We start from the raw sequence: 57,671 nt of genomic DNA on the forward strand, positions 1-57,671 counted from the left end.
CGGGTTATGAGGATATGCTCACTTCTTATGCCCTGATGCTGAGGAAGCTGGAGCAGGAAAAAGAGAAGAGTGGTGAACTGGATGCCTATTGTGTGCATGAGCAGAAACTGTTGCTGATGGCTGTTACGTACCGGTTGTGCAGCATCTTCTCGGCATCGTTCAAGGCTGCCGGCAAGGAGATGGAGAGGAAGATAGCCATCTTTGAGTCGCTGGTGCTGCTGATAGAGAAGAATTATATGCGTGAGCGCAGTGTGGCTTTCTATGCAGACGAACTTTGTCTTACACCGAAATATCTGTCGGTACTGGTCAAGTCAGTTTGCGGTCAGACGGTCCAGCAGTTGCTTTTCAAGGCGATGATCCGTCGCAGTATCTATCTGATGAAGAACACCACGAAGACGATACAGCAGATAGCCAATGAACTCAGTTTTCCCAATGCTTCAGCCTTCGGAACCTTCTTCAAGAAACATACCGGTCTGTCGCCTAAGCATTATCGTAATTGGGAAGAGGGGAATGAACCGCCTTCTTTCAAATAAAGATTTCATCCTATACCTATAAAATAAAAAAGGGACAGAGGAATTGTGCTGTCCCCTGTCCCGAAACTGTGATATAACTAAAACAACTGAGCGAAAGCCTCGGCTGTCTTTCCTGTATAGGTCTTCATCTCTGTAACTGGCTTGTAACCGAAATCCTTGAAGGCAAGAAGCTGTGTGGCAACAAACTGGTGGTCGTCAGAGATGCAAGCCTGTAACTTCATATTACCCATACTGATTGCAGAAACAGGGAATTTGCTGATTGCTGTTTCTACATCCTTTGGGGGTGCGCTGAGGATGTTCTCAAGCTTTCTTCCATCCTCTGCAGAATATTCCTTCTCTTTTATCTTAATCACACTGTTGGTAGGTTGATAGATGAGCTTGACAGTCAAACCCATGAAACCTTTCTTTACCTGTACATCCTGGAGTGCCAAAACATCAGCACCCATCTCTAAATGATTAATCTTTGCCATAATTTTATACTGTTATTTGCTTATTCTTAATTCTTGAAAAATATATATTGAACTGTTTTTTGTTTTGAATAGGGGTGTAACCAGTCTTATCGCAAATCTTAGGAAAGATGCGATAAACCTATATGAAATTTTAAAAAGAGAAAAGAATAAGCACTAACAGAGCAGATGTCGCAGGCAAATGACATAATACTTGCTGGCGACCTCAAAGTGGATTGGGGCAGTTTCCTGTCGGAAAGGCTCCATGCCACCTTCTATAGCTGATAAAAGGGATGATAAATAACGGATTCTATTTGTAAGCAATCTACTGGCAGTCTGACTGTTGTGCATGTTGCCACTTGGCAATAAGCGCTGCGGACGGCTGCTACAGATGCGGTAAGCAAGCTGTGAGGCGTTTTCAAGCTGTGCCTCAGGCTGGCTCTTGTCATACTCAACCTTCGCCAAACCATCTTTCTTATGGCTTGCATCTTCGGTATAAGAATCCTCGGGTGTAAAAGAAATAGAGGCAGCAGATACCTCTCCATAGCCTGAGAAGACCATGGACACCAGAAAAAGGATGTATAGTATCAACTGCCTCATATTAAATATATTATGGTGTCAGGATGAACTCCCGACACCGGGGATGATTAATAACTTCTTGCGATGATGACACGGGCTACGGCTGGCTTGCCGCTTACCATATCTACACCTGGAGTCTGCTCGTAAGCGAAAGGCACGCAACGGATGGTAGCCTGAGTCTCTTCCTTAATCTTAGCCTCGGTCTCGGCTGTACCGTCCCAATGGCAGAGGAAGAAACCACCGTCCTTCACACGCTCCTTGAACTCCTCGTAGTTGTCGCACTCGTAAACGTGAGCATCACGGTAAGCACGAGCCTTCTCGAAGATATTCTTCTGGATGTCTTCCAACATATTCTTTACGCGCTCAACGATACCGTCGAAGCTTACGTTCTCCTTCTCCAAGGTATCACGACGCATAATCTCGATGGTGTTGTTCTCCAAGTCACGGCCACCCATAGCCAGACGTACAGGAACACCCTTCAACTCATAGTCAGCGAACTTGAAGCCAGGACGCTTGGCAGGGTTGTCATCATACTTCACGGTGATGCCCAACTCGCGGAGCTGGTCGATGACAGGCTGCAACTTAGCAGTAATCTGCGCCAACTGCTCGTCGCCCTTGTTGATAGGAACGATAACCACCTGGATAGGAGCCAGCTTTGGAGGCAATACTAGACCATTGTCATCGCTGTGAACCATGATGAGGGCACCCATCAGTCGGGTAGAAACACCCCATGAAGTAGCCCATACGTACTCAGGCTTGTTCTCCTTGTTCAAGTAGGTAACATCGAAGCTCTTTGCGAAGTTCTGACCCAGGAAGTGAGAAGTACCGCTCTGCAGCGCCTTGCCATCCTGCATCATTGCCTCGATGGTATAGGTGTTGAGAGCACCTGCGAAACGCTCAGTCTCACTCTTCACACCCTGCAATACAGGAACGCCCATGTAGTTCTCTGCAAACTCTGCGTAAACCTTGAGCATCTCCTGAGCCTTTGCCTCAGCCTCTTCCTTGGTGGCATGAGCGGTATGACCCTCCTGCCAGAGGAACTCAGAAGTACGGAGGAACGGACGGGTACGCATCTCCCAACGCATTACGTTACACCACTGGTTGCAGAGGATAGGGAGATCACGCCATGAATGGATCCAGTTCTTATAGGTGTTCCAGATGATGGTCTCAGAAGTAGGACGGATGATGAGCTCCTCATCGAGCTTTGCGTTAGGATCAACCTCAACCTCTTTGCCATCCTCTGTAGAACGGAGGCGGTAGTGGGTAACTACGGCACACTCCTTGGCGAAACCTGCCACGTGCTCAGCCTCACGAGAGAAGAAACTCTTCGGGATGAGGAGAGGGAAGTATGCGTTCTGTACACCTGTCTGCTTAAACATCTTGTCGAGCTGCTGCTGCATCTTCTCCCAGATAGCGTAACCGTATGGTTTGATAATCATACAACCACGAACTGGTGACAACTCAGCGAGATCAGCCTTTACTACCAAATCATTGTACCACTGACTGTAGTTGTCAGCGCGCTTGGTTAAATTCTTGAGTTCTTTAGCCATATTGCTTTTTTCTATTTATTTTGTTTTTTATTTCTTCTGTTACTTATATATTAAGGTATAAGCATGAGCCTTCATCATCTGCTGACGGCAGTTCATCTGTCTGCAGGTGTCTGAAATCCTACTTTTAGGGATTTTCCACCCCCAAATAGGTGATTTCCTAGCTCTATTTCGACAAATACCCTTAAATTTGCATGCAAAAATACAAAAAAATATTAGAAAACTCTCCATTATGGAGAAAAAAGAGTTATCTTTGCAATTAAATAACATAAATATAGGAGATTTTAAAATGAAAAAGACTAATTTTGCAGTTGCAGGCCTCTCTTTGTGCTTGCTTTTCTCAAGTTGTGGAACCAATCAGAAGACAGGTACAGCTGTAGGTGCCGGTTCTGGTGCAGCTCTGGGTGCTATCGTTGGTGGATTGCTCAACAATAGCCATCGTGGTACAGGTGCACTTGTTGGTGCTGCTATCGGTGCAGCTGTTGGTGGCGGTGCTGGTAACCTCATCGGAAAGCACATGGATAAGGTGAAGGCTGAGGCTGAACGGGTGAAGAATGCACAGGTTGAGACTGTAACAGATGCCAATGGCTTGTCTGCCGTTAAGGTAACATTTGCTTCTGGTATCCTCTTCCCAACTAACGGTTCTACTCTCAGCAGCAGCGCAAAGACTGATTTGGCTCAGTTTGCCGGTGTATTGAAGAACAATACCGACTGCGAGGTTTCTATTCAGGGTTATACCGATGCTACAGGTAATGACGGTATCAACTTGCCATTGAGCCAGAAGCGTGCTGAGGCAGTTTACAACTATCTTGCTTCTTGCGGTGTTACCAGCCGTCAGGTAAAGAATGTTCAGGGTTTTGGTTCTGCTAACCCTGTAGTGAATACTACTGCTGCTTGTGCCCAGAACCGTCGTGTAGAGGTTTACATGTATGCTAGCCAGGCTATGGTTAACGCAGCCAACAACGGTACATTGAAGTAATAACTTTCATGCTCCCGGAAGGGAAAAAATAAATAGATGATTTTGAATAAAATCAAGAATATAGTAAAATGGGTGGTGGTGCTGTTTTTCAGTACCACCATTCTTGCTGTAGTGGCATATAGATTCATTCCTGTGTATGTCACTCCTCTGATGTTTATCCGATGCTTTCAGCAAGTAGCTGATGGCGAGAGTATTACCCTGCATCATCATTGGGTTTCGATGGATAAGATTTCGCCTCACATGCCTGTGGCGGTGATGGCGAGCGAAGATGCGAGATTTCTGAAACATCACGGTTTCGACTTCAATGCCATCGAGAGTGCGGCGAAGAATAATGCACGTGGTGGAAAGGTGCATGGAGCCAGTACCATCAGTCAGCAGACCGCTAAGAATGTCTTCCTGTGGCCTGGCCGTTCATGGACCCGCAAGGGATTTGAGGTCTACTTTACCTTCCTCATCGAAATGATGTGGAGCAAGCAGCGCATCATGGAGGTTTATCTCAACAGCATTGAGATGGGACCGGGTATCTATGGTGTGGATGCGGTTGCAGAATATCATTTCGACAAGAAAGCGAAAGATCTGTTTCGTGGCGAGTGTGCGCTGATAGCAGCTACACTTCCTAATCCGCGCAAATTCAGTTCGCTGCATCCTAGCGCTTATATGAAGAAGCGCCAGCGACAGATAGAACATCAGATGAGATTTATCCCAACCTTCCCTCGTGAGGGCGAAGATTTCGACCCGGGCACGGCTGTGGGAGGATATAGGGGAAAGTAATATTTAGTTGATAGTTTATAGTTTATAGTTGATAGGGGTGACCTTAAAATAGTTTTTTGCCTCAAATATTGATTCATGGATTTACTGAAAGACTTGAACGAAGCGCAGCGTGCTGCGGTAGAATATATTGACGGACCTTCGCTGGTGATAGCCGGTGCAGGTTCGGGTAAAACGCGTGTGCTAACATATAAAATAGCTTATCTCCTGAGCCAGGGCATGAAACCCTGGAGCATCATGGCGCTCACCTTTACCAATAAGGCGGCAAGAGAGATGAAGGAACGTATCGGAAAACTGGTGGGAAATGATCTCGCCCAGCATCTCTATATGGGTACCTTCCACAGCATCTTCTCCCGAATCCTGAGAGCGGAGGCCGAGCATATCGGCTTCAACAACAACTTTACCATTTATGACGAAAGTGACTCGCGCTCGCTGATCAAGGCGATAGTGAAGGAGATGGGGCTGGATGATAAGAAGTATAAGCCTGCTGCCGTTCATGCCAAGATTTCGATGGCGAAGAACAACCTGATGAGTGCTGCGGCTTATGAGAGCGATGCGGCTATCTTCGAGCAGAACAAGCGTGCGCAGATGCCTGAGGTTGGTAAGATTTTCGTGGCTTACGTGCAGCGTTGCAAGCAGGCCAATGCGATGGATTTCGATGATTTGCTGACGCTTACCTATCAGCTCTTCAGGGAGTATGAGGATATTCGCCACAAATATGCCGTCCGCTTCGATTATGTCCTGGTGGATGAGTATCAGGATACCAATCACGTTCAGATGTCTATCGTCATGCAACTCTGTCAGGAGAAGCAGCGTGTTTGTGCCGTGGGTGATGACTCGCAGAGTATCTATAGTTTCCGCGGTGCCAATATCGATAATATTCTCAACTATCAGCGCCAGTTTCAGGGAACGCGTCTCTTCAAACTGGAGCAGAACTACCGCTCTACCCAGACCATCGTTGAGGCGGCTAACAGTCTGATCAAGCATAACCGCAACCAGATTCCTAAGGATGTGTTCAGCGAGAATGCGAAGGGTGAGAAGATTCAGTATAAGCCTGCTTACAGCGACAAGGAAGAGGCGGCGATTGTGGCGAAGGACGTGAAGCGTATCCGGCGCGAGGATGGCTGCCAGTATAGTGATTTTGCCATTCTCTATCGTACCAATGCCCAGAGTCGCAGCTTCGAGGAGGAGTTCAGAAAGCAGGGTATTCCTTATCGCATTTATGGCGGACTGAGTTTCTACCAGCGCAAGGAAATTAAGGATATTATTGCTTATTTCCGTCTGGTGGCGAATCCGGATGATGAAGAGGCTATCAAGCGTATCATCAACTATCCGGCACGAGGAATAGGGGCTACTACGGTGCTGAAGATTGCTGACTGTGCCCATCAGAACCAGATGAGTTTCTGGGAGGTAATCGGTGCCCCTGAGCGATATGGACTGGCGGTTAACAAGGGTGCGATGAACAAGCTGGAAACCTTCAGATTGCTGATTTCTTCGTTTATCGAACGGGCTCAAACTACGGATGTCTATGAATTGGGTGATGCCATTATCAAGGAGAGTGGTATCAGTCAGGATATCATGTCGGGCAAGGATGCCGATGATCTGGCACGTCAGGAGAACCTGGAGGAATTCTTGAGCGGTATGTCGGCTTTTGTGGAGGAACGCCGTGAAGAGGGTAGGTTTGATGAACTCTTCCTGCAGGATTATCTGCAGGATGTGGCGCTGCTTACCGATGCAGACAGCGATGGTGATAAGGATGAACCTCGTGTTTCTCTGATGACGGTTCATGCTGCCAAGGGTCTGGAGTTTCCTACGGTTTTCGTGGTTGGTTTGGAAGAGAATATCTTCCCGAGTCCGCTTTCTGCAGCTTCGCTCAGAGAACTGGAGGAGGAACGGAGATTGCTTTACGTAGCCATTACGCGAGCTGAGAAACATTGTATCCTGACGAACGCCAAGAACCGCTGGCGATATGGCAAGATGGAGTTTGATAATCCGAGTCGGTTTATCGATGAGATTGACGGCAAGTTGATTGATTGCCAGGATGAGGCTGGTGGAAGCTTGTTTGGCTCTATGTCTGAATCAAGGCTTGGTTCAAGGTCTGGTTCGATGTTTGGTTCTAGAGCTGATTCGATGTCTGACCAGCCGGAGTGGGCGAGAGCGCAACGTTCTCGCAGACCGTGGGAGGATGCTGAGCAGCCTAGATACAGTAGCAGGTATCAGAATTCCAAACCGGTAGCATCTCAGTTTGTGGCAGATCCTAAGCCTTCACTCTTTGATGATGAACCGGAGACTTCACATACTTCCGGACGCTCGTCTGTTTCCGGACGCTCATCTCTCTCTGAAGGTAATTTCAAGTCTGTTAGAGCGCTGAATGCAGCTAAACGTTACATGGAGACGCATTCTTCTCATCCTGCTTCTTGCGGTACTGGATCTGCTGCATCATCAGTTTCTTCTTCTGCAGCTTCATCTGCTGGCAGTTCTTCTTGCGGTTTGCAGGAGGGAATGAAGATTGAGCATCAGCGTTTTGGACGGGGAACGGTATTGAAGATTGAGGGAACTGGTGAGAATACGAAGGCTACAGTAGAGTTCGTTCATTCTGGTACCAAACAGCTTTTGCTGAAATATGCCAAGTTTACGGTAGTAGATTAAGTTCAGTAGTCTGATGTTTATATTTATAGGTTTATCCTGTTTTGAAGTTCTCTCTTACAGGTAGAATCTTATAATATAGATAAAGAGTTATAAAAATAGATTGGGCAAGGCCATCTCTGGTCTTGCCCTTTTTGTTTCTATATACTATAAATTGAAAAAGCGTCCCCGCAGTAGCCTCACGGTCACTACGGGGACTTATATTACTAACATCTAACTTTAGCATTTTTGTTTAAACTTAAAAACAAATACTTTAAGAGATTAAATTCTCCGTTATCTATAAACATAAACCAAGTATCTCATATATTGCAAGTAACTTGTATCCTGCAAATATCTTGTATTCTTAAATGCAAGTTCTTAGAAAAGTTAAACCCATAGACCAGTATCTCTACTAATATCTTGATTATTTTTATTTTATTGCTTTTTGTCTATTTAATATTTAATACTTTTAAGTTCACAATGCAAAGATATAAAAAAAATGGGAAAACTCCAAATTAATTTTGCTTTATTTTGTATTAAATGGCTTTTATTGTACTTATGCGGCGGTTTTTAAGGATTAACCGGCAAAGTTAAAGAGGGTGTATCATAAACAATCAAATGCTTTATGATACACCCTCTTTCTCAGGATTCTGAATATTGTCGTGTTTATAACGCTTCGTCTTCAGGACGTGGCATCTGTGTCTGGGGCTTCTGTTTCTTGCCTGACTTTATGAATAGTTTCTTCTTCTTGAGCCATGCAGCCTTGCGTATCTCGTATTCTTCGCGATGACGCTCCAAAAAATTATCTGCCATGTTTCGTTTCCTTTTTTACTTTGCGTTATGAATGCTTATTCTTCTTTAAACTTACTGTAAATCACCTTGATTCGGATCGGACCAGATGCCACCTTCTTACCAGTCTTCTTGTCTTTGGTATAATCCTTGTCAGGATCATCCGTACCCACGATGAGTCGGGTAGAAGCGAGTGACATATCGTGATTAATCTTGGAGATGACGGTAGTATAGCCCTGTGTGGTTGTGATGACGTTTACAGGAACCAGTACTACTTTATTCCAGTTTTCCCCCTTGCCCTTGTTCTTATACATGGCAGAAACCAGGTTGGCGATGTTCTGGAATGTATAAGCATTCTTGTAGGTGCCGGTACTGCTGTAGCTTGCCGTATAAGAAGTACGGTTGTCAGCCAACTTGCTCTTTTCGAAGAACGACTGCAAACTGTCTTTCTGCACCATCAGGATGGTGCTTGGTGTAGCAAAGTTGTATGGGTTGTCTTCGTCTGCATTGTTGAGTCGTGGGAAAGAGATGGTTGCTGTGTTGAGCGTATCCTTCTCATGTCCCTTCATGATATCTTCGATAGGGAGGGTAACCTCGGTGAAGATACCTGCCGGCGACTTGAGGTAAGTCCATTTCTGCTGATTTGCCAACTGCTCCATGTTTTTATTCTCAATCTTGTTGAGCTGCAATACCTCTTCTGTTCCATCGAAACGGTTGTAGAGGCTATCTACTATGATACTATCTGTAACGCCATCTTTTGCCTTGGTCGTATATTGGCGTCTGTATTGGAAGATGAGCTCTGTATTCCAGATCTTAGCCATGTTACCTGTACCACCTACATTCTTGATATAGAAGCCAGGACAAACATTGTGCAGGAACTTGTAGTTGGTCTTGAAGTACTCTGGATGCTTTGCGTATGTCTGCAGAATGTATGAGCCGTAGTTATTATAAGTCTTACCATCTTTGGTATATGGCTTGTTCAAACTAATCTGGAAGTTCTTTACATCTGATGTGTTGCTCAAGTTGTAATTACTGCTCCAATGCTGATTGCTTTCGCTTACCCAGCCGTTTTTGAATGCATCATAATCAGAGTAGTACTCTTGATCTTCTGCCATTGGCTTGGTCATCTCGTAGGCTGTGACCTTCATTGGGGCGATAGTATCACCATAGTTGGCATTATATGAAATCAACAAGTAGCAACCATAAGCTTCAATAGAGTCGTTGTTGGCTTGCTTGATGGCAACTGTATCTACATCGAAAGAAGGCAATACGCTCAACTGGGTCATGTAGTCGCCCTTTACATAGTTGCCGGTTTCCGGGTCTTTCATCTTTCCGATGAGTCCCGTGTTGTTGCGGCTCAATACGGCACCTGCTACTATAGACTTTGTGGTAACATTAAACGCTGAGTCGGAAATGTTAATGTTGTCTATCTTATTAGTGATGCTACCACCGATTCCCTCGGTGGTATCATCACATGCAGCGAAAGTAAGCGCTGCTATTACTAATACTGTTAAGAGTCTTAAAATTTTCATTATCCTTGTATGTATGTGTCTCTGTTGTCGGAATTTTATTCTGCGTCAGGACAAACCTTGTTGATGAAGTCTGCGTATGGCTCCTGGATATCTTCTCCCGGATAAGTCAGTACAGGCTTGTTCTTCTCCTTCGCATAATCAAAGAGAATCTGGGTAGCTTCTTCTTCACCTTCTACCACACCGTCGCTATAGTCGATGGCGAGTTTGCCGAGCTCAATGAAGTCAAAGTCGTCCTGATAGCCGTCGAGCAGTTCAGACTTGGCATCGCGGAAGGCAACGCAACGTTTGAAGTTGGTACCCAGTTCACCCTTGAGTTCGTTGGTATAGAGAGCGGTAATTACCTTTGATTCTGCAAATGAAGGCTCTTCGCTGTAGGCTGTCTTTACATAGAATGGCACTACTGCGCTAGCCCAACCCTGGCAGACGATTACGTCAGGCTGCCAGCGGAGCTTCTTTACGGTTTCCAATACACCACGTGCGAAGAAGATAGCTCTTTCGCCGTTGTCGGCATATTCCTTTCCGTTTTCATCGGTGCCCATCTGACGGCTCTTGAAATAGTCGTCATTATCGATGAAATAAATCTGCTGTCGTGTTGTTGGTATAGATGCAACCTTGATGATCAGCGGATGGTCTGTATCATCTATGATAAGGTTCATACCAGACAGGCGAATGACCTCGTGCAATTGTCCGCGACGCTCGTTGATGGTGCCCCACTTAGGCATGAAGGTGCGGATCTCAAAACCTGCTTCCTGCATCTTCTGAGGCAGTTCGCGTCCCATGATTGACATGTGAGACTCGGCTACGTATGGGTCGATCTCCTGATTGATAAATAATACTTTTTTTGCCATAAAATTTAAATTTTATTCTTACGAATTACGTGCAAAGGTACAAAAAAAACTTCAAATAGGGGCATTTTTTCTCCGAAATTCATTATTTTCGGCAATAATTCGCATATTTTTAGGTTTTTTCTTTCTCATTTGAGAAAAAAGTTGTTATTTTGCACCCGAAAACAGATTATGACGATGAAAGTATTCAATAAGATTGTTGACCTCCAGAACGAACTCTTCATGTGTCGTAAGGAGGGAAAGGAAATCGGCCTTGTGCCAACTATGGGTGCGCTGCATGAGGGTCACGCCTCTCTTGTTAAGCGCAGTGTAAAGGAAAATGGCGTGACTGTAGTTTCTGTGTTCCTGAATCCTACACAGTTTAATGATCAGGGTGACTTGGATCGCTATCCTCGTACCCTCGATGCTGACTGCAAGCTCTTGGAGGCTTGTGGTGCTGACTATGTGTTTGCACCATCGGTGAAGGAGATGTATCCTACACCAGATACACGCCACTTTGAGTTTCCACCTGTTTCTACCGTGATGGAGGGTGCCAAGCGCCCGGGTCATTTCAATGGTGTATGTCAGGTAGTGAGCCGTCTTTTCTATATCGTTCGACCAACCCGTGCTTATTTCGGTGAGAAGGATTGGCAGCAGATTGCTGTCATCAAGCAGCTCGTGAAGTACATCAACAGCGATGTTCAGATTGTAGAGTGTCCTATCATCCGTGATGAGGACGGTTTGGCTAAGAGCAGCCGTAATACTTTGCTGGCTCCTGATGAGCGTGCCATTGCGCCAAACATCTATAAGGCTCTGAAGGAGAGTGTGGAGTATGCCAAGACTCATACCGTACAGGAAACTCACGATAAGGTGGTTGCCGACATCAATGCTGTAGAGGGTCTGGAGGTAGAGTATTTCCAGATTGTGGATGGCGACAGCCTGCAGGATGTTTCTTCATGGGAGGATAGTGCATACGTGGTAGGTTGCATCACCGTTTATTGCGGTAAGACTCCTATCCGTCTCATCGACCATATCAAGTATAAGGGATAATTCCTCGATAGATATTCTTTATTAAGTTTAATCCGTAACAGATCAAGTAATAACAGAACAATGCAGATAGAAGTATTGAAGAGTAAGCTCCATTGTGTGACAGTAACTGAGGCTAACCTGAATTATATGGGTAGCATCACCATCGATGAGGACCTGATGGACGCTGCTAATCTGATAGCAGGCGAGAAGGTTCAGATTGTAGATAACAACAATGGTGAGCGCTTGGAGACCTATATTATCAAGGGTGAGCGTGGCAGCGGTTGTATCTGCCTGAATGGTGCTGCAGCCCGCAAGGTGCAGGTGGGAGATACCGTCATCATCATCGCTTATGCCCTGATGGACTTTGAGGAGGCTAAGACCTTCAAGCCAACCGTGGTTTTCCCAAAAGAGGGAAATAAGGTTTAAATATCGTATGATGATATAGAATTGTTTAAAGAATGATTATCTCGTATGATAATCATAAAGAATATGCGTTCCTGTGGATAGATGAATCCGTAGGAACGCATATTTGTTTTGTGACGATAAACTTGCGTTTCGGTGTGGCGAAATAGCGGTAAGCCACATCGATGGTGATGCCCTGTTCACGGATGGATAATGTATGTGTACCCTATATATAATGGTGTAATTACTATTTTATGAAGGTATAATTACGATGGGTTAAGGATAGATCTCGATATGGCTGCTGCCGGAGTTGCCATTCTTGATAATCCTTATCTGGGTGGTGATGCGCTCGCTCATCGTGTCGGTATGACTGATGACACCCACCTTCTTGCCTTGCGAACTTTGCAGCATGGCGAGGGAATCGATGACGGTGGCTAGGGTATCGGGGTCGAGGGTTCCGAAGCCTTCATCGATGAACAGGTTCTCGAAGGAGATGTTGCGGGAGGACAATGCCGACAAGCCCAAGGCTAAGCCCAGACTTACGATGAAGGTTTCGCCACCTGATAGGGAGGTGGTGTCTCGGATATCGTCGGCACGGTCGTGGTCGATGACTCGGATGCCCAGCGAATGCTTTACCTGCTGCAGTTCGTAACGGCTGTTGAACTTTCTGATTTCCTGGTTGGCGTGCGCTATCAGGAAACTGAGCGTATAGCATTGGGCTATCTTGCGAAGCGTCTTTCCGTCTGCTCCGATGGCATCTGTGATGGCTGTCCAGTCGTCCTTTTCCTGTGTTACGAGCTTCAGAGCCTCAGCCTTGTCACCCAACTGTTTTACGGCTTCCTGATGGTTCTGCATCCTGGCGTTGGCAGCAATCAGTTCGTTGCGCTGGCTTCTCTCCTGATACTCCTGCTGAATGGTCAAGAGAGCATCACGGGTTTGGGTAGGCTGATGTTCCAAGTGCTGCTGATGTGCCTTTTCTGCGCTCTGGTAAAGGGCGGTAGTCGAAGCCACGGCTTTCTCCTTTTCGTCCTTTTCCCGACGGATAGCGTTCCAGTCTTCGGCAGAGTGAAGCATCTCCCGGATGGTATTTCGGTCGATAAGGCTTGGCTCGATGCTCTTTTCTGCAAGCTGCTTGTTATATTCCTCAATCCAAAGGTCGAGTTCCTTTTCCTTCGTCTGCAGAGTCTCCTTTGTTGTCTTGTTCTGTGACAGCATGGTTTGATGCGAACCTTTACTGTTGGCGAGTTCTGCCTTCAGTTTGTTGATATTCTCGTTCTGGTCATCTGCTGCTTTTGTTGCTTCGTCCTTAGCTGCAGTCAGTCTTTGTTCAGCAGCATCTGGTTCTTCTCCATTCAGAATCTGCTTGAATTTCTCCTGCCATTCCTCCATTTCCTTCCTGGCGCTATTCCATGCTTGAGTAGCTTTCTCATAAGCTTCCTCCTTACTCTTTTGTTGTGAAGTAAGGTTGCTGGTAAGTGCTTTCTGCTCAGCCAGTTTTGTGGCGCAGGTTGATGCGCTTTCCTGGGCTTTGTTCAGTATCGTTGAAGCCTTGCTTTCATACGCAGCTTCATCCTTTACAGCCTTATCCTTGAGTTGGGTCAGCCATTCTATCTCTTTCTGAATCTTGTTAAATTGGCTTAGCTTGCTGGTCGCATCTTTCGCCTTGTTTTCATAGATAGGCAAGAGTGATTTCAGTTCTGCCTCAGCCTTCGGAATCTTTGGATACTGGGCGATGAGCGCCTTCCAATCCTCTTCGTAAGTTGCTATTTCTCCCGAGAACTTTTCCTGTTGTTTCTGGAGCGTCTGTACTTCGCCGTCGTTCTGTTTTCTCTCGCCGGAAAGATCCTTCTCCTGTTTCTGCTGCAGTTTCAGCAGATCCTCCTTGACTTTCAGAAGTTGCGAGAGTTCCGTGGTGGCTTCCTCAAACTGTCTGTTGTCGGTATGATAAGGATGGGTCGTGCTGCCACAGAGCGGACAAGGCTTGCCTTCGGTCAGGTTGGCACGATGAATCTCCCATTTCTCACTCACCATGAGGGTATAGGCATTTCTCAGCGTCAGGGTCTCTTGGGTCAGAGCCTCGATGGTCAACTTGCCCAGGGCTGCATCTATCTCTGCGTTTCTCTTGCCCAAGACCAGAATGCGCTCCTCATTCTTCTGCTTTTCTGTTGTGGCAGCATCGAGATGAGCCACAACCTTGATGGCTTGCTGGACATCCTGCAGTTTTCTGTCGGCTACAGTCTTGCTGTTCTGCAGTTCCTCTATATTCTGTCCGGCAGTCTTATTTCTTTCCGTCTCCCAAGCCTGTTCAGCGGCTTGCGTCGCTTCGTACAGAACCTGTTTCTGCTTGGCAATCTCTTCCTGTGTCGCTTTGAGGGCAAGGTTCGCTTTCTCCGTTTCTGTTTCCCATTTTTGGATGTTTCGGTCGTTTTCCTCCACGTCTTTCTGGGCAGATTGATTCTCTTTCTGCGCCAACTCCAATGCCTCTTTCTTTTCTTTCAGATTCGGCATTGCCGCTTCCATTTTTGTTTTCAGCGCCCTTGCTTCAGCGATGACCGGCAGCGCCTTTTCTAGCTGTTCCTGTGCCTTGCTTACTGCTTCCTTCAGACTGGCGAGAGTTTTCTCGCTTTCGCTGATGGCAGACTCTTGACTTTTGATGTTTGCTTCCGCTTTCAGAATGTTTTCTTCCTGTTCGTGGATGCTTTGCGTCTGTCGCTCTACTTCCTGCAGCTGGTTGACGGCAGGCTGTACTTCATCGTGCAACTGCAGACGGAGAATCTGGGCTTGCATCGCTTTAATGGCATCTGCTGCTTGCTTCATATCAGTCTGGCTGATAGCGATTTGCTTGATTTGTTTATCATTTTCCTCAAACCATTGCAGATCTTTCGAGATGGCTTTCATCTGGCTGTCGAGTTCCTTCTCAGCCTTTTCCAGATGGTCGATTTTCTCCTGTAGTTGGGCGAGTTCTTCATCGTTTAGCAGGTTCTGTTTTACGGCTTCCACCGATGCTGCTATCTGGTTGTAGGCATCCGTTGCCTGGTCTTTTGCTTTCTTGATTTCAGTAGCGATGTTCGTATAAGTTTCCTCGCATCCGATGAGTTTTTCCAGGAGTTCGTACCGCTCGTTTTCCTTTGCCGTCAGGAAGTTGGCAAACGAGCCTTGGGCGATGAGCACGGTACGGAGAAACTGGTCGTAGTCGAGTCCGATGATGTTCGGCAGCTCGTTCCAGTCGGCAGTTTCCTCCGTTATTTCTTCGCCGTTTCTCGTGATTTTATAGAGCGCAGTCTTGGCGTTCTCGTAGCGCACTCTCTGGAATCTGACGTGCCATTCTGCGCGGTAGATGCTGCCGTTGTTGGCAAGGAAGGTGAGTTTGCTGTAACCCTCTTTCTTGCCACGGGTCAGGATGTTTCGGCTGTCGGTAGGAGCCAGACGGTTACTTTCGCTGGCATCGGCAGCTCCGAAAATCTCGATGTTCTGGTTCTTGTCGCCTTTCTTCCTGGGGTAGCGAGGGGCGCGGTTGTAGAGAGCCAGACAGATAGCATCGAGTAGGGTAGACTTGCCACTTCCCGTCGGACCTACGATGCTGAAGATGGTGCTCTCGCCTAAGGCACCTTCTTCAAAGTTGATGACCTCGCCTCCCTGTTTGTCAAGCGAAGCGAGGTTGAGTATTTCGAGTTGTAGGAATTTCATAATGATGATGTCGTTAATAAATCGGATAACATTTTCTCCTGTCTTTCGTTCATCGGAGCGTTGTGCCTGATGGCGAAGGCTTCCTTCAGCGTGTCGAGCGGAGGACGGTTGATGATGTCTTCTATACTGGTGATGTGCTGGGAACCCTGGATGGTGGAGAGGTCCAGTTGTGGGATGATGCGCTGGATTTTGCAGAGCACGGCATCCTTTTCGTTGACGAGTTTCTCCAGTTCCTTGATGTCATCGCTGGTCAGTTTCTCCTGTTTCACCTTCAGCATCACGTAGTCGAAATGGTCGCTCAGTTCGCCGTCAGTTCTCTCTGAAAGTTCTGAATTGATGAGCTTCTGCCATTTCTTGAAGGTCAGCTCTTCCTCATCTTCGGGCAGGATGCGGAGGGCGTGCTGAGGCTTGTATTCCAGGAAATCTACTTTCCATTCCTTGCTCTTGCCGGTTTCTTTTCTCTCCTCCTCTTCTCCGTGTTCTATGGTGATGAGGTCGATTCCGTGGGTGTAGTCTTTCTCGGCAAACGACATCGGGAGGATACTTCCCGTATATCTTGCCCAGTCGGTGTTCCATATATGTTGCCGTTTGTGGATGTGTCCGCAAGTCATATAGTCGGGATGGTCGTTCCATCCTTCCAGGTCCACTTCCTCCTGTCCGCCGATGATGATTTTCTCGCTCGCATCCTTCTTGGCGATATCTGAACCCTTGGCGTACATGTGTGCCATCATGATGCATTTCCTGCCCGGGTATTTCTTTCGAGCCTCAGCCGTCAGTTCTCTCAGAAAGTCGTTGACTCCCTGCGAGTAGCTGGCGTTCTGCACCACATCGCTTCTTAGGAAAGGTACGGCGAGGATGATGACTTCTTCTCCTGCCTCGTTGGTTACGGGGATGATGAGGTCATCGAAGGAATAGATCCAATGTCCGCCGGTTTTATCATCGTCCTCGCTTGCTCCCTGCTGCCAGATTTTCCTTACGTTACCTCTTATTTCCACGTGGTATCGTGTGAGCAGCGGACGGGGAGCCTCCAGTCGGCTGGCGGAATCGTGGTTGCCGGCGGTAATGATGACCTGCATGTTCGGGCACAGTTGGGTAGCATCGGCAAGAAACTCGTAATAAACGGTCTGTGCCGCTGCCGATGGATTTCCGTTATCAAAGATGTCTCCTGCGATGAGGAGAGCATCGGGCTTTTGTTCAGCGATTTGTTCCAGGAGCCATTTCAGGAAATGCTTGTGTTCCGGCAGACGGTCGTTGCCGTGAAACAGGTTGCCCAGGTGCCAGTCGCTGGTTGCTAATATCTTCATACTCATAAGAATGTCTAATCTTAGTCTTTTTCTTTGTCTTTGTCTTGCAATCCTTTAGCCTTTTGCTTGCAATCCTTTGACCTTTGGCTTACAATCTGACTACAAAGTTAACACAATTATTTGGGATACGCAAAGAAATAAGCTCAAAAAACGAAGAATTATGGCCGGAAAAGTAAAGATATTCAGGAAAAGTCTTGTTTTATATCTGATAAAGTTGTATCTTTGCAAGATAGAAATCTTCGTTCACCGACGTTGAACCGACATTCACCGACGCTGAACCGCCGTTCATCGACGCTGAACGGACATTCAGCGTCGGTGAACGGAGATTTCTCCTTGGATAAAATACTTTTCTTCCTAGGTTTGTGGTCTTTTCTTCTTAGGTATGATCATAAATACTGTAGGATGCAAAGGCTGCTGCAATAAGGAGTGATAAAAATCTTAATAAGAAAGGAAACTGATATGGCTAAGTACAAGTTGCAAGAGTTGAATGATTTGCGTGATGAAGGCAAGCGCAGAGTTTATCCCAAGATGGTGACCAACCGTACACTATCCCGAAAAGAGTTCGTCAAGATGATGCAGAACTACCATCGCGGTATTTCGGAAAGTACCACGGAGGCTGTATTGACCGATGTGGTTGATATGCTGACAGATATGCTCTCCATGGGGTACAACGTGAATCTGGAAGGTTTCGGCACCTTCTCCCTCTCCCTCGCTTTCGAGGATGAGAAGCCTAGGGAAATTCTGAATCCAGATGATAAGATGACGTACCGCAAGGTGGGAGTGAAGGACATCAACTTCAAGGCGTCCCCAGAGTTTATCAAGGAGGTGAAGCGTGAAACCGACCGTGACCTGGAGCGTGATATGGGTGGTGTAAAGGTGATTCGCAAGCAGCTCTATTCCAAGGAAGAGCGCATCGCCCGTGCCCTGGAGGTGATAGAGAAGTACGGAGTCCTCACCCTAGGCGATTATGCCTCCATCAACAACCTGAGCCGTACTGCCGCCTCTATGGAACTGAAGGAGCTGACAAATGACAAGACTTCGCCGATAGATTCACTAGGCCGCGGCAGTCATAAGGTTTGGGTGAAGAGAAAAGAATAAATGCAAATATCTCTCAGAATATTTGTTAGTTTCAATTCTTTTTCGTATTTTTGCGGTGTAATTAAAATGATAGTGTTATGACGACAATAACAAGGGAACATCTTGAAGATGAGGTACTCAAGTCGATTCAGAAGAAAGCGGAGTCGATTATGCCGAAAGATGCCAAGGTTATCCTTTTCGGGTCAAGGGCTAGAAGGGATGCTAAAGCAGATTCCGACTGGGACATCCTTGTGCTTCTGAACAAGGATAAGATAGATGAGCAGGATCATGATAATTACACCTATCCTCTTTGGGAATTGGGATGGCAAATCAATCAGATGATTCACCCGATAGTGTATTCGATGAAGGATTGGCAGAGCAAAAAGGGCAGTCCTTTTTATAATAATGTAGAAGAGGAAGGGGTGATGCTATGCTAGAGGGCCAACAACGTAGAGATCTTGTACACTACAGGATAGAAAAAGCTTATAAGAGTTTTGATGAGGCTAAGGGCGTGGCAAAATTGAAGTATTGGAATTTGACGGGAAATCGTTTGTATTATACTGTATTCCATATGGCTTCTGCTTTGTTACTTGACAAGGGCTTTACTGCAAAGACTCATGCCGGTGTAATACATTTAGTTGGAGAGAAATTTATTGCCACAGGTTTGTTGGATCGCACTTATGGAAAGTTGTTCTCTCGTCTATATGAACTTCGGCAGTCTGGTGATTATGATGATACCTTTGATGCTACAGAAGAAGAGGTCTTGCCGTATTTTGAGAAAGTAGAGAATTTTATCAAAGATATGGAAGCGTTGATTACTCATAAGTAACATGTGTAAATATTTAAAATGATAGTATTATGACGACAGATAGCCGTTATTTTGCGCAAAAAGCAATAGATGCCGCAAATGAATTGTGGGATAAGGGCTTGATAGATGAAGAAACTATTGAGCAATGGAAGCATGAGCATATGAGAACGCCTTATTCTGAATAAATGTATCAAACTTAATTGTTTAATCGTATTATGAATGCAACATTACAAAAGAAAAAGTTACAATCAGAGTTAGATAAGGCTATTCTCAATGTAAAGGAGGGGAATGTCAAGAACTTCGATACATTGGAGGATATGATGAACTATCTGGAAGCTTAGACATGAGTATAAAATGCCTGGTTAAGAAGTAAATCATTGAACTTTTGCATGTGGTTCAAGCACGGGCTGAAGGCCCAAAAGCTCCTAGCCCAAGGCAACACCCTGGGTATTAAGGCGTTGTCCCCTTGCGCCCTGTAAGGGCAAAAGCCTTGAATATATGCTGCTTTATAACCAATTTTATTTGGGATTTGCAAGATGAATGCTTGCTAGGAGTAAAAATATTATACGAAGCTTTTGCCCTTACAGGGCGCATTGTTGACTGCGAGTGTACCCAGGGCGTTGCCCTGGGCTAAGAGCTTTTGGGCTTTCAGCCCGTTATTGAGCCACCTGTAAATGTTCTATTTTATGCTAGACCTTTCAAGTATTGTGCGCATAGCATGATAGCGAGGATCTTTTTTGATGTCTCGCTTGGGACTAATATCATATTTGCGCTCTGTTTCGTCTGCCATTTCTTGGAAACGACGAGCCGCCTCACCATAGAGTGCTGGTATTGCTTTTATTGGATAAGCCATAATCCTTCTGCCTTTAATTCTTCTATAAATTCTTCAAAATCTGTAGCCTTGCCTGTCCTTTCGTATTCCGCTTCAATGGCTTCAATCCTAGCCACGGCTTCTTCTTCATTAGCCGGATGCCAGCCAATTGGATATCTTTTCTCCTTCATAAGCTCTTTCCTTTATAGTTTTCCATAGTCGATAACAGTCTTTAATTCCTTTTTGAAATAAAGTGTTAATCTTATGCTAGCCATGGATATTGTGCAATTAGTTCTTTTTCAAATTCTTCTGCATCAATATATTGCCCATTCTCATACTCCGCCTCAATAGCTTCAATCCTAGCCACGGCTTCTTCTTCATTAGCCGGATGCCAGCCAATAGGATATCTTTTCTCTTTCATAAGCTTGCGTATTTTATCTGCTGCAAATTTACGATTATTATCTGAATCATGCAAGAAAAATGGGAGAAATGTTTTATAAAGTATCTTATAATCAAGGTCTTGTTCTTTGTTGGGCTTGGGGACGGTTCTGAAAAAAAAAGTCACAATACCTAGCTGATAGAGCTGGGTATTGTGACTTAACTTTTTTATTATACAAATAATAATCATTACTAAATAATCATTAAATATTAGTGGTGCTTCAAATCGCAGGCAGCTTGCTCGTAATCGATGAGATGATCGATGGTAGGGTGGTCGCCACAGATTTCGCAGGATGCACGCTTCTTTACCTTGATATTGCGGAAGTTCATCGTCTTGGCATCAAAGGTGAGCAATCGGTCGGTGAGCAGTTCGCCTACACCGAGGAAGTACTTCAACGCCTCGGCAGCCTGGATGGTTCCGAGCATACCAGCTATGGCTCCAAGGACTCCTGCCTGGCTACTGGTAGGAACAGCGCCTGCTGGAGGTGGCTCCTTGAAGAAACAACGGTAACAAGCCGTGCCTGGAAGATGGGTGAAGGTCTGCCCCTGGAATCTCAGGATGCCGCCATGCGAGAATGCCTTGCCCAGTCGCACACAGGCGTCATTGATGAGGAACTTCACCGGGAAGTTGTCGGTGCAATCAATGACGAAATCCCATGGCTTGATGATTTCCTCGGCATTGTCTGAGGCGAGGAAGGTATGGTAGGTTTTTACCTCCACATCAGGATTGATGGCAATCATCTTCTTCTTGGCGCTTTCCACCTTAGGGGTGTTCAAGTCCTTGGTCTGGTGAATGACTTGTCGTTGCAGGTTGCTGAGGTCAACCACATCGGCATCCACGATACCGATATGTCCCACGCCAGCCGCAGCGAGGTAGAGGGCAACTGGGGAACCCAATCCTCCGGCACCAATGATGAGCACCTTGGCATTGAGGAGCTTTTCCTGCCCCTCGAGGCCTACATCCTGAAGGAGGATGTGGCGGCTGTATCTTTCTATCTGTTCTTCTGTTAAATCTATCATTTTATTGTACTTTATGTCTTTTTTCTTTAGTAAAAAAATTACTTTGTATAGCAGTTTATGCTCATACAGCAGTATAGAAAAAGGTCGCAAACAATTAACAGCTTGCGACCTTTGATATTCTTTATAAGAACCCGAATTATAATCCCGAATCTGGACGTATAATTCTCTAATTCTCAAATTCTTGATTTACTCGATAACTACGAGTGCATCCTCTTCGAGCACAGCCTGACCAGGCTTAACGCAGATAGCGGTTACCTTACCATCCTTCTCAGCCTCGATGTTGTTCTGCATCTTCATAGCCTCGAGAACGACAACTGTATCGCCTGCCTTTACCTCCTGACCAACAGCTACCTCGATGCTGGTGATAGTACCAGGGAGAGGAGCCTTTACAGCATTGGCTGTATTTACGTTGGCAGCTGGAGTAGCCTCAGCATCATCAGATGCAGCAGCTGGCTGACCGAGCACAACCTTCTTCTTCTCTGGCTCAGCCTCCTGTTCCATCTCAACCTTGTAAGCTTCGCCATTTACGTTCACGCTTGCGATGTTACCCTCAACAGCGTCAATCTGAACCTTGTATTCTTTTCCGTCAATTGTATATTTAAACTCTTTCATTTCTATTACATTATGGTTTAGCTGTTAAACTCAAGAACTTGGCGTTCCACATCGTCTGACGTGGCTTGATAGTGATGATGCCAGGCTCCTTGTCGTGTACGTTATTGCCCTGGTACTCATAGAGTGCCATGGCAATCGCAGCATAAATATTCTTATCCATTCGTTTTTACTTTAATTTTGAGTGTTGATTGTTGAGTGTTGAATTAGGCTTGCGCCCTTCTGTTATGTTGAGTCTGTATATAACTCAACATTCTACACTCAACATTCAACATTTCTATATTACATTGGCATACAGCCATGCTTCTTAGCTGGCAAGCTCTGACGCTTGGTAGCGAGCTGAGCCAAACCACGGCAGATGCGGAAACGGGTGTTACGTGGCTCGATAACGTCATCGATGTAACCATACTGAGCTGCCTGATATGGATTAGCAAACTTGTCAGTATACTCCTGCTCCTTCTCAGCCAGGAATGCCTTTACATCCTCGCCAGCTTCCTTCTTAGCCTTAGCTTCCTTACCACAGAGAACGGCAACGGCACCGCTGGCACCCATTACGGCAATCTCTGAAGATGGCCAAGCGAAGTTCAAATCAGCACGCAACTGCTTGCAACCCATCACGATGTGGCTACCACCATAGCTCTTACGCAATGTGATAGTAATCTTTGGCACGGTAGCCTCGCCGTAAGCGTAGAGCAACTGTGCACCGTGGAGGATGACAGCGTTGTACTCCTGACCTGTACCTGGCAAGAATCCTGGTACGTCTACGAGAGATACGATAGGAATATTGAAGGCATCGCAGAAACGAACGAAGCGGGCTGCCTTGCGGCTAGCGTTTACATCGAGTACACCAGCATAAGCTGATGGCTGGTTAGCTACGATACCCACACTCTGACCATTGAAGCGGGCGAAACCAGTGATGATGTTCTTGGCGAACTTAGGCTGAACCTCGAAGAACTCTCCGTTATCGGTTACAGCACCGATTACCTTGTACATATCGTATGCCTGGTTAGGATCCTCAGGGATAATCTCATTCAAGGTGTCATCCATGCGGTCGATAGGGTCTGTGCACTCTACGCGTGGAGCCTCTTCTGTATTGTTGCTAGGGATGTAAGAGAGCAGGCTCTTGATCATCTCGATAGCCTCTTCCTCAGTCTTAGCAGCGAAGTGGGTTACACCACTCTTGGTTGCGTGAACTGATGCACCACCGAGGTGCTCTGCATCGATATCCTCACCTGTTACGGTCTTTACAACCTTAGGACCTGTCAGGAACATGTAAGAAGTCTGCTCCTTCATGATGATGAAGTCGGTCAAGGCTGGAGAGTAAACGGCACCACCGGCGCAAGGGCCCATGATAGCAGAAATCTGTGGGATGACACCAGAAGCGAGGATGTTGCGCTCGAAGATCTCACCGTAACCAGCGAGGGCGCAGATACCTTCCTGAATGCGGGCACCACCAGAGTCGTTCATGCAGATAACAGGTGCACCCATAGTCATAGCCATATCCATTACCTTGCAGATCTTCTGTGCCATAGTCTCAGAGAGTGAACCGCCATTTACGGTGAAGTCCTGAGCATATACGTAAACCAGACGGCCGGCTATAGTAGCACTACCCGCTACCACACCATCACCGAGGTACTGCTTCTTCTCCATGCCAAAGTTAGTGCAACGATGCAACTTGAACATATCATACTCCTCGAAACTGCCGGCATCTACCAACATTTCGATACGCTCACGAGCGGTATATTTGCCACGTGCATGCTGCTTCTCGATGGCCTTCTCGCCACCGCCAAGACGAGCCTGTTCGCGCTTAGCGATCAGCTCCTTAATCTTTTCTACTTGTTTGCTCATAATTGATTATTATGTATTATTTCTTTATTCTTTATAGAATGTTTTCCTGAATCCATGGGATGAGCGGACGAACCGTCATCGCATAATTCGGGCGCAAAGATACGAAAAAAACCGCAGATAGCGAACTATCTACGGTTAAATATTTAGAATAATGTGAAAAATCACTATTATTTGGTCCTAAAATTCCAAAAGAATGCGGGCATTGAGCTGTCTGCCGGTAAGATAATTAGGTACGGCGTATTGCTGGCTGGTTACATCAGTCACCCAGTAATAGCTGTTTACGTTGTCTATGCCGAAGAGGTTGAGACAATCTACCCCCAGCATCACATTCTTCAGGAAGGTCTTCTTCTCACGGCGGCTGTTGTCGAGCAGCTGATAACTCATACCGATATCTGCACGGCGATAGGCGGTGGCACGGAAACTGTTGGTCTCCAGCTCTCTGTGGGGTGCTGCAAAAGGAAGACCATCGGCAAAGGCGAGTTTCAAAGACATGCGCCATTTCTTGCTGCCCGGGAAATAATCGGTGAAGAAGAGGTTTACGGCATAACGCTGGTCGGTAGGCAAAGGGATGCTCTTGCCACCCAGTTTCATCTTTGTATCCATGAGCGAAAGACTGAGCCAGGAATCTGTACCCGGAACAAATTCTCCGTAGAGTTTGAAGTCGAGTCCTGCCGCATGACCGCTGCATTCGTTCTGTCCGTAATAAACTACCTTCACGTTACTTACAGAATAAGGAACCAGATTGCTCAAAGCCTTGTAATAGGCTTCGGCAGAGAATTTATAGCGTTGGTCTCCTATCTTGAACCTATAGTCGTAGCCGGCGATGAAGTGGATGCTTCGCTGACTCTTGATTTTCTCGTTCAGCGATGCGATGGTTATGCCGTTCACCGTAGATGTATCTCTCAATTCCTTGAAGAATGGAGCCTGATAATACAGACCTGCCGCAAAACGGAGTGTGGTATTCTCGTGGTTGGCTGGTATGATGGCGAGCGACAGACGAGGACTCACGATGGTTTCTCTGTTGAAGTTCCAATGACTCATTCTGATACCATAGTTCAGAGTGTAATGTGTCTGTCCCTTACCGGTACTGTCGGCTGTTCCTCCCGAAAAACGGTAGGTGTCCTGGATGTAAGCTTCCATTCGGTTGGCATTCAGTTCGTTGCGAGCCTTCAGTGAATAAACCATATAGAGGTCTTTGCCATTGTGAGGAATACTGTATCCTGCAGAATCGCGCATCTCATATTCTACAGAATTCTCCTCGATATGTTCACGCTTCAGACTTACTGCGGCTTCCATCTGATGTTTCTTCACCTTGTGTTTGAGCATCAGTTTGGCACTCATCACGCGAGCCGTAAGATAGTTTCGGGCATGTTCGAAATAGGTACCTACTCCCAGGTTTTCTGAAGTCTCGGTTTCGTCGAGCCAGTATTGTCCCTGAATGTCATATTTCTCCTGTTCCTTGGTATAGAAAGCACTGCCCAGAAGCGAGAGACTGGTGTTGGCTGTAAACTGTCGGGTAATGCCGAGTGTACCGAAGTAGGTGAGGAAACGGTCTTTCTCCTGACCGTCAAAATATACTCTGAAGCTCTTTACGTTTTCCATTGTTCCGAACTTCGTTTCTCGGTCTTCCGGTTCGAAGTTGTAGTGATTATCAGAGATGTAGCCTATGAAGTCAAGCTTCCAGCGTTTGTTGGGCTGGTAACTCAGATAGGTCTGATAGTCCAGATAGTTTGGCTTGTATTCGCCTTTGGTTTCCATCGAACCGAGCAGGTAAGAGGTGGTTTTGTAGCGCACGCTGTTGAGGCATGAAAGTTTCTGGGTTCCCAGACCGATGTATGCGTCAGCACCCAGCAGACTGGCAGCCAGGCTGCCTTCAACCACCGGTTTCTTGCTTTTTGCTTTCAGGGTTTTGTAGGTGATGTCGAGAGCCGAACTCATCTTGTCTCCGTATTTGGCAGCATATCCTCCGGTTGAGAAACCGATTTTATCTACCATATAAGGGCTGATGACGGAGAGGCCTTCCTGCTGTCCGCTGCGAACCAGGAATGGGCGGAATACTTCTACGTTGTTGATGTATACGGAGTTCTCATCGAAGGCTCCGCCACGTACATTGTATTGCGAAGAGAGTTCGTTATGGGTACTCACGCCAGCCTGTTGCTGAACCAGACTTTCCACCCCATTTCCGTTGGCAGATGGCGTCATCTTCATGTCCTTAGTCTTCAGTTCCTGTGTCTGGTCCGACTGTATTTTTTCTCCCTTGATATTCACCTCATCGAGGGTGGTGGATGCTTCGCGAAGTACCACCTGCAGGGTTTGTTTTCCTCGCGGTCTTCTCAGTATTTTTGTTTTTGTTTTGAAGCCGATATATGAGAATTTGACTACCACGCTGTCTGCTGAATGCAGTTTGAGGCTATAGTCTCCCTTGAGCGAAGTAACGGCAGTCTTTCCCTGGCTAGCCACCGAAACGATGGCAAACTCCAGTGGCTGGTTGTTCTCGTCTACCACTTTGCCGTGAAGGGTAAACTCCTGCGCCATCATCTTAATGGTTGCGATGAGGCATATTGTGAGTATCAATAATCTATTTTTCATACTTTTATTAACGAGAAAAACTAAAAAATATTGTAGATGGTTGCAAGTTTTGATGAATGTCACTGGTTGTAATGCATTTGCGTCAGCCCGATTTGGCAGTCATGACGAGACCATATCTGCATCAACCTTTATGATTGATGCTGCAAAGATACATTCTTTTCTGTTTCATAGCTATGCGATTTGTGACAATTGTGTGGATTCGGGAAATAAAGTTGGCGAAAATTATATTTTTATGCCTTATCTTGAAATTCGAAGAAATATTTCCGAAGAATAGAAAATTATCTCCGAAGGATAAAATAATATCTCCGATAAATAGGAAAATATCTCCGAAGGATAAAATGATATTTCCGAAAGAGAATTGTCTCCTGATTATGTATCCCGGCACAGATTGCTGCAGATGATTTTCTGTTGTATGCAGAACAGGATTTTGATGTGATTTTTGTGAGGTGAAGGTGAAGGGTGTATTTTTAATCTTTATATTATATTCTTTATTTTAGGTTTTTCCCGATTTTTGACCCTAGGGTCTTTTTTCGGTTTTTACCCTAACCCTTCACGCGTATATATAAAAAGGAGTTTTCAAACCTTCACCCTTCACCTTTTTGGCGATTCTTTTGATGGTCAGAGAGTTACGAGTGAAGGGTGGTGAAGGTACTTTCTTGTTTTATATTAAACACTTTTTTACATTTGGCCATTCTAAGGAGAGTTTGGTTGGGAACGGAGAACTATGAACTTGCTTCGGAAAAGAGAAAGGGGAGCATAAAAAAGCCCGATAAAAGAGACTTTTATCGGGCTGAAATTGTTATGATTATTTACTTATTGAATGCATAGAACAAACCATCATTCATAGCCATGCGAACCTGGTATAAACCATTGGCATCTGCTGGGACGTTGATCTTCTCGCCACTTGGCAAGCAAGCCTGGATGCTGCCATCCTCGTTGAAGCTGAAAAGCTCACGGATATCGCCATCCTTGCTGTATGACCAACTCTTGTGCTTCTTGTCGAACACAAAGTATGATTTCTCACCATCTGGGTCGGTAATCTCGTAGCCATTCTTCAATGTCTTGATGGCATACATGCGACCATCCTTACCCATTACGTCCTTAGTAGTTCCTACCTGGCCAATCACCTTGTTGCCTGTCCAGAACTCGATAGAGTTGAGAACGAGAAGGTCTGCAAATGAACATACTGCGTAAGCTGGAGAGATAAGCACGAAGATAATCTCGTTTACAAACTTGTTGTCTGTTGCTCTCTTGTTCCAGTCAAGTACGGAATTTGTCAGGCCAAATGAGCCGATGCAAGAACTGAATGTCAAGGCGCCCAACAGGACTGCGATGACAGGTTTAGTTAAATTTTTCTTCATAGTCATAAATTAATTTATATGTTGAGAATCTTTTACTTCGCAGACTCAAACTCGCGCAAGAAACGAGTATCGTTCTCAGAGAAGAGACGAAGGTCGCTCACGCGATATTTCAAGTTGGTGATACGCTCAACGCCCATACCGAAGGCATAACCCGTATAGACATTGCTGTCGATACCGCAAGCCTCAAGATCATGAGGGTCAACCATACCGCAACCTAAAATCTCAACCCATCCGGTATGCTTGCAGAAGTTGCAACCCTTACCGCCACAGATGTTGCAGGAGATATCCATCTCGGCACTAGGTTCTGTGAATGGGAAGTAGCTAGGACGGAGACGAATCTTGGTATCTGCACCAAACATCTCACGGGCAAAGGTAAGGAGCACCTGCTTGAGGTCGGTGAAACTTACGTTCTTATCTACATAGAGACCTTCTACCTGATGGAAGAAACAGTGAGCGCGGGCGCTGATAGCCTCGTTACGGTAAACGCGGCCTGGGCAGAGCACACGGATAGGTGGCTCATGAGTTTCCATATAGTGAGCCTCGTCGCCAGAAGTATGGCTGCGGAGGAGCACATTCTTGGTAACATCGTCGCTGTTGGTCTTCTCTATAAAGAAGGTGTCCTGCATATCGCGGGCCGGGTGGTCGGCAGCAAAGTTGAGCATCGTAAATACGTGCTTGTCGTCATCTACCTCAGGACCCTGGAAAAGGGTAAAGCCCATGCGAGCGAAAATGTCGATAATCTGATTCTTCACTACGGTGAGTGGATGGCGGGTACCGAGTGCTACAGGGTAGGCGGTACGGGTCAAGTCGATATCATCGCTTGATGCCTCGGCTTCTTCCATCTGCTCCTTCAGTCCGTTGATCTTATCAAGGGCTGCGTTCTTCAGCTCGTTGATTTTTACACCAACCTCTTTCTTCTGGTCGGCTGGCACTGTGCGGAAGTCGGCCATAAGGGCGTTAATCTCGCCCTTCTTGCTCAGATACTTGATTCGAAGCTGCTCTACTTCTTCTGCGTTTTGGGCAGTCAAAGTGCTCACTTCTTTCAAGAGTTCGTCTATTTTTTCTAATAACATATCTATATTTTTATCTTTTTTGACTGCAAAGATAACATTTTTTGCTTAAAAGATGAAATAATTCAAAAGAAAGTTGTACTTTTGCATGGAAAATTTGAGAAATTTAATAGGTTTATGAAAAAACTCTGTTTATTAACGGTGTTAATGGCGGTGCTTACCATCGTTTGTTTCACGTCTGTGGGATGCACAGACAAGAAGCCTGCGCCTGCCATTGATTCGGCTTCATCTGATACGGTGATTGCCGACACCCAAGCGATGGACTCTACAGAACAGCTGATAGAGGAGACTCCGATGCCAAAGGCGGCTGACGAGCTTTTTGATGATTTCGTGTTTAATTTTGCAGCTAACAGAAAGTTGCAGAAAAGTCGTATTGTCTTCCCGCTGCCGGTATATCACGGTAAGAAACTGACCAAGAAGATAGAAAAAAAACATTGGAAGATGGAGCATTTCTTCATGCGCCAGGATTATTACACGCTGATTTTTGATAATCAGAAACAGATGAAACTGATGAAGGATACTACTATCGATCATGTAGTAATAGAAAAGGTGTTCTATAGTAGAAAGACAGTTCAGCAGTTTGTGTTTAATCGCATCAATGGTCAGTGGATGATGACTAGCATTTGCTACAAGTCTATGTATCAGAATAATAATGCCAGTTTCCTGAAGTTTTACGGCCATTTTGCTACAGATACCGCTTTCCAGGCTCGCCACCTCCATAATCCGGTGAAGTTTACCGGTCCTGATCCTGATGATGATTTCAGTACGATGACAGGCGATATAGAACCGGAAACATGGCCTGCCTTTGCGCCTCAACTGCCTCACGGCATGATTTACAATATAATCTATGGTCAGAAATATACCGAGAGCAACCAGAAAATCTTCGTGATTCGTGGTATTGCCAATGGTATGGAAACTTCTCTTACTTTCAAAAAGATTGGAGGAAAATGGGAACTGATCAAGCTGAATATGTAGCTTTTTAGTTAGTAGTAATAGTTTAACCAGATATGAAGGATATTCGTAACTATGGCCTTTTGGCTCACAATACATTCGGGATTGATGCTAAATGCAGCAGATTTCTAGAGTATGAATCGGTTGAGGAAGCCCGACAGATAGTGGGCTTGCTGACAGAGGCTGATCAGCCACTGCTCATTTTGGGCGGTGGTAGTAATCTCTTGCTGACCGGTGATTATGCAGGTACAGTACTCCATTCGGCTATTATGGGTATTGAGGTTCTAGACAACAAGACTTTGGCAGCTGCAGAGGGGAATGATGCTTTGTGCAATCCGGATTGGGTATTCCTTTCCTGTGGTAGTGGTGAGGTGTTTGATGATGTGGTAGCTTATGCCGTAGAGCATGGTTATCATGGAGCGGAGAATCTGAGTATTATTCCGGGTGAAGTAGGTGCCAGTGCGGTTCAGAATATCGGTGCCTATGGTGTGGAAGCTAAGGATATTATATATAAGGTGGAAGCGGTTGAGATAGCTACGGGCAGAGTAGTGGTGTTTGATAATGCTGACTGCGAGTATAGTTACCGTCAGAGTAAATTTAAGCATGAGTGGAAGGATAAGTATCTGGTAACGCATGTGATTTACCGTTTGCAGAAGACCTTCCGTCCGGATCTGGATTATGGTAATATCCGTTCTGCGCTCGAGGCTAAGCGTATTGCTGAGCCTACAGCCCAGCAGCTTCGTGATGTCATCATAGAAATTAGAGAGGCAAAATTGCCTGATCCTAAGGTGTTGGGTAATGCAGGCAGTTTCTTTATGAATCCTATTGTAGAGAAGGCTAAGTACGAAGAACTGGCTGCTCTTTATCCGGGTATGCCTCATTATACAATCGATGAATCTCATGAAAAGATTCCGGCTGGCTGGATGATTGATCAGTGTGGCTGGAAGGGAAAGAGTCTGGGACGGGCCGGTGTACATGATAAGCAGGCACTGGTGCTAGTGAATCGTGGCGGCGCTACGGGCGAGGAAATCGTAAAACTCTGTGAGACCATCCAGGAGGATGTGAAGCAGAAGTTTGGTATAGAGATTCATCCGGAGGTGAATGTGAAGTGAAGAATTCGTTTGTTTTCAGAAAAATATTTGATAATTAATGAAGGTAACTTTATTAGGTACAGGCACATCGGGCGGTGTTCCTTCGCTGGGGTGTAACTGTGACGTGTGCCGAAGTACGGATCCGCATGATAAAAGATTGCGCAGTGCAGCAATGATAGAAACGGAGAATACCCGTATTCTGATAGATGCCGGACCTGATATCCGACAGCAGTTGTTGCGTGTGCCTTTCAGAAAGATAGATGGCGTCCTGGTTACGCATATCCATTACGACCATGTTGGTGGTATTGATGATTTGCGCCCTTTCTGTATCTTTGGTGATATCAATATCTATGGCGATGAAATCGTTACTGCGGGGCTGCCTCATACGATGCCTTACTGCTTTCCGGAGAATGCAGAAAAACTCTATCCGGGAGCTCCTAAACTCAAATTGCATACCATTCATCCGCATGAGCATTATCAGATAGGGGATATTGAGTTTGTTCCTATCCGTGTGATGCACGATAAGATGCCTATTCTCGGCTATCGGTTTGGTAAGTTTGCCTATATTACTGATATGAAATCTATGGGTGATGAAGAGTATGCTTATTTGGATGGTGTGGAAACACTCGTAATTAACGCACTCAGATTTGAGAAAACACATCACAGCCATCAGCTTGTATCTGATGCTATTGAGGTGTCGCGCAGGATAGGAGCAAAACATACTTATTTTATCCATGTGACTCATCAGATAGGTTTTCACGATGAGGCGAATAAAAGGCTGCCCGAAGGCTTTGAATTTGGCTTCGATGGAATGGAGATATATGTAGAAAATAGATGAGCTTTTGCTAAAAAAGGTTTAAAAACAGGTTGGTAAAAGTTAATTAAATTAAAATAATAGGTCTTTTGCTAAGAAAAATTTGCAAGTATCATAGATTATTTCTATATTTGCATGTGTGTTTTTCATAGTATTAGATTTAAGGTTAACAAGGTATTGGGGTCGCAGCGGCGACCCTTTTTTGTTTTTATCCCCTTTTGGTGACTAAAAAATACCTTTTTCCAAGGCATCTTTCCTTTCTCCAAAACGGTATATGGTTCATCTCTTCCGAGGTTTGAATCTCCGGTAAAGTTTCCAAGCCAACAGTGCACCGTCGAATGCTCCTGCTCCCACCTGCAGCAAACTCTGCAGTCGCTTGCTAGGACTCGCATTGCGTGACAGGATTTCAGGTTTTGTGAAAAGCGAGTTCCATAAAGTCTGAATCTTGGCATCATCGGCATCAATTTCCTTGCGTATCGTCTCTTTTTTGAGTCGGATATCGTTTAAGGAATTATATTCTGTGATTTCTGAATGATTTGTCATGTTGCGAAAAGGAGGTTATTTTTCCATTAAGAGGCTTGCCAGAAATCTGACCAATGGTCTCTCGATCCACTTATGGCGGAAAATTACAAATAATATTAATATAAATAGGTATACTGCAGCAACAATGCAGAATCCGAAAGTCAGACTACCTATTAAGTCTGCCAATGCAAAAGCAGCGCCAAAGGATAGGTAAATGAGGGTAAGCGTAAGTAAGCCCAGAAGTACCACCGTCATGGTGATGACTGTAAGCAGGCGTACCACCTTATCCACAACATCGAGCTTCAGATATTCGCTCTGAAGCCCGATGTAATGTTTAAGCACCTCAATGAGCTGCCCGATAGTTTCTACATTTTTATCGTTAGAGAACATCATGATAGGTGATGATTAAACCTCAGGAGCTGCGTCCTTGATATCGTCAACCAGATCATCAACGTCCTTACGGCTCAACTTGATGTCGTGCTTCTTGCAGAAATCGTCTACTGCACCTGCAATCTTACTACGTGTATCCTCACCCTTCTCAGGAGCGAAAATCAAACCGAGTGCTGTACCAGCGATAGCACCGCCGAGGAAAGCACCAATGTAACCTAATGTTTTCATATGCTATAAATTTTAAACGTTAAACGATTATCTTCTTGTCATTTTCATTTGACAATGCAAATATACTAAATTCTCTTTAAAAAACAAGCCTTTTAGCCTTAATTTTTCATTAAAAATGTTTTAATAGCCTTATTTAACAAACTTTAGGCGGCATATTCTTCGTTTTTCGGGCATTTTTTTGTATTTTCGCAGAGTAAAAAACGCATAACGCGAAATTTATATTGAATGAACAACAATAATAAACAATAAAACGAATAAGAATTATGAAGAAAATTACAGTATTAAGCATGGGTATGTGCGCAGTTTTGGCGCTCGCAAGTTGTGGTACATCTAAGGAAAGTGCATACAAGAAGGCATATGAGAAGGCTCAGCAGCAGGAACAGCAGGCAGCTCAGGCTCCTGTTGCTCAGGAACCAGTTGTAGCTCCTCTCGAGACTCAGGCTCCTTCTGATGAGCAGACAGAGGTTGATAATGCTACTGTTCGTTCTGAGGATGTTTCTCTCGTCTCTGGTTCTGGCTTGTCAAGCTATAGCGTAGTAGTTGGTTCTTTCTCTCTCAAGGCTAACGCTGAGGGATTGGCTAGTACATTGAAGAGCGCTGGCTACGATGCTCAGATCGCCCTGAACACAGAGCGTAACATGTATCGCGTGGTAGCTTCTACATTTGCTGATAAGGCTGCTGCTGTCAAGAGCCGCAATCAGCTTCGCGCTGGTAAGTATCCTGATGCTTGGTTACTCCTTAAGAAGTAATCTGATATTATATAAGGATAAGATATCCGTAGATTAATGCGAATTTTATCTATAGATTACGGTAAAAAACGTACCGGACTGGCTGTGACCGACCCATTGCAGATTATTGCCAATGGGTTGGCCACAGTTTCTACACATGAACTTTTCACTTATATCGAAACTTATATTCAGAAAGAACAGGTGGAGCGTATTGTTATCGGAAAACCGATGCAACCTAACGGGCAGCCAAGTGAAAACCTGGCAAGAGTAGAAAACTTCTACAACCGTTGGCGAAAGGCTCATCCTGAAATTCCAATTGAATATTATGACGAGAGATTTACATCAGTCCTGGCACATAGAGCCATGATAGATGGAGGTGTAAAGAAGAAAGTGAGAAAAGAAAATAAAGGATTGGTAGACGAGATAAGTGCTACCATCATATTACAGGATTATTTGCAATCAAGAAGATAATGATTTTACCGATTTATATTTATGGTCAGCCAGTGCTGAGAAAAGTGGCTGAAGATATTACACCTGATTATCCAGATCTCAAGGTGTTGATTAATAATATGTATGAAACCCTTGATTCCAGCAACGGCATCGGACTGGCTGCACCTCAGATTGGCTTGCCTATCCGCCTCGTTGTTATCGACCTGGATGTGCTCAGCGAGGATTACCCTGAGTATAAAGGATTCCGTCATGCTTTCATCAATGCCCATATCCTAGAGCGCGATGAGGAAAATACCGACTCTTCTGAAGAGGGATGTCTTTCTATTCCTGGTATCAATGAGAAGGTGGTTCGTCCTACACGCATCCATGTAAAGTATATGGATGAGGATTTTAATGAACATGATGAGTGGATAGGGGGATATCTGGCTCGCGTGATGCAGCATGAATTCGACCATTTGGAGGGTACGATGTTTGTTGACCGTGTGTCTCCTCTTCGCAAGAACATGATAGCAGGAAAGCTCAAGAGTATCATCAAGGGCAATTTCCGTGCTGCCTATCGTACTAAGATACGTCGATAGTTCTTCCGAAAATATAGTAAGCTTCATGGTAATCGTGACGATTGGGCTTACTATATTTTTTTATTCTACATTCAATAGGTTTTATTTCAGAGAGTTACGAACAGATGAAGAAGATTCTCTTAGTTCTTTTTATGGTAATGGGCGCCATGTCGACTTCTGCCCAATATCGTGTAGACCGACTTGTTACGGCCGGTCGGAGTGCATTGTATTATGAGGATTTCGTCCTTTCAATCAAGTATTTTAATCTGGCTATCGGTGCCAAGCCTTATCTGTATGAGCCTTGGTATTACCGCAGTGTGGCAAAATTTAATCTGGATGACTTTACGGGTGCCGAAAGTGATGCCAGCGAGGCGTTGCATCTCAATCCCTATATCAATGATATTTATGACTTGAGAGCCATCTGTCGCATCAGACAAAACAGGTTTGATGATGCGATAGCTGACTATAATGAGGCTATCAGACTGGAACCGCGCAACCGAAATTACTGGTTCAACCGTGCTATCTGCCAGATGGAAAACAAAAAGTATGAGGCGGCGCAACAGGAACTGGATACCATCGTGGAAAAATGGAAAGACTGGTCGAATGCTTATTCGCTCAAGGCTGAAGTGTATCTGCATCAGAAAGATACCGTGCAGGCTGAGAAATGGCTAGACAAGAGTCTGCAGCTCAATCCGTATGATGGGGATGCCTGGACTACGCGTGCCTATATGGCGCTGGCTAGAAAGGAATGGAAAACGGCTGATGAGGCGCTGACCAAGAGTCTGCATTTCAAACCTAACAATGTGAACAGTTACATTAACCGTGCTTTGGCGCGTATCAATCTGAATAACCTCAGGGGGGCGATGAGTGATTATGACAATGCCCTTGAGCTGGATCCGAACAATTTCCTGGCTCATTATAATAGAGGACTGATGCGTGTACAGTTGGGTGATGATAACCGTGCTATCACCGATTTCGACTTCATTATCAAGATGGAACCCCAGAACTTCATGGCTATCTTCAACCGAGCTCTATTGCATGACAAGACCGGTAATCTGAGAGCAGCCATCAGGGATTATACTATGGTTATCAACCAGTTCCCTAACTTCTGGACCGGTTTGTCTAACCGTGCCAGCTGTTACCGACGCCTGGGTATGACAGCCAAGGCAGAGATGGATGAATTCCGTATCTTCAAGGCGCAGATGAACAAGCATATCGGAATCCAGCCGAGATGGAGCGCAAAGACCAAGAAGGAGATGCGTAAGCGCTCTGAGGTTGACCCGAATAAGTTTGCTTCGTTGGTAGTAGATGACGAACCGAAGTATGAACACAACTATAAGAGCGAGTATCGTGGTAAGGTTCAGAACCGTCAGGTAGAAACCGCCTTCCTGCCGATGTATCAGCTCTCTTATTTCCCAAACAATCAGAATGTAAGTGGAGTTCAGGCTTATGACAAAGAGGTTGATGCGCTCAATCAGCATACCAAGGCAGACAAGGTTTATATCGTTTGCAGTAAGGAGCAGCTCGATGAGAATGGTTCTATGAAGATATTCTCGATGATTGATAAACTTTCGGCGGAGTTGAGTGTGGCGAGCGATAATGAAACCAGAAAACGTCTCCTGATGCGCAGGGCCATCGCTCATAGTGTACTTCGTGATTTTGAGGCTGCCATCGGTGATTTCACCTATTATATCTCGCTCGATGACAAGAACTCTTTGGCTTACTGGCAGCGTGCTGTCTGCCAGGCTGAGATGGATGAATTTAACAAGGCTGAGGGCAAGGGTGTTCTGAACATCCATTCTGCTGAGGCTGATTTCAGTGATGCCATCCGCCTGAACAGTAACAATGCTTACATCTATTATAATAGAGGTAATCTTCATGCAGGCAGAAACGAACTTTCAAAGGCAATAGATGATTATACCATTGCCTTGAGAATTGATAACCGCCTTGCAGAGGCTTATTATAATAGAGGTATAGCACGAGCCAAGAGTGGCAATAAGCAGACTGCCATCCAGGATCTTTCAAAGGCAGGAGAACTTGGTTTGTATGATGCTTATTCTGTAATCAAGCGCTTGAATAAGTCGAAATAAAAAAATCCCGCAGAGAAAATCTGCGGGATTTTTTTTATGTATTTATGTATTCCGGTTTTATATTCTCGTTACCTGCTTAACGCCCTTCACGGCGCTCAGTTTCTTGATGAGTGCATCGGTCTTGCCGGCATCATCAATCATTACGGTAACATTGCCAGAGAAGAGACCATCCTTGGAAGAGATGTTGATGCCTCGCATGATGAGTTTATCTTCCTTGGAAATGATGTTGGTGATGTTGCTCACAATACCGATATCGTCGTTTCCGATGATGCGTAGCGTGATGGCATACTTGGATGTTCCCTTGCCGCTCCATTTCGCCTTCACGATGCGGTAACCGAAACGGCGGCGCAGTTCCTTGGCGTTAGGACAATCCATGCGATGTACCTTGATACCCTTGCTGATGGTAACGAATCCGAAGATTGGGTCGCCGTAGATAGGGTGGCAGCAATGAGCTAGTTCGAAATCGATGCCCTTGAGGTGCTCATCGATAACCAGCACATCGTCGCTCTGCTTCATCAGTTCCTCGGTAGGATTCTCAAACTCAAAATTCTCTGCACTTTCTGCAGGCTTGTTGGTATTGGCGAGGTTCAGGTCGTGGTCGCGTTCCTCTATGTATCTCTCGATGATGCTGTTCACGTCGATTTTCTCCTCGGCTACATCCTTATAGAAGTCTGAGTTCTCCTTATATCCCATTTTCTTGATGATGCGCGCCATGATGCTCTCATCAATTTCCAGTTTCCTGTTCTTGAATCGGCGCTCCAGAAGTTCCTTGGCATAGAGGCCGTCCTTCTTCTGGGTTTCCTTCAGCGCTAGACGAATCTTGGCTTTAGCCTTGGATGTCTGCACGATGTTGAGCCATTCGCGGCGTGGCTTCTGGTTGCTCTGTGTGAGGATTTCTACCTGATCTCCCGAATGGAGTTCCTGTCGGAAGGTGACGGCTCTTCCGTTAATCTTTCCACCCACACAGGTATTGCCGATGCGGGAGTGGATATAGTAGGCAAAGTCGAGTACCGTAGCTCCCTTCTGGAAGTTCAGCAGGTCGCCCTTTGGAGTGAACACGTATACTTCGTCTTCCTTCAGATCGGTGGTAAACTGGTCCATCAGCTGCAGATCATCGTTGCTTTCCAGGGCAGCACGGATATTGGCAAGCCATTCGTCGATACCGCCTTCTCCCTGCTTGATGCCCTTGTAGCGCCAGTGGGCAGCGAGTCCGTGCTCTGCAATATCGTCCATGCGCTCGGTTCTGATCTGTACCTCTACCCATTTGTTTTCAGGACCCAGTACGGTGGTATGCAGACTTTCATAACCGTTGCTCTTAGGCACGCTGAGCCAGTCGCGCATACGCTTTGGGTTTGGCTGATACATGTCTGTGATGAGGGCAAAGGTCTGCCAGCACTGCATATACTCTTTCTCTCTTGGCGCATCGAGGATAATACGGATGGCAAAGAGATCGTATACACCCTCGAAGGCGCACTTCTGCTTTTTCATCTTCTGCCAGATGGAGTGGATACTCTTGGTGCGGCCCTTCATGTGATATTTCAGACCGGCAGCATCGAGCTTTTCCTGGATTGGCTGGATGAAGCGGGCGATATAGGCATCGCGCGAAGCTTTGGTGGCGTTCAGCTTGTCCTTTATCATATAGTAGGCATCGTGCTCGAGATACTTCAGACTGAGGTCTTCCAGTTCGCTCTTCAGCTTGTAGAGTCCCAGTTTGTGGGCGAGTGGGGCATAGAGGTAGCTTGCCTCTTCGCTTACTTCATGCTTTGCCTCTTCCTGTTTGGTATCGCGTATCTGTCTCATCACGTTCACGCGGTCGGCAATCATGATGAGGATGACGCGCATATCCTCAGAGAATGAGATAAGCAGGTTGCGGAAGTTCTCGCTCTCTATGATAGGGTTGCGCTTGTATAAATCGTGGATGCGAAGCAGACCACTGATAATGTGGGCTACGCTATCTCCGTATTTCTTCTGTATCTCTTCGATGGTCTGATAGCCATCGATGACGCTGGTCTGCATCAGGATGGCGATGATGCCATCTCGTTTCAGACCTATCTCGTTTACTGCGATTTCTGCGGTTTGCAGGGCAGCGAGTATTGGATTCATTCCGAAGACATTGCGCTTGATCTGATGGTTGATGAAGGCATGCTGTATGTCTTCACGCAGATGCTGCTCATCGCCTGGCTTGAATGTGTCGCCCACGGCGGTTCTCAGGCGCTCCAGGATTTGGAGTGTCTGTTCCTTTTCTTCGGATGTGAATTTAAAAGGTGTTTCGTTCATTGTCGTTCCCTCCCGTTGATTATATATTATTGAGTTGTTATAACTCGTCTATCCACTTTCTGCCAGATTTGGTGTAGCTCCAAATGGCTAAGCTCATACCAATAACAGCTCCTATACACATTACTAAAGCAAATCCTTCCATAATACTTATACTATATGTTATAAACTGTCTATCCACTTCTGACCTGATTTTGTGTTGAGCCAGATGGCGAAGCTGGCGCTAATTACGGCACTCAGCCCCATAAATATTGTTATTAACTCCATAATTATTATTTTTTATCGTTATACTTCATCACTCTGTTAGCACTATAGGCAAGGAAGAGTGCTGAGGCTATGCCCAGTACTAAGAAGAGGATATTGTAAATGCCAATAGTTTCGCCGGTAACCAAGGGGGAAAAACCTCCAATTCCGGTTCCACTAATGAATAAGTTTGATACTCCGTACAGATACGTTGATAGCAACGTTCTTCTGTCGTGCTCTTTTGATAATTTACTAACCATGTCGCAATATTCCATTTTAAATTTGACAAACAATGGCGATTCGGCGTTAAAAACGCCTACTTCGTTAAATTTTCAATGCAAAGGTACAAAAAAAAGCGGAAATATTTCTGATTATCAGAAAAAACTATTATCTTTGTAGCACATATAGTGTAAATTTAACATAAATATGGTATTATGAATCAGCAAGATCTAAACCAAATCTCTGCTCGCGGTATCTCCGAGCAGCAGATTGAACATCAGTTGGAACAAATCAAGAATGGTTTCCCATTCCTCAAGCTCGAGGGCGCGGCTGCCATCGGTAAGGGTATCATGGCTCCTACAGCTCAGGAAGTAGAGGACTACGAGAAGGCGTGGAACGACTACAAGGCTGAGGGTCACAAGATTGTGAAGTTCGTACCTGCTTCAGGTGCGGCAAGCCGCATGTTCAAGAACATGTTTGCATTCCTCGATGCTCCATACGATGTTCCTACTACTGACTTCGAAAAACAATTCTTCGAGAATATCAAGAAGTTTGCTTTCCGCAAGGCACTCTGCGATAAGTGCCATGTAAACAACGAGAAGGGTATCATGTGCCTTATCAAGAAGGGTGATTACAAGGCTGTTGTGGCTAATCTCCTCAAGCCAGAGGGATTGAACTACGGTCAGTTGCCTAAGGGATTGCTCCAGTTCCACGAGTATGAGGACGAGGTTCGCACCCCAATGGAGGAGCACCTGGTTGAGGCTGCGCTCTATGCAAGCAGCAACGGCGAGGCAAACGTTCATTTCACCGTTTCTCACGACCACCTGGAAATCTTCAAGCAGATGGTAGCCGAGAAGGCAGATAAGTATGCACAGCGCTACGGCATCAAGTATAACATCTCTTTCTCAGAGCAGAAGCCTAGCACCGATACCATCGCTGCCAATCCAGACAATACTCCATTCCGTAACGAGGATGGCTCTTTGCTGTTCCGTCCGGGCGGTCATGGTGCACTCATCGAGAACCTCAACGAGATTGATGCTGATGTGGTATTCATCAAGAATATTGACAATGTGGTTCCTGATCGCCTGAAGGCTGAGACTGTTACCTGGAAGCAGGTGATTGCAGGTGTATTGGTTACTCTGCAGAAACAGGCTTTCAATTATCTGAAGGTTTTGGATTCTGGTCAGTACAACCATGAGAAGCTGGAGAAGATTATACGCTTCGTTCAGCGCGATCTCTGCTGCCGCAAGGCTGATATCAAGGAGCTGGAGGATGCCGAACTGGTTATCTATCTGCGTAAGAAGTTGAACCGTCCTATGCGTGTCTGCGGTGTCGTTAAGAACGTAGGCGAGCCTGGTGGTGGTCCATTCCTTACCTATAATCAGGATGGCACTGTAAGCCTTCAGATTCTGGAGAGCTCTCAGATTGACAAGAATAACGAGGAGTATATGAAGATGTTCACCGAGGGTACTCACTTCAACCCAGTAGATCTCGTCTGCGCTACCAAGGATTACCAGGGCAATGCCTTCGATCTTCCTAAGTTCGTTGATCCATCTACCGGTTTCATCTCCAGCAAGAGTAAGAATGGTAAGGATTTGAAGGCACTCGAGTTGCCAGGTCTCTGGAATGGTGCGATGAGTGACTGGAATACAGTATTCGTAGAGGTTCCTCTCGGTACCTTCAACCCAGTGAAGACCGTGAACGATCTGCTCCGCGACCAGCATCAGGCTGTAGAGGGTGGTATCAAGCACGAGCATCATCACGAGCACGGAGAGGGCGGTTGCTGCGGTAAGCACTAATCTCCGATTCCGTATATCTCGATGGTAAGATATAAACACAATAAAGGCTCAGTTCCCGATTTTATTCGAGGATTGAGCCTTTATCATTGATCTAGTAATGTGTCAGCTAAAAATTATAAGATGTTCTGAATCAAATAAAAAATAGCCTTTTGCTTCTGTTCTGCTAAAGGAAAACTATCTGATACAAAGGATAGGAATCCTTAGCAGGAAGTTCTTAGTTGTACCAAATTTCTCCACCTAATACTGTTGGATACTCTTCAGCTTTTTCTCTTTCTACAGGAGCCGTAATTTCTACGAACTCACCATACTTCTTTACCTTGTTAATGTTCATAATTTGTAGGGTTTGTTGATTTATTAATTTATATTACGGATTGGTATCTATTAAGGATACTGATCTTTTACTTTTCTTCTACGCTGCAAAGTTACACAAAAAAATGATATGCAACAAGTTTTTTGGCTAAAAATCTGTCGATATTTAACCTTCTTTAAAGGTTTTCTGCATATTTCCTGCAATACTATTCAGTTTTAGTAGAATATTTTTGTTTGTTTCGCTAAATGACTCATAATGAGTGAGTAAATGACAGTTTGCCAATCTGTAGTTTAATCGTATACACTATCGGGAGACTGTCATTTACTTCATTGCTTCATTGTATGGATGAAGATTTCACCTTATATTATATAGAGATTTCGCCCGCCAGGGATTCAGTCAGTTTTTCTCTTACCTTTTTATTGTCTGCATATCTTCCTTGCAGATACATCATCTTGGTGACCATAGCCTCTACCGTAGAATCGTATCCGCTTATCACATGAGCGGTTTTCAACTGGAAGCCGGCTCCGTAGCGTTCCATCTCTACACTGCCCGTAAGACATTGGCTGATATTCACGATGTTTACTCCGCGATGGGCAGCCTGATCCAGAAGACGCATGATCCATGGCGTGTGAGGAGCATTGCCTGAACCGAAAGTACGCATCACGATGCCGCGGAGGTCTGGTGATTCCATCACGTGGCGCACAATGTTATCCTGGATACCCGGGAAGAGGCTGAATACGATGACGTTCTGATCGAGCTTCAGATGTGGAACCATTGGCTTTCTGTAATCCGGTGTAAGAATGTGATGGTCGTGATATTGGAAATTGATTCCTACATCGCAGAGGTGAGGGTAGTTGAATGATTCGAAAGCATGAAATCCCTCGGCATTGATCTTGATGGCACGGTTACCGCGAATTAGCTTGCCGTTGAAAAAGATGCATACCTCGGGCACCATAGGGCGTCCTTCAGCATTCTTGGCAGAAGCAATCTCTATGGCTGTCATCAGATTCTCCTTGCCGTCGGTTCGCAATTCACCGATAGGCAACTGGCTACCTGTCAATATTACAGGCTTGGTCAGATTCTCAAGCATGAAAGATAGGGCAGATGAAGTGTAAGCCATAGTATCGGTGCCATGAAGGATTACGAATCCGTCATAGTCGTTGTAGTTGTTGGATATCATGCTTACGATTTCTGCCCAGCGCATTGGATCCATGTCGCTGGAATCGATAGGTGGGTCGAATTTTCGCACATCGATTTCTGCCTGAATGAGCTTGAATTCGGGCATGGAAGAAACGAGGTGATTGAAATCAAGAGGTTCCAATACACCTGTCATCGGGTCCTTTCCCATACCGATGGTACCACCGGTATAGATGATGAGAATCTTTGGTTTTGCCATTTTCTATGTTTCTTTACATTTTGTCACGTTATCGGATGCAAAGATAATGAAAATATTTGTTTCTCCAAAACTTATTGGCTAAAAATGTATCTGGATTTTACAAAGTGTTACGAAATATTGGTAGAAAAGCAAATGAAAACTTCAATATGTCAGCATTTCCGGTCTTAAAAGCCCTTAATATAAAGAGGTATTTGCAAAGTTTAGCAAAATAAATGCATTTTTATTCGCTTGTTACAAAAAGAAATCGTACTTTTGCAGACGATTTAATAAAAATACTAAGTTGTTATGGTAAAAATCACATTCCCAGACGGATCTGTTCGTGAGTATGAACAGGGCGTAACTGGCTTACAAATCGCCGAGAGCATCTCACCGGCTCTCGCTCGCAACGTTGTATCTTGCGGTGTTAATGGTGAGACAGTAGAGTTGAACCGTCCTATCAATGAGGATGCAAATGTAGAACTCTACAAGTTTGAGGATGAGCAGGGTAAGCACACATTCTGGCATACATCTGCCCACTTGTTGGCTGAGGCTCTTCAGGAGCTTTACCCAGGCATCCAGTTCGGTTTCGGTCCAGCCGTAGAGAGTGGTTTCTTCTACGACGTGATGCCAGCCGAGGGTCAGGTGATCTCAGAGAATGATTTCGCCAAGATTGAGGCTAAGATGATGGAACTTGCCAAGAAGAACGAACCTGTGGTTCGCAAGGAGGTGGCTAAGGCTGATGCGCTCGCTGAGTTCAAGGCTGATGGTCAGACTTACAAGTGCGAGCATATTGAGCAGGACTTGGAGGATGGTACCATCACCACATATACCCAGGGCAATTTCACCGACCTTTGCCGTGGTCCTCATTTGATGAACACTGGCCTTATCAAGGCTGTGAAGATTACAAGTGTGGCTGGTGCTTTCTGGCGCGGTGATGCCAAGCGCGAGCAGATGACCCGTATCTACGGTATCAGCTTCCCAAAGAAGAAGATGCTCGACGAGTACTTGGTAATTCTCGAAGAGGCTAAGAAGCGTGACCACCGTAAGATTGGTAAGGAGATGGAACTCTTCATGTTCTCAGAGCGTGTAGGAAAGGGTCTTCCTATCTGGTTGCCAAAGGGTACACAGCTCCGTCTGCGTCTGCAGGAGTTGCTCCGTTCTCTCCTGAAGCCTTACAACTATCAGGAGGTTATCTGTCCAGGTATCGGTGGCAAGAGTCTCTATGTTACATCTGGTCACTATGCTCACTATGGCAAGGATGCATTCCAGCCTATCCAGACACCGGAGGAGGATGAGGAGTATATGCTCAAGCCAATGAACTGTCCTCACCACTGCGAGGTCTACGCTCGCAAGCCACGTTCTTACAAGGATCTTCCTTTGCGTATCGCAGAGTTCGGTACTGTATTCCGCTATGAGAAGAGCGGTGAGCTCCATGGTTTGACTCGTGTTCGTACATTTACACAGGATGATGCCCATATCTTCGTCCGTTCAGAGCAGGTGAAGTCAGAGTTCGAGAACGTAATCGACGTAATCTTGAAGGTATTCAAGATCTTCGGTTTCGAGAACTACGAGGCACAGATTTCTCTCCGCGACCCTAAGGATACAGAGAAGTATATCGGTTCTGATGAGATTTGGGAAGAGAGCGAGAATGCTATCCGCGAGGCTTGCAAGGAGAAGGGACTTGAGACTCGTGAAGAGATTGGTGAGGCTGCCTTCTATGGTCCTAAGCTCGACTTCATGGTGAAGGATGCCATCGGTCGTCGTTGGCAGTTGGGTACCATCCAGGTGGATTACAACTTGCCAGAGCGTTTCAAGCTGGAGTATACTGCCGAGGATAACTCTAAGAAGACTCCTGTGATGATTCACCGTGCACCATTCGGTTCACTGGAGCGATTCACAGCCGTTCTCATCGAGCATACAGCCGGTCACTTCCCATTGTGGTTGACTCCAGATCAGGTTGCAATTCTCCCTATCTCTGAGAAGTTCAACGACTATGCCCAGAAGGTACGTCAGTATCTTGACAAGCAGGGTGTACGTGCTCTCGTTGATGACCGTAACGAGAAGATTGGCCGCAAGATTCGTGACAACGAGTTGAAGCGTGTTCCTTACATGGTCATCGTAGGTGAGAAGGAGAGTGCCGAGGGCCTCGTTTCTATGCGTAAGCAGGGTGGTGGCGAACAGGCTACCATGAGCATGGAAGAGTTCGCTCAGCGCATCAATGCCGAGGTTGCAGAGCAATTGAAGGCCGCTGAAGAGTAAAAATGAGATATAAATCCGCAGGTTTCTTTGGAAATCTGCGGATTTTTTTAAAATAACCCACTGAAAATTTGGTGGTTTCACAAAATAATCGTAACTTTGCAGCCGTTTAATCAAAAAGACAAAAAAGAATATATCGAATAGTTAATGAAAAATGACAAAATGAAAAATCAGTACCGCGTAAACGAACAGATTCGTGCACGCGACGTGAGAGTAGTGAGTGATGGTGGAGCAGAAGTGATGCCAGCACGTAAGGCGTTGGAGTTGGCACGTCAGCAAGAGCTTGACTTGGTCGAGATATCTCCTAATGCGCAACCACCCGTTTGCCGTATAGTTGACTATTCTAAATTCCTTTACCAGCAGAAGAAGCATGCAAAGGAAATGAAGCAGAAGCAGGTAAAGGTGGAGACCAAGGAAATCCGTTTCGGACCTCAGACCGATGAGCACGACTATCAGTTCAAGCTCAAGCACGCTATGGAGTTCCTCAACGAGGGTAACAAGGTTCGTGCATACGTTTTCTTCCGTGGTCGCTCTATTCTCTTCAAGGAGCAGGGTGAGGTTCTTCTTCTCCGTTTCGCCAATGATTTGGAAGAGTACGGAAAGGTAGAGCAGATGCCAAAGCTCGAAGGTAAGAAGATGTTCCTCTACATGAGTCCTAAGAAGGCTGGTACTGCTAAGAAGAGCCAGCAGAAGATGGACCGTGAGAAGCGAGAGGCTGAAGCTAAGGCTGCTGCAGATGCAGAGCGCGCTGCTAATGCTGAGAAGAATGGCTTGCTCGCCAATGCTAAAGGCGGCGATGCCCTGAAGAAACTCGCAGAAGGAACAGAGGATTAAGAAAAAAAAGATGCGTAACGCCCTGGTATATGCGTTGCCATCGCTATAATAAATAACAATTTAAAATTAAAAGTAAAAATGCCAAAAGTAAAGACTAATTCCGGCGCAAAGAAGAGATTCCGTTTCACCGGTACAGGTAAGATTAAGCGTCATCACGCTTTTCACAGTCACATCTTGACTAAGAAGACAAAGAAGCAGAAGAGAAATCTCCTCGGCGAGACTCTCGTAGACCGTTCAAACTTGAAGCAGGTTCGCGACTTGCTCTGCCTCCGTTAATTATTAACTTTTTAGTCGAACTTTTAAAGAAAAAAAATTATGCCAAGATCAGTAAATCACGTTGCATCAAAAGCAAAAAGAACAAGAATCTTGAAGCTCACTAAGGGTTACTATGGAGCTCGCAAGAATGTATGGACAGTAGCTAAGAACACTTGGGAGAAGGGTCTTACCTACGCTTATCGCGATCGTCGTAACAAGAAGCGCACATTCCGCGCATTGTGGATCCAGCGTATCAACGCTGCTGCTCGCCTCGATGGTATGAGTTACAGCCAGTTGATGGGTGCTCTTCACAAGGCTGGTATCGAGATCAACCGTAAGGTTCTCGCTGACCTCGCTGTTAACAACCCTGAGGCTTTCAAGGCTATCGTTGCAAAGGTGAAGTAAATCCGACGCTAGGCTCTTTTCTACCGTGATTTTTTCTCGTAAGAAAGTGTTTAGCCTCTAGATTAAAGAAAACTGAAGATTGCATTGGTTGGAAGTATTTCCGCTGATGCAATCTTTTTTTATGCCCGGAAAATAGAAAATTCCTCAAGAATGATTAAATAATTCCTCAAAATCTTGCATATTATTATATTTCTTCGTATATTTGCAAGGTTCATTAAAAGCATACTATTATGAAAGAAAAAAAATATCATATAGATTTGCATGAGGGTGAGGATATGGTAGCTGAGCCTACGCCAACTCATCGTGTTTCGGTGATGGAGCATGCTGTGCCTATGCCGATGAGTGGTTTCGAGAATCATAAAGAGGTTTTAGATGAAATTCCGGAGTTGGGTAATCATTTCTCCTGGGAGAGTTTGATGGAGAGCATTGAGTATTGTAAAACCATTGCGGATGATCCAACGAAGTGGGAGCCATACGATGATTTTAAAGAACGTCTTTATCAGGATTTCCCATGGCTAAAGTAATCATTCACTCTCTTTTCGAACAGAAACTTCATGAGTATGTTGAAGAAGCTTATGAGGTTTATGGTAGAAAAACGGCTCGTAGATGGATGACGGAAATTGATAAGATCAAGAGTTTTTTGGAGGTCTTTCCAGAAGGAAGGCCGCCTTTTAATGGTGCTCCTGATTTTCCATGCCAGCTGCGAGGCGCTAATTTCATGAATAATTTTAAGTTGATTTATTATTATCTCGAAAAGATGGATGAAGTTCATTTCGTAGATATTTGGGATATGAGAAAGAACCCATCCAGCTTTTGGAAACAAGAAGAATAACTTATAAAAAGCAAAAAATCCCCAGCTATCATTCATTTGATGGCTGGGGATTTTTCATTTACTTCTTAATCATCTTCTTGGTTTCACCATTGGTGTACTTCACGATGTAAACCTGACCACTCTGCATGTCTGTAACCTGCTGACCAGCCGTGTTGTAGATAGCCTTCACGCCGTTTGGCAGGGTGAGGGTCTCAACGTTCTTGATGCCAGTGGTATAGCCCTTGAGGGTGATGGTGCGGGTTACGCAATTCTTCAGGTCGTTGGAAGTAACGGTGAAGCTTACGAAGGTATCAAAATCATCAGCGGTAATCTTCTTGGTAACGTAGGCACCAGCACCGATAGCTTCCAACTGGAAATTATTGATATCCAATTCCTTATCGTAATTCTTAATCTCCAACTCACCTGATTCATTAAACTTGCCAGTGATGTCTTCACCATCCATGGTAACCTTCTTCACGTCAGCATTATAAACCATCTCTACATCGTCCACATACAAAACGTCTGGGTTGGTCTCGCTCTTGCTGCCGCCGCTTGGCACAGCGCAGGTTGACATGGTTACGAGGGCTGCCTTAGGCATCTCATTCTTATTATCGTAGGTGAATGGGATGGTAATCTCCTGCCACTCGTCCTTGCTCTCGATAGAAGAGTTGTTGGCACGACCGATGATGTTGGCTGCATGCTTCTTGTCCTCTGGGTCCTGAGCATACTCGCCGTTGGTCAAGAGGGCGCTGATGGTAGCCTTAGGATTCTTGTTGCCGTCGCCAGCCTTGAACTTCACCCATACCTTCATGGAATCAGGTTTGTTGTTGAGCACTGCATAGAATGGATCGCCGTTGGCATCAACATCTGTTGAGCTGAAATCCAGGAATGAGCAGTTGTCCTTGCTTGATGCAGTCATGCTGCCAGCCTTCAAGCGGCCGGTGGTGATGGTACCGTTGGCAGAAGCCACAACCAATGTACCCACCTTCACTGGAGTTGAAACAATCTTTACACACTGCTTGTTGTCTTCTGCTGCGTTCTCGCGCACCTCAGAAGATGCATAGGTATGTACAGCTGCTGAAACCCTGCTTGCCATGCTGCCGGTAGAACTCATGAATGAGTGCCATCCGTTAGGCTCCTGACTCTTGGCGTCGTTGTAAGATGCCTCGTGGAATTTCTCGAAACCGGCGTTTGGCAACTGACCCATCTCATTGCAATTCTTGCCGAGTTTCACGCCGACAATCATGCCGCCAGCCAATGGAATATTGAGATAGGCGTTGAAATTGTCGCCCTTCAGTTCTCCCTTGAAGATGATGCTCACGTTGCCGAGACTTGGCCCCATCCATTCCTGTGCATTGCCTTCTGCATCTTTCTTGTCGCCAGCTGTAATCAGGATGTCCTTTGCTGCATTGAGCATGGTGACGTTGCCACACTTAGTTGCCTCTACGTCCTTGATAACGATGTTGCCCACTGGCATTATGCCGTTCATGTCAAAGTTGAGCAGACTCATGGTATATTTGCCTTCTCCCTGCTCATCTACGTTCACCTTTACGTCGCCCACTGGCATGTCCGTTCCCATCATGTTAACCACGAGAGGGCAGGTGTAGTCCTTTGCCATCATCGACATAGAGCAGAGTGCTGCTGCTACTAAAGTAAAAATTTTCTTCATAAGTTTTCCTTTCTTTTATTATGATATAATTGATTTTTCTCTCCTATACATTATTATATATAAGATATTCTGGAGCAGATTTCCTATTTCAGCTGATAGCTCAGTCCGATGGTGCCGTAGATAGGATACATCGGTTGCTCTATCACGTGGAAGTCTTTCTTGAATACTTCCGTCAAGCCCCAGGTTAAGCCCACGTAGGCACCCCAGCGCTTCGAGAAATACCAGTCGGCACCCACATCGATGCCAAACTGCCAGTTGCGCATATCGCTTGAGAAGTCGTATTCGCCACGCTCTCCGTCCTCATGACCCAGCTCAACCTTAGGTCCCGTAGGGTCGCCCTGTCGCAGATAACCGTCGTAGGCATTGCCCTCAAATTTATGTGCGGTGACATAAGAAAAGTAAGGACCCAGCTTCAGGCGAAGCTTCTCTGTGATGTCGTAAGTGGCTTGCACTGGGATGGTTGCAAGGCTTTGGTCAACCTTTGTTATCACGTTGCCCGTAAACATACCCTCCAGCTGCTCACCACCTTTCACCATAGTCATGTGGTAGTTTTTCACACCCGCATCAATCTTCATACCCTTGCCCTCGAAGTGGAGGCCGAACATCAGGCCCCACTTGTTGTCCAGGGGATAATGGGCATCGATGCCGAGCAGCAGGTTAGGCTGTAGTGTATAGCTGTGCAGGGTGCGGATGGTGGCTGGCATGCCGATAGGGGCTGTGCCACCTAGATTGTAGCCTATGCGCGCCTGATAGGTGAAATTGTGGAGCAGTTCTCCCAACTTCTGTCCCCGTGCCTGAATGGCAAAGAGGGATAGGGCAGCGGCTGATATGATGAATGACTTTTTCATTATCTTGTCTTTTTTTGTAAATCTTCGTCTTGTCTTCTTTTTTTGTAGATCTTCTTATTCTTTTTCGCAGGTGATGCGGAATTTGTCAACCCACAGGGTGCTTCCGATGGCTCCCATGAACGAGGCGCCTTCTACGCTCGATGAACTGACGATGGCCATGCTGTAGCCCATGTTCTTCAGCTTCTGTGCATCCACCTCCTTCTTGTAGATGAAGTCGATGTCGAAGTGGGTCCACTCTGGTGTGTCGTCGATATCAGGCACGATGGCGAGTGCCACTACCTGTGGACTGGTCTGCACGTTGTCGCCATAGAGCACGACGCTGTTGCCCTCCTCGTCGTGGTTGTCGTAGAACACGGCATAGATGGTGCCGTAGTCTTTCTTGCCTTCCACCACCTTCTTCTGGCGGTTGGTGAACACATCGCCACGCTTGTATTTGTAGTAGCCGCTGAATCTGGTAGGCTTGAAACTTACCGGCACGCCAAACTGGGTAGCCTTCATGGCATCCTTCAGTGCCTGTGTGGCATCGAACTTACCGATAAAGAGGTTGCCGGCAGCAATAGGCATCTTGGCCATCGAACCGAAGCTTCCGGTGTCGCAGGTGGTGAGTTTCACGCAGGCGCCGTCGTAGCCTTCTTTCACGGGCACGGTAGGGTATTCATCCGGTTTTGCCGAACCCTTGCTCATGTTGAAGCCCGGGTTTCCGGTGGCCCAGTTGTTGGCGAGCGTACCATCATCGTTCTTGTCGCTCCATACATAATATCTGTGTATAGGCTTGTTTTCGTTGAGGAAGTAGTTTTCAAAATCGTACTTCATCTCTTCGTAGATGATGGGTGGGAAGGTGAATCTCACTTTATATTGGCGTTTCCAGCTGCCGTCTTCTGATGTTACGGTATAGATGACCGGACCGTTGGTGAAGTCCTGTTCTGAACCGTTGGCAGGTGATAGGGTAGCGCCAGGAGTGAGGTTGAACTTCGGAGCGAAGTGGCTGAGGTCGGTGCCACGTTTCACGAGGAAGCTGATTTCCTGATCTGTTGACATCACGTTCTTGAGCGTATCAGTGGCGTTGAGGAAACAGTTTTCCCACTGTCCGTTGGTAGCAACGAAAGCCTGCTCGATGTCGCATTCGGCATTGAGCGGTTCTTCCTTAAAGCAGGAGGAGAGGGTAGTGATACAACTCATTGATAGAGCGGCTACTATAAATCTAGACTGTTTCATATCTTGAACTTTTATTCCTTTTGTAATCTGGAGAATCGCTTCTCTTTCTTTTCAGATAATTCTTGAGAGAATGATTTCTCTAGCTTATATAAATTATTGCTTTATCGGTTGCAAAGATAAACAGAAAACTTGAAACTACCAAATGTTTTTGTGTTTTTCGACATGTTTTGCTAGAAAAATGCCATGAATTAGCGGTTTTAGAACATGAATTAATGGAGTAGAGTTACTGGAGTTGGTAGGTATCACTTGATAGTTTTTTTTAAAAAACACATAATAAAAAAGGGGACTGAAATCTCATTACTGAAATTTCAGTCCCCTGAATGTTATTTAGCTAATGAATAGCAAAAGCCTGATCTGTTTAAGATTAAGCCTTGCCCTCCATCTGAGCCTTCAACTTAGCGAGTGCATCGATATCACCGAGTGATGTGCTAGCAGCAACGTTGTTGATCATAGCTGTCTCGTTGTTGTTCTTGCGACCGCCGTTTGCACGCTTGTGAGCTGGCTTAGCAACTGGCTCGTTACCCTCCTCGAATGTACGAGAGTGAGAGAGGATGATGCGCTTTGTCTCCTTAACGAACTCGATAACCTTGAAGTCGAGAGTCTCGCCCTTCTTAGCCATTGCGCCGTCCTCCTTAGTGAGGTGCTTAGGAGTAGCGAAACCTTCACCACCCTCAGCGAGAGCTACAACAGCACCCTTGTCCATCAACTCAGTGATAGTACCCTGGTGAACAGAACCTGGAGTGTAGATTGCCTCATACTCATCCCATGGGTTCTTCTCCAACTGCTTGTGGCCGAGGCTCAAGCGACGGTTCTCCTTATCGATTTCGAGAACTACTACATCGATAGAAGCGCCTACAGAAGTGAACTCAGATGGGTGCTTAACCTTCTTAGTCCAAGAGAGGTCAGAGATGTGGATCAAACCATCAACACCTTCCTCGAGCTCTACGAAGATACCGAAGTTAGTGAAGTTGCGAACCTTAGCTGTGTGCTTGCTGCCAACAGGATACTTAGCCTCGATAGCCTCCCATGGATCTTCCTTGAGCTGCTTGATACCAAGGCTCATCTTGCGCTCAGCGCGGTCGAGAGTCAGGATAACTGCCTCTACCTCGTCACCTACCTTCATGAAGTCCTGAGCAGAACGCAAGTGCTGGCTCCAAGACATCTCAGATACGTGGATCAAGCCCTCTACACCTGGAGCAATCTCAACGAATGCACCGTAGTCAGCCATAACCACTACCTTACCCTTCACGTGATCACCTACCTTGAGGTTCTCATCGAGAGCATCCCATGGATGTGGAGTGAGCTGCTTCAAACCGAGAGCGATACGCTTCTTCTCCTCATCGAAGTCGAGGATAACAACGTTGATCTTCTGGTCGAGAGATACAACCTCGTGTGGATCGCTTACGCGGCCCCAAGAGAGGTCTGTGATGTGGATCAAACCGTCAACACCGCCGAGGTCAACGAATACACCGTAAGTAGTGATGTTCTTAACGGTACCCTCGAGGATCTGACCCTTCTCGAGTTTGCCGATGATCTCCTTACGCTGCTGCTCGAGCTCCTGCTCGATGAGAGCCTTGTGAGATACAACGACATTGCGGAACTCCTGGTTGATCTTTACAACCTTGAACTCCATTGTCTTGCCTACGAATACGTCGTAGTCGCGTATAGGGTGAACGTCGATCTGGCTTCCTGGCAAGAAAGCTTCGATACCGAAAACGTCAACGATCATACCGCCCTTAGTGCGGCACTTGATGTAACCCTGGATAACTTCCTCGTTCTCGAGAGCTGCATTAACACGCTCCCAAGACTTGCTGAGGCGAGCCTTCTTGTGAGAGAGTACCAACTGACCCTTTACGTCCTCCTGGTTCTCTACATAAACCTCAACCTTGTCGCCTACCTTGAGGTCTGGGTTGTAACGGAATTCAGAAGCAGGGATAATACCATCGCTCTTGTAACCGATGTTTACGATAACCTCTTTCTTGTCTACAGAGATTACTGTACCCTCTACAACCTGGTGTTCTGTTACCTTGTTAAGAGTTTCGTCATAGGCCTTCTCGAGGTCTGTTTTGCTGACGTTTGCGCTTGTGCCATTCTCAAACTCATCCCAATTGAAGTCGTCCAATGGCTTTACGTTCTTTAAATCTGACATAAAAAATAATTAAAAAATTAAAATTAATAAAGTTTGACTTTATGTGAATTGTATAAATCGGGCGCAAAATTACTCATTTTCTTTGAGTTACAGGTATTTACTCTTGAATTTCTTCTTTTTGTTAGTAATATTTAACTAAAATCACAGTTTTTGGAGGGTTCCTTCGGGGAAATACATTATATATATATGCATAACCTTTCAATATTTTGATAACTTCCTCCTCGATATTTCTTCCTGTGATGTTCTTCTCTGTTATCCGTGTTTTCATCTGATTCTATGCTGAAAATGAAGAGGGAAGAAAAATAATGGCGAAAGAAAAAACGGGCGAAATTTTCATTTGTATGAAAATGAGTTAAATTCATTAAAAAAAGACACCGAAATGTTGGCGATAACAAAATAATTGTTACCTTTGCGCTCAAAATGTAATGAATATAATAAAATAATGATATGACACTAGTCATCCTTGCCATACTGATACTGGCATATATTCTCATTGCAACTGAGAATATTACCAAGGTGAACCGTGCTGCCGTAGCCATCTTTGCTGGAACGGTAGGATGGGTTCTCTATATCTGTTTCGGTATGGACTTCGTGACCAGTGAACACTCTTCTGATTATTCACGCTATCTGAATCTCGGAATGTGGAACGAGATAGAATCCACCAGTACAACGGTGAAGTATTTTATTGCCCGTAACATCTTCCTTCCTTATGTGGGCAGAGCAGCAGAAATCGTACTCTTCCTGCTTGCCACTATGACGATAGTTGAAATTCTCAATAACAACGGATGCTTCGATTTCATACGCCAGTTGTTACGTACCCGAAGCGCCAAGAAAATGTTATGGATTCTCGCTGCCGTGACCTTTGTTATCTCGGCAAATCTCGATAATCTTACTACAACAGTGATGATGCTTACGATGATGCATGGGGTAATTCCAAACCGTCGTCAGCGCATGGTGTATGGAGGTGCCATTCTTCTTTCTGCCAACTGTGGCGGAGCTCTTACCGTTATCGGAAATCCGGAAGGACTGGTGATGTGGAATATGGGTGCTGTAACGGCTACTCATTATTTCCTGTCGCTTCTGCTGCCATGTCTTGCAGCCTGGCTCATTCCGTTGTTGATGATGCAGCGCATGCTGCCTGAAAGAGTAGAGACAGAATGGATTGCTATGCCATACCGCGGGGATGATACCCGTCTCAATGTATGGCAGCGCTTGCTGATGCTCTTTGTGGGCATCGGTGGATTGTGGTTTATCCCTACCTTCCATAATATTACGAAATTAAGTCCTTTCCTCGGTGCGCTCTGCGTATTGGGTGTTCTCTGGATTGTGAACGAGATATTCAACCGTAAACTCATGAATATGGATGCGATGGCTGACCGTCGTACTCCTAGAGTGTTCCAATACGGAGTCGTCCAGATGATTCTTTTCGTGATGGGTATCATGCTTGCCATCGGAGTGGTGAAGGAGACCGGTGCTTTTGACGATTTTGCCGCTCTTCTCAACTCTGTCGGTATGGATGATAAGCATCCTGGTGTGTTACTGCATGGTGTCTTGGCAGGTATAGTCAGTACTGTACTTGACAACTTTGCTACAGCCATGAATTTCTTCTCCCTTCATGATCTGGCAAATGTGAATGATCCTTCATTCAGCATGCTTACTGATTATCATTCCAATGGTATCTACTGGCAGATGATTGCATATTGCGTAATGGCTGGTGGTAACGTTCTTGGTATCGGTACAATCAGCGGTCTTGCCCTGATGAAGATGGAACGTATGCACATGGGATGGTATTTCCGCAATATTGGCTGGAAAGCTTTGATGGGTGGCGTCATCGGACTTGCTATCCTTTGGCTCTCCCATATCCTGGTGGCTGGTGCCGCAAACCTAATTATTTAAATCGATAAGCCCAAACAAAGCAAGGGGTATACCCTTGGATACCTACTGTATATGTAGGGGTAATGGATGAAAAACCTCATCCTGAGAGGATAATAAACTAACATTAAAAAAATATATATAATATAAAAGGTATAGTTATGGCAAAGATTAAGACTATTGGAATTTTAACATCTGGAGGAGATGCTCCAGGTATGAATGCTGCTATCCGTGCGGTTACCCGTTCGGCTATCTACAATGGTTTCACTGTGAAAGGTATCTATCGAGGTTACGATGGTCTCATCAATGATGAAATTAAAACCTTTTCTACAGAGAACGTAAGCGGTATCATCGGCACAGGTGGTACGATGCTGAAGACAGCCCGTTCTAAGGAATTCATGACCGAGGAAGGTCGCCAGAAGGCATTTGAAACGATTCAGAAAGAGGAAATAGATGCGCTTGTCGTGATTGGCGGTAACGGCTCACTGACCGGTGCGATGAATTTCGCACGTGAGTTTGATGTATGCTGCATCGGATTGCCAGGAACAATTGATAATGACCTTTATGGTACAGACAATACAATCGGTTATGATACTACGATGAATACCATTGTAGAATGTGTAGACCGCATCCGTGATACTGCGCAGAGCCACGAGCGTATCTTCTTTATCGAGGTGATGGGCCGTGATGCCGGTTTTCTGGCGCAGAACTCAGCTATCGCCAGTGGAGCAGAGGCAGCTATCATTCCAGAGGATTCTACCGACGTAGACCAGTTGGCTCAATTCATGGAGCGTGGTATCCGTAAGTCTAAGAAGAGCTGTATCGTAATCGTGTCAGAGAGTCCTAAGTGCGGTGCTCTTTATTATGCCGACCGTGTGCGTAAGGAGTTCCCTGAGTTTGATGTACGTGTATCTATCCTGGGTCACTTGCAGCGTGGCGGCCGTCCGTCAGCCCGTGACCGTATTCTTGCGAGCCGTACCGGTTGTGGTGCCATTGAGGCTATCATGCAGGGACAGCGCAATGTGATGATTGGTGTACGCAATAACGAGGTGGTATACGTTCCGCTTTCTGAAGCCATCCGCTCAGATAAGCCATTCGACCGTAAACTGATCAAGGTTTTGGACGAGTTGAGTATCTAATTTATAGAGATTGGAGTAAGAAGAGGGGAGTTTGGACTCCTGACTTCTTGCTTTTGCATAGGAAAATGGTTTAAAGGGAACTAAAAATGGTTTAATAAGGTATAAAAGCCGAATAAAACTTTTAATTAATTTGTGGTTTCCATAAATTGTTGTTACTTTTGCAGCCAAGAATAATATAAATATATATAACATTTAAACTAATAAGCTTATGTCACAAATTAATGGACGTATCTCTCAGATTATCGGTCCTGTTATCGACGTTTACTTCGATACAAAGGGCGAGAATCCAGAGAAGGTGCTTCCTAAAATTTATGAAGCTCTGAAGGTAAAACGTCCAGACGGACGCGAGCTTGTCATCGAGGTGCAGCAGCACATCGGTGAGGATACGGTTCGCTGTGTCGCTATGGATAATACTGACGGTTTGCAGCGCGGCTTGGAGGTTATCCCTACAGGTAACCCAATCCAGATGCCAGCCGGAGAGCAGATCAAGGGCCGTATGATGAATGTCATCGGACAGCCTATTGATGGTATGAATGAATTGGACATGAAGGGTGCTTATCCTATCCACCGTGAGGCTCCGAAGTTTGACGAACTTTCTACTCACAAGGAGATGCTTGCTACCGGTATTAAGGTGATTGACCTGCTTGAGCCTTACATGAAGGGTGGTAAGATTGGTCTTTTCGGTGGTGCCGGTGTAGGTAAGACGGTGCTCATCATGGAGTTGATCAACAACATTGCCAAGGGACACAACGGTTACTCTGTATTCGCTGGTGTAGGTGAGCGTACTCGCGAGGGTAACGACTTGATTCGAGACATGCTCGAGTCTGGTGTTATCAAGTATGGCGAGAAGTTCCGTAAAGCGATGGAAGAAGGTAAGTGGGATCTCTCACTTGTCGATCCAGAGGAACTTGCCAAGAGTCAGGCTACCCTGGTATATGGTCAGATGAATGAGCCACCTGGGGCACGTGCTTCTGTAGCTCTCTCTGGTTTGACCGTAGCTGAGGAGTTCCGTGATCACGGAGGTAAGAATGGTGAGGCAGCAGATATCATGTTCTTCATCGATAACATCTTCCGTTTCACCCAGGCTGGTTCTGAGGTATCTGCGCTGTTGGGTCGTATGCCATCAGCCGTAGGTTATCAGCCAACGCTGGCTTCTGAGATGGGTGCCATGCAGGAGCGAATCACTTCTACCAAGAATGGTTCCATCACCTCTGTACAGGCCGTTTATGTGCCTGCCGATGACTTGACCGACCCTGCTCCAGCTACCACCTTTACTCACTTGGATGCTACCACTGAGCTTTCCCGTAAGATTGCATCTCTCGGTATCTATCCTGCCGTAGACCCGCTGGGTTCTACCTCTCGTATCCTCGACCCGCTGATTGTGGGCAAGGCGCACTACGATTGTGCACAGCGAGTAAAGCAGTTGTTGCAGCGTTATAACGAGTTGCAGGATATCATCGCCATCCTCGGTATGGATGAGCTCTCTGATGAGGATAAGTTGA

56 protein-coding genes (2 of these 56 only partly in view) are annotated in these 57,671 nt (G+C 45.7%); 28 read left to right on the top strand and 28 right to left on the bottom strand.

What is annotated here, in order from left to right; genetic code table 11:
• A protein-coding gene (locus tag FO447_RS02645) for a helix-turn-helix domain-containing protein (RefSeq protein ID WP_200757523.1) crosses the window boundary here: on the top strand, positions 1–533 show its 3' portion. 331 nt of this gene lie to the left of the window's left edge; only the last 533 of its 864 coding nucleotides appear in the window; the start codon falls outside the window, past its left edge; its stop codon occupies positions 531–533.
• Between the two features lie 77 nt (positions 534–610).
• On the opposite strand, the gene FO447_RS02650 is transcribed toward FO447_RS02645, so the two are convergent.
• From FO447_RS02650 to proS, 3 genes are all read right to left on the bottom strand, one after another.
• A complete protein-coding gene (locus tag FO447_RS02650) occupies positions 611–1,003 on the bottom strand; it encodes a hypothetical protein (protein ID WP_117726995.1) in 393 nt (130 codons plus the stop codon).
• Between the two features lie 153 nt (positions 1,004–1,156).
• Complete coding sequence (locus tag FO447_RS02655; protein ID WP_147330095.1) at positions 1,157–1,579, bottom strand: hypothetical protein; 423 nt, start codon at positions 1,577–1,579, stop codon at positions 1,157–1,159.
• Positions 1,580–1,626: 47 nt separating this feature from the next.
• Complete coding sequence (gene proS / locus FO447_RS02660) at positions 1,627–3,108, bottom strand: proline--tRNA ligase (RefSeq protein ID WP_200757525.1); 1,482 nt, start codon at positions 3,106–3,108, stop codon at positions 1,627–1,629.
• 286 nt (positions 3,109–3,394) lie between these two features.
• Between proS and FO447_RS02665 the strand changes: the two genes are divergently transcribed.
• From FO447_RS02665 to FO447_RS02675, 3 genes are all read left to right on the top strand, one after another.
• Positions 3,395–4,084, top strand: a complete 690-nt coding sequence (locus FO447_RS02665; RefSeq protein WP_119229376.1) for an OmpA family protein — start codon at positions 3,395–3,397, stop codon at positions 4,082–4,084.
• A gap of 36 nt (positions 4,085–4,120) precedes the next feature.
• On the top strand, positions 4,121–4,855 hold the full coding sequence (gene mtgA / locus FO447_RS02670) for a monofunctional biosynthetic peptidoglycan transglycosylase (RefSeq protein ID WP_118140705.1): 735 nt from the start codon (positions 4,121–4,123) through the stop codon (positions 4,853–4,855).
• 75 nt (positions 4,856–4,930) lie between these two features.
• Complete coding sequence (locus FO447_RS02675; RefSeq protein ID WP_200757527.1) at positions 4,931–7,501, top strand: ATP-dependent helicase; 2,571 nt, start codon at positions 4,931–4,933, stop codon at positions 7,499–7,501.
• 642 nt (positions 7,502–8,143) lie between these two features.
• Here FO447_RS02675 and FO447_RS02680 read toward each other — a convergent pair.
• From FO447_RS02680 to FO447_RS02690, 3 genes are read right to left on the bottom strand one after another with little or no spacing between them, the layout of a single operon-like run.
• The gene (locus FO447_RS02680; RefSeq protein ID WP_200757528.1) at positions 8,144–8,290 is read right to left on the bottom strand and encodes a dehydrogenase; all 147 of its coding nucleotides are present in this window, start codon (positions 8,288–8,290) and stop codon (positions 8,144–8,146) included.
• 35 nt (positions 8,291–8,325) lie between these two features.
• A complete protein-coding gene (locus tag FO447_RS02685; RefSeq protein WP_200757529.1) occupies positions 8,326–9,798 on the bottom strand; it encodes a DUF4270 domain-containing protein in 1,473 nt (490 codons plus the stop codon).
• A 35-nt stretch (positions 9,799–9,833) separates the two neighbouring features.
• Positions 9,834–10,646, bottom strand: a complete 813-nt coding sequence (locus FO447_RS02690; RefSeq protein WP_200757530.1) for a glycogen/starch synthase — start codon at positions 10,644–10,646, stop codon at positions 9,834–9,836.
• 174 nt (positions 10,647–10,820) lie between these two features.
• Between FO447_RS02690 and panC the strand changes: the two genes are divergently transcribed.
• Positions 10,821–11,672 (top strand): pantoate--beta-alanine ligase, encoded by an 852-nt coding sequence (gene panC, locus FO447_RS02695; protein WP_118140711.1) that lies wholly within the window; start codon positions 10,821–10,823, stop codon positions 11,670–11,672.
• A 60-nt stretch (positions 11,673–11,732) separates the two neighbouring features.
• A complete protein-coding gene (panD, locus tag FO447_RS02700; protein ID WP_117692769.1) occupies positions 11,733–12,077 on the top strand; it encodes an aspartate 1-decarboxylase in 345 nt (114 codons plus the stop codon).
• 252 nt (positions 12,078–12,329) lie between these two features.
• Here panD and FO447_RS02705 read toward each other — a convergent pair whose 3' ends face one another.
• Together FO447_RS02705 and FO447_RS02710 are read right to left on the bottom strand one after the other, a co-directional pair.
• Positions 12,330–15,740 (bottom strand): AAA family ATPase, encoded by a 3,411-nt coding sequence (locus FO447_RS02705; RefSeq protein ID WP_200757531.1) that lies wholly within the window; start codon positions 15,738–15,740, stop codon positions 12,330–12,332.
• On the bottom strand, positions 15,737–17,044 hold the full coding sequence (locus tag FO447_RS02710) for an exonuclease SbcCD subunit D (RefSeq protein ID WP_200757532.1): 1,308 nt from the start codon (positions 17,042–17,044) through the stop codon (positions 15,737–15,739). The genes FO447_RS02705 and FO447_RS02710 overlap by 4 nt, the downstream gene beginning before the upstream one ends.
• A gap of 459 nt (positions 17,045–17,503) precedes the next feature.
• On the opposite strand from FO447_RS02710, the gene FO447_RS02715 reads away from it, so the two are divergent.
• From FO447_RS02715 to FO447_RS16175, 5 genes are all read left to right on the top strand, one after another.
• On the top strand, positions 17,504–18,142 hold the full coding sequence (locus FO447_RS02715; RefSeq protein WP_200757533.1) for an HU family DNA-binding protein: 639 nt from the start codon (positions 17,504–17,506) through the stop codon (positions 18,140–18,142).
• A gap of 77 nt (positions 18,143–18,219) precedes the next feature.
• The gene (locus FO447_RS02720; protein WP_118079100.1) at positions 18,220–18,558 is read left to right on the top strand and encodes a nucleotidyltransferase domain-containing protein; all 339 of its coding nucleotides are present in this window, start codon (positions 18,220–18,222) and stop codon (positions 18,556–18,558) included.
• A complete protein-coding gene (locus FO447_RS02725) occupies positions 18,552–18,950 on the top strand; it encodes a HEPN domain-containing protein (protein ID WP_118079099.1) in 399 nt (132 codons plus the stop codon). The genes FO447_RS02720 and FO447_RS02725 overlap by 7 nt, the downstream gene beginning before the upstream one ends.
• Before the next feature lie 29 nt (positions 18,951–18,979).
• On the top strand, positions 18,980–19,114 hold the full coding sequence (locus tag FO447_RS16170) for a hypothetical protein (protein WP_262893223.1): 135 nt from the start codon (positions 18,980–18,982) through the stop codon (positions 19,112–19,114).
• A gap of 30 nt (positions 19,115–19,144) precedes the next feature.
• Complete coding sequence (locus FO447_RS16175) at positions 19,145–19,270, top strand: hypothetical protein (protein ID WP_256614020.1); 126 nt, start codon at positions 19,145–19,147, stop codon at positions 19,268–19,270.
• Positions 19,271–19,608: 338 nt separating this feature from the next.
• Here FO447_RS16175 and FO447_RS02730 read toward each other — a convergent pair whose 3' ends face one another.
• The 10 genes from FO447_RS02730 to pheS form a co-directional block, all read right to left on the bottom strand.
• On the bottom strand, positions 19,609–19,782 hold the full coding sequence (locus FO447_RS02730) for a hypothetical protein (RefSeq protein WP_200757535.1): 174 nt from the start codon (positions 19,780–19,782) through the stop codon (positions 19,609–19,611).
• Positions 19,767–19,931: a hypothetical protein gene (locus FO447_RS02735; protein WP_182429538.1), complete on the bottom strand. Its 165-nt coding sequence runs from the start codon at positions 19,929–19,931 to the stop codon at positions 19,767–19,769. The genes FO447_RS02730 and FO447_RS02735 overlap by 16 nt, the downstream gene beginning before the upstream one ends.
• A 71-nt stretch (positions 19,932–20,002) precedes the next feature.
• Entirely contained in the window at positions 20,003–20,368 is a 366-nt protein-coding gene (locus FO447_RS02740) for a hypothetical protein (protein ID WP_200757537.1), read from the bottom strand.
• Between the two features lie 20 nt (positions 20,369–20,388).
• Positions 20,389–21,198, bottom strand: coding sequence for a HesA/MoeB/ThiF family protein (locus FO447_RS02745; protein ID WP_200757539.1), 810 nt, complete (start codon positions 21,196–21,198; stop codon positions 20,389–20,391).
• A 186-nt stretch (positions 21,199–21,384) separates the two neighbouring features.
• Positions 21,385–21,810 carry a biotin/lipoyl-containing protein gene (locus FO447_RS02750; RefSeq protein ID WP_022120280.1) on the bottom strand — a complete coding sequence of 142 codons (426 nt, stop codon included), beginning with the start codon at positions 21,808–21,810 and terminating at the stop codon, positions 21,385–21,387.
• Between the two features lie 10 nt (positions 21,811–21,820).
• Complete coding sequence (locus FO447_RS02755) at positions 21,821–21,970, bottom strand: hypothetical protein (protein ID WP_176425588.1); 150 nt, start codon at positions 21,968–21,970, stop codon at positions 21,821–21,823.
• Positions 21,971–22,089: 119 nt separating this feature from the next.
• A complete protein-coding gene (locus FO447_RS02760) occupies positions 22,090–23,655 on the bottom strand; it encodes an acyl-CoA carboxylase subunit beta (protein ID WP_118311229.1) in 1,566 nt (521 codons plus the stop codon).
• 177 nt (positions 23,656–23,832) lie between these two features.
• Positions 23,833–26,244 carry a TonB-dependent receptor gene (locus tag FO447_RS02765; protein ID WP_200757541.1) on the bottom strand — a complete coding sequence of 804 codons (2,412 nt, stop codon included), beginning with the start codon at positions 26,242–26,244 and terminating at the stop codon, positions 23,833–23,835.
• An 809-nt stretch (positions 26,245–27,053) separates the two neighbouring features.
• The gene (locus tag FO447_RS02770; RefSeq protein WP_371833717.1) at positions 27,054–27,605 is read right to left on the bottom strand and encodes a DUF3332 domain-containing protein; all 552 of its coding nucleotides are present in this window, start codon (positions 27,603–27,605) and stop codon (positions 27,054–27,056) included.
• 32 nt (positions 27,606–27,637) lie between these two features.
• The gene (gene pheS / locus FO447_RS02775) at positions 27,638–28,678 is read right to left on the bottom strand and encodes a phenylalanine--tRNA ligase subunit alpha (RefSeq protein ID WP_118065421.1); all 1,041 of its coding nucleotides are present in this window, start codon (positions 28,676–28,678) and stop codon (positions 27,638–27,640) included.
• A 114-nt stretch (positions 28,679–28,792) separates the two neighbouring features.
• On the opposite strand from pheS, the gene FO447_RS02780 reads away from it, so the two are divergent.
• Genes FO447_RS02780 through FO447_RS02790 form a run of 3 tightly spaced genes read left to right on the top strand, consistent with a single transcriptional unit; the run spans position 28,793 to position 31,555 of the window.
• Positions 28,793–29,650, top strand: a complete 858-nt coding sequence (locus FO447_RS02780) for a DUF4348 domain-containing protein (protein ID WP_200757543.1) — start codon at positions 28,793–28,795, stop codon at positions 29,648–29,650.
• Between the two features lie 32 nt (positions 29,651–29,682).
• A complete protein-coding gene (gene murB / locus FO447_RS02785) occupies positions 29,683–30,738 on the top strand; it encodes a UDP-N-acetylmuramate dehydrogenase (protein ID WP_200757545.1) in 1,056 nt (351 codons plus the stop codon).
• Between the two features lie 37 nt (positions 30,739–30,775).
• Positions 30,776–31,555: an MBL fold metallo-hydrolase gene (locus FO447_RS02790; RefSeq protein WP_200757547.1), complete on the top strand. Its 780-nt coding sequence runs from the start codon at positions 30,776–30,778 to the stop codon at positions 31,553–31,555.
• Positions 31,556–31,810: 255 nt separating this feature from the next.
• On the opposite strand, the gene FO447_RS02795 is transcribed toward FO447_RS02790, so the two are convergent.
• Genes FO447_RS02795 through FO447_RS02805 form a run of 3 tightly spaced genes read right to left on the bottom strand, consistent with a single transcriptional unit; the run spans position 31,811 to position 32,671 of the window.
• Positions 31,811–32,074: a hypothetical protein gene (locus tag FO447_RS02795; protein ID WP_118065427.1), complete on the bottom strand. Its 264-nt coding sequence runs from the start codon at positions 32,072–32,074 to the stop codon at positions 31,811–31,813.
• Positions 32,075–32,089: 15 nt separating this feature from the next.
• Positions 32,090–32,443: a phage holin family protein gene (locus FO447_RS02800; protein ID WP_118065445.1), complete on the bottom strand. Its 354-nt coding sequence runs from the start codon at positions 32,441–32,443 to the stop codon at positions 32,090–32,092.
• 15 nt (positions 32,444–32,458) lie between these two features.
• Positions 32,459–32,671: a YtxH domain-containing protein gene (locus FO447_RS02805; protein ID WP_006846877.1), complete on the bottom strand. Its 213-nt coding sequence runs from the start codon at positions 32,669–32,671 to the stop codon at positions 32,459–32,461.
• A 263-nt stretch (positions 32,672–32,934) separates the two neighbouring features.
• On the opposite strand from FO447_RS02805, the gene FO447_RS02810 reads away from it, so the two are divergent.
• The 4 genes from FO447_RS02810 to FO447_RS02825 all read left to right on the top strand — a co-directional run bounded on the left by FO447_RS02810 (position 32,935) and on the right by FO447_RS02825 (position 36,496).
• Entirely contained in the window at positions 32,935–33,420 is a 486-nt protein-coding gene (locus FO447_RS02810) for an SPOR domain-containing protein (RefSeq protein ID WP_117692803.1), read from the top strand.
• 36 nt (positions 33,421–33,456) lie between these two features.
• Positions 33,457–33,870: a Holliday junction resolvase RuvX gene (gene ruvX / locus FO447_RS02815; RefSeq protein ID WP_006846875.1), complete on the top strand. Its 414-nt coding sequence runs from the start codon at positions 33,457–33,459 to the stop codon at positions 33,868–33,870.
• Entirely contained in the window at positions 33,870–34,427 is a 558-nt protein-coding gene (gene def / locus FO447_RS02820; RefSeq protein ID WP_117726972.1) for a peptide deformylase, read from the top strand. The genes ruvX and def overlap by 1 nt, the downstream gene beginning before the upstream one ends.
• Positions 34,428–34,531: 104 nt before the next feature.
• Positions 34,532–36,496, top strand: a complete 1,965-nt coding sequence (locus tag FO447_RS02825) for a tetratricopeptide repeat protein (protein WP_200757549.1) — start codon at positions 34,532–34,534, stop codon at positions 36,494–36,496.
• A 57-nt stretch (positions 36,497–36,553) separates the two neighbouring features.
• On the opposite strand, the gene FO447_RS02830 is transcribed toward FO447_RS02825, so the two are convergent.
• Both FO447_RS02830 and FO447_RS02835 read right to left on the bottom strand, forming a co-directional pair.
• The gene (locus FO447_RS02830) at positions 36,554–38,773 is read right to left on the bottom strand and encodes a RelA/SpoT family protein (protein WP_118201048.1); all 2,220 of its coding nucleotides are present in this window, start codon (positions 38,771–38,773) and stop codon (positions 36,554–36,556) included.
• A 269-nt stretch (positions 38,774–39,042) separates the two neighbouring features.
• On the bottom strand, positions 39,043–39,273 hold the full coding sequence (locus FO447_RS02835; RefSeq protein ID WP_200757551.1) for a hypothetical protein: 231 nt from the start codon (positions 39,271–39,273) through the stop codon (positions 39,043–39,045).
• Positions 39,274–39,447: 174 nt separating this feature from the next.
• On the opposite strand from FO447_RS02835, the gene FO447_RS02840 reads away from it, so the two are divergent.
• Complete coding sequence (locus FO447_RS02840; protein ID WP_200757553.1) at positions 39,448–41,031, top strand: DUF4301 family protein; 1,584 nt, start codon at positions 39,448–39,450, stop codon at positions 41,029–41,031.
• 674 nt (positions 41,032–41,705) lie between these two features.
• Here the strand turns inward: FO447_RS02840 and FO447_RS02845 are convergent.
• Positions 41,706–42,737 carry an asparaginase gene (locus FO447_RS02845; protein WP_117692810.1) on the bottom strand — a complete coding sequence of 344 codons (1,032 nt, stop codon included), beginning with the start codon at positions 42,735–42,737 and terminating at the stop codon, positions 41,706–41,708.
• 285 nt (positions 42,738–43,022) lie between these two features.
• On the opposite strand from FO447_RS02845, the gene thrS reads away from it, so the two are divergent.
• From thrS to FO447_RS02875, 6 genes are all read left to right on the top strand, one after another.
• On the top strand, positions 43,023–44,975 hold the full coding sequence (gene thrS / locus FO447_RS02850) for a threonine--tRNA ligase (RefSeq protein WP_117692812.1): 1,953 nt from the start codon (positions 43,023–43,025) through the stop codon (positions 44,973–44,975).
• A 144-nt stretch (positions 44,976–45,119) separates the two neighbouring features.
• Complete coding sequence (infC, locus tag FO447_RS02855; RefSeq protein WP_117692814.1) at positions 45,120–45,806, top strand: translation initiation factor IF-3; 687 nt, start codon at positions 45,120–45,122, stop codon at positions 45,804–45,806.
• 78 nt (positions 45,807–45,884) lie between these two features.
• A complete protein-coding gene (gene rpmI, locus FO447_RS02860) occupies positions 45,885–46,082 on the top strand; it encodes a 50S ribosomal protein L35 (protein WP_006846865.1) in 198 nt (65 codons plus the stop codon).
• A 39-nt stretch (positions 46,083–46,121) separates the two neighbouring features.
• Positions 46,122–46,466: a 50S ribosomal protein L20 gene (rplT, locus tag FO447_RS02865; RefSeq protein WP_006846863.1), complete on the top strand. Its 345-nt coding sequence runs from the start codon at positions 46,122–46,124 to the stop codon at positions 46,464–46,466.
• Positions 46,467–46,696: 230 nt separating this feature from the next.
• A complete protein-coding gene (locus FO447_RS02870) occupies positions 46,697–46,990 on the top strand; it encodes a hypothetical protein (protein ID WP_118189912.1) in 294 nt (97 codons plus the stop codon).
• Entirely contained in the window at positions 46,978–47,298 is a 321-nt protein-coding gene (locus tag FO447_RS02875; RefSeq protein WP_200757555.1) for a hypothetical protein, read from the top strand. Before FO447_RS02870 ends, FO447_RS02875 begins: the two co-directional genes overlap by 13 nt.
• Positions 47,299–47,356: 58 nt before the next feature.
• Here the strand turns inward: FO447_RS02875 and FO447_RS02880 are convergent, their stop codons facing one another.
• From FO447_RS02880 to rpsA, 4 genes are all read right to left on the bottom strand, one after another.
• The gene (locus FO447_RS02880; RefSeq protein ID WP_200757563.1) at positions 47,357–48,946 is read right to left on the bottom strand and encodes a calycin-like domain-containing protein; all 1,590 of its coding nucleotides are present in this window, start codon (positions 48,944–48,946) and stop codon (positions 47,357–47,359) included.
• 83 nt (positions 48,947–49,029) lie between these two features.
• Positions 49,030–49,794, bottom strand: coding sequence for a porin family protein (locus FO447_RS02885; protein WP_118189914.1), 765 nt, complete (start codon positions 49,792–49,794; stop codon positions 49,030–49,032).
• 54 nt (positions 49,795–49,848) lie between these two features.
• Positions 49,849–51,009, bottom strand: a complete 1,161-nt coding sequence (locus FO447_RS02890; RefSeq protein WP_181975238.1) for a PCMD domain-containing protein — start codon at positions 51,007–51,009, stop codon at positions 49,849–49,851.
• 364 nt (positions 51,010–51,373) lie between these two features.
• Positions 51,374–53,158 carry a 30S ribosomal protein S1 gene (rpsA, locus tag FO447_RS02895; RefSeq protein ID WP_117586285.1) on the bottom strand — a complete coding sequence of 595 codons (1,785 nt, stop codon included), beginning with the start codon at positions 53,156–53,158 and terminating at the stop codon, positions 51,374–51,376.
• Between the two features lie 447 nt (positions 53,159–53,605).
• Between rpsA and FO447_RS02900 the strand changes: the two genes are divergently transcribed.
• From FO447_RS02900 to atpD, 3 genes are all read left to right on the top strand, one after another.
• The gene (locus FO447_RS02900) at positions 53,606–55,054 is read left to right on the top strand and encodes an SLC13 family permease (RefSeq protein ID WP_200757564.1); all 1,449 of its coding nucleotides are present in this window, start codon (positions 53,606–53,608) and stop codon (positions 55,052–55,054) included.
• 137 nt (positions 55,055–55,191) lie between these two features.
• On the top strand, positions 55,192–56,169 hold the full coding sequence (gene pfkA / locus FO447_RS02905; protein ID WP_117692823.1) for a 6-phosphofructokinase: 978 nt from the start codon (positions 55,192–55,194) through the stop codon (positions 56,167–56,169).
• 208 nt (positions 56,170–56,377) lie between these two features.
• Positions 56,378–57,671, top strand: the 5' portion of a protein-coding gene (gene atpD, locus FO447_RS02910; RefSeq protein WP_006846855.1) for a F0F1 ATP synthase subunit beta. Its footprint extends 233 nt past the window's final position; only the first 1,294 of its 1,527 coding nucleotides appear in the window; its start codon is at positions 56,378–56,380; the stop codon falls past the right edge of the window.

Origin of the sequence: Segatella copri (assembly GCF_015074785.1) — a bacterium.
In the GTDB taxonomy this organism is placed as follows: Bacteria; Bacteroidota; Bacteroidia; order Bacteroidales; family Bacteroidaceae; genus Prevotella.

Bases quoted from the DNA above. Each gene is read 5' to 3' on its own strand.
- FO447_RS02650 (WP_117726995.1), bottom strand. From the start codon at position 1,003: ATGGCAAAGATTAATCATTTAGAGATGGGTGCTGATGTTTTGGCACTC.
- FO447_RS02655 (WP_147330095.1), bottom strand. From the start codon at position 1,579: ATGAGGCAGTTGATACTATACATCCTTTTTCTGGTGTCCATGGTCTTC.
- proS (WP_200757525.1), bottom strand. From the start codon at position 3,108: ATGGCTAAAGAACTCAAGAATTTAACCAAGCGCGCTGACAACTACAGT.
- FO447_RS02665 (WP_119229376.1), top strand. From the start codon at position 3,395: ATGAAAAAGACTAATTTTGCAGTTGCAGGCCTCTCTTTGTGCTTGCTT.
- mtgA (WP_118140705.1), top strand. From the start codon at position 4,121: ATGATTTTGAATAAAATCAAGAATATAGTAAAATGGGTGGTGGTGCTG.
- FO447_RS02675 (WP_200757527.1), top strand. From the start codon at position 4,931: ATGGATTTACTGAAAGACTTGAACGAAGCGCAGCGTGCTGCGGTAGAA.
- FO447_RS02680 (WP_200757528.1), bottom strand. From the start codon at position 8,290: ATGGCAGATAATTTTTTGGAGCGTCATCGCGAAGAATACGAGATACGC.
- FO447_RS02685 (WP_200757529.1), bottom strand. From the start codon at position 9,798: ATGAAAATTTTAAGACTCTTAACAGTATTAGTAATAGCAGCGCTTACT.
- FO447_RS02690 (WP_200757530.1), bottom strand. From the start codon at position 10,646: ATGGCAAAAAAAGTATTATTTATCAATCAGGAGATCGACCCATACGTA.
- panC (WP_118140711.1), top strand. From the start codon at position 10,821: ATGAAAGTATTCAATAAGATTGTTGACCTCCAGAACGAACTCTTCATG.
- panD (WP_117692769.1), top strand. From the start codon at position 11,733: ATGCAGATAGAAGTATTGAAGAGTAAGCTCCATTGTGTGACAGTAACT.
- FO447_RS02705 (WP_200757531.1), bottom strand. From the start codon at position 15,740: ATGAAATTCCTACAACTCGAAATACTCAACCTCGCTTCGCTTGACAAA.
- FO447_RS02710 (WP_200757532.1), bottom strand. From the start codon at position 17,044: ATGAAGATATTAGCAACCAGCGACTGGCACCTGGGCAACCTGTTTCAC.
- FO447_RS02715 (WP_200757533.1), top strand. From the start codon at position 17,504: ATGGCTAAGTACAAGTTGCAAGAGTTGAATGATTTGCGTGATGAAGGC.
- FO447_RS02720 (WP_118079100.1), top strand. From the start codon at position 18,220: ATGACGACAATAACAAGGGAACATCTTGAAGATGAGGTACTCAAGTCG.
- FO447_RS02725 (WP_118079099.1), top strand. From the start codon at position 18,552: ATGCTAGAGGGCCAACAACGTAGAGATCTTGTACACTACAGGATAGAA.
- FO447_RS16170 (WP_262893223.1), top strand. From the start codon at position 18,980: ATGACGACAGATAGCCGTTATTTTGCGCAAAAAGCAATAGATGCCGCA.
- FO447_RS16175 (WP_256614020.1), top strand. From the start codon at position 19,145: ATGAATGCAACATTACAAAAGAAAAAGTTACAATCAGAGTTAGATAAG.
- FO447_RS02730 (WP_200757535.1), bottom strand. From the start codon at position 19,782: ATGGCTTATCCAATAAAAGCAATACCAGCACTCTATGGTGAGGCGGCT.
- FO447_RS02735 (WP_182429538.1), bottom strand. From the start codon at position 19,931: ATGAAGGAGAAAAGATATCCAATTGGCTGGCATCCGGCTAATGAAGAA.
- FO447_RS02740 (WP_200757537.1), bottom strand. From the start codon at position 20,368: ATGATTATTATTTGTATAATAAAAAAGTTAAGTCACAATACCCAGCTC.
- FO447_RS02745 (WP_200757539.1), bottom strand. From the start codon at position 21,198: ATGATAGATTTAACAGAAGAACAGATAGAAAGATACAGCCGCCACATC.
- FO447_RS02750 (WP_022120280.1), bottom strand. From the start codon at position 21,810: ATGAAAGAGTTTAAATATACAATTGACGGAAAAGAATACAAGGTTCAG.
- FO447_RS02755 (WP_176425588.1), bottom strand. From the start codon at position 21,970: ATGGATAAGAATATTTATGCTGCGATTGCCATGGCACTCTATGAGTAC.
- FO447_RS02760 (WP_118311229.1), bottom strand. From the start codon at position 23,655: ATGAGCAAACAAGTAGAAAAGATTAAGGAGCTGATCGCTAAGCGCGAA.
- FO447_RS02765 (WP_200757541.1), bottom strand. From the start codon at position 26,244: ATGAAAAATAGATTATTGATACTCACAATATGCCTCATCGCAACCATT.
- FO447_RS02770 (WP_371833717.1), bottom strand. From the start codon at position 27,605: ATGAAGAAAAATTTAACTAAACCTGTCATCGCAGTCCTGTTGGGCGCC.
- pheS (WP_118065421.1), bottom strand. From the start codon at position 28,678: ATGTTATTAGAAAAAATAGACGAACTCTTGAAAGAAGTGAGCACTTTG.
- FO447_RS02780 (WP_200757543.1), top strand. From the start codon at position 28,793: ATGAAAAAACTCTGTTTATTAACGGTGTTAATGGCGGTGCTTACCATC.
- murB (WP_200757545.1), top strand. From the start codon at position 29,683: ATGAAGGATATTCGTAACTATGGCCTTTTGGCTCACAATACATTCGGG.
- FO447_RS02790 (WP_200757547.1), top strand. From the start codon at position 30,776: ATGAAGGTAACTTTATTAGGTACAGGCACATCGGGCGGTGTTCCTTCG.
- FO447_RS02795 (WP_118065427.1), bottom strand. From the start codon at position 32,074: ATGACAAATCATTCAGAAATCACAGAATATAATTCCTTAAACGATATC.
- FO447_RS02800 (WP_118065445.1), bottom strand. From the start codon at position 32,443: ATGTTCTCTAACGATAAAAATGTAGAAACTATCGGGCAGCTCATTGAG.
- FO447_RS02805 (WP_006846877.1), bottom strand. From the start codon at position 32,671: ATGAAAACATTAGGTTACATTGGTGCTTTCCTCGGCGGTGCTATCGCT.
- FO447_RS02810 (WP_117692803.1), top strand. From the start codon at position 32,935: ATGAAGAAAATTACAGTATTAAGCATGGGTATGTGCGCAGTTTTGGCG.
- ruvX (WP_006846875.1), top strand. From the start codon at position 33,457: ATGCGAATTTTATCTATAGATTACGGTAAAAAACGTACCGGACTGGCT.
- def (WP_117726972.1), top strand. From the start codon at position 33,870: ATGATTTTACCGATTTATATTTATGGTCAGCCAGTGCTGAGAAAAGTG.
- FO447_RS02825 (WP_200757549.1), top strand. From the start codon at position 34,532: ATGAAGAAGATTCTCTTAGTTCTTTTTATGGTAATGGGCGCCATGTCG.
- FO447_RS02830 (WP_118201048.1), bottom strand. From the start codon at position 38,773: ATGAACGAAACACCTTTTAAATTCACATCCGAAGAAAAGGAACAGACA.
- FO447_RS02835 (WP_200757551.1), bottom strand. From the start codon at position 39,273: ATGGTTAGTAAATTATCAAAAGAGCACGACAGAAGAACGTTGCTATCA.
- FO447_RS02840 (WP_200757553.1), top strand. From the start codon at position 39,448: ATGAATCAGCAAGATCTAAACCAAATCTCTGCTCGCGGTATCTCCGAG.
- FO447_RS02845 (WP_117692810.1), bottom strand. From the start codon at position 42,737: ATGGCAAAACCAAAGATTCTCATCATCTATACCGGTGGTACCATCGGT.
- thrS (WP_117692812.1), top strand. From the start codon at position 43,023: ATGGTAAAAATCACATTCCCAGACGGATCTGTTCGTGAGTATGAACAG.
- infC (WP_117692814.1), top strand. From the start codon at position 45,120: ATGAAAAATGACAAAATGAAAAATCAGTACCGCGTAAACGAACAGATT.
- rpmI (WP_006846865.1), top strand. From the start codon at position 45,885: ATGCCAAAAGTAAAGACTAATTCCGGCGCAAAGAAGAGATTCCGTTTC.
- rplT (WP_006846863.1), top strand. From the start codon at position 46,122: ATGCCAAGATCAGTAAATCACGTTGCATCAAAAGCAAAAAGAACAAGA.
- FO447_RS02870 (WP_118189912.1), top strand. From the start codon at position 46,697: ATGAAAGAAAAAAAATATCATATAGATTTGCATGAGGGTGAGGATATG.
- FO447_RS02875 (WP_200757555.1), top strand. From the start codon at position 46,978: ATGGCTAAAGTAATCATTCACTCTCTTTTCGAACAGAAACTTCATGAG.
- FO447_RS02880 (WP_200757563.1), bottom strand. From the start codon at position 48,946: ATGAAGAAAATTTTTACTTTAGTAGCAGCAGCACTCTGCTCTATGTCG.
- FO447_RS02885 (WP_118189914.1), bottom strand. From the start codon at position 49,794: ATGAAAAAGTCATTCATCATATCAGCCGCTGCCCTATCCCTCTTTGCC.
- FO447_RS02890 (WP_181975238.1), bottom strand. From the start codon at position 51,009: ATGAAACAGTCTAGATTTATAGTAGCCGCTCTATCAATGAGTTGTATC.
- rpsA (WP_117586285.1), bottom strand. From the start codon at position 53,158: ATGTCAGATTTAAAGAACGTAAAGCCATTGGACGACTTCAATTGGGAT.
- FO447_RS02900 (WP_200757564.1), top strand. From the start codon at position 53,606: ATGACACTAGTCATCCTTGCCATACTGATACTGGCATATATTCTCATT.
- pfkA (WP_117692823.1), top strand. From the start codon at position 55,192: ATGGCAAAGATTAAGACTATTGGAATTTTAACATCTGGAGGAGATGCT.